Origin of the sequence: Nonomuraea sp. NPDC049480, assembly GCF_044465905.1 — a bacterium.
Lineage (GTDB): Bacteria > Actinomycetota > Actinomycetes > Streptosporangiales > Streptosporangiaceae > Nonomuraea.
Window position 1 is genome coordinate 280,542 of the sequence record NZ_JBITMD010000012.1, and the last position, 52,370, is coordinate 332,911.

Sequence of the window (52,370 nt, forward strand, 5' to 3'; positions counted from 1 at the left end):
CCAGCGTGGTCAGCGCGAGCCAGCAGATCAGGTCGCGTGGGGTGGTCCTGGCCACGAGCATGACGACGTCGCCGCGGCGTACGCCTTGGGTGGCGAGCGCCTGGGCCTCGCCGCCCACCAGCGCGGCGGCCTCGGCGAACGTGATCGCGGGGGCCGCGTCGCGGTGCAGCCAGGCGCCGTCGCCGTCGCGGCCGGCGGCGGCGGCGAGCAACTGCGGGATCGTGGCGGGGTCCGCTCCGGGAGTCGTCAAGGCTCCAGCGTGATCCCTTCGCGCCTGAGGTCCTCGATGATGCCGTCCACCAGGCGCGTGGCGACCGTGTGGTGGAGGTGGCCGTCGTCGCGCAGCTCGCGTACGGCGGGCACCGGGTCCGGGTCGGCGAACAGCCGCTCGTCGCCGTAGTCGGCCGGCCGCCCGGTCGGGTCGATGGTCCAGTAGGACGCCTCCAGCGCGATGCCGTTCGGGTCGCTGAAGTAGATCGACCGCAGGAAGCCGTGGTCGATCACGTCGGTGACCTCGCAGCCGTGCGCCTTGAGCCGGTCGCGCATGCGGTTGAGCGCGTCCTCGTCCGGCAGGTGCAGCGCCAGGTGGTCGAACTGCGCAGCCTTCGCGTACGGCACGCCGGCGGGCTTGGCGAAGCTGTCGAGCGGCTGGTCGGTGTACTCGAAGAAGGCGATCGTGTTGCCCGGCGCCACCTCGAAGAAGTAGTGCTTGAACGCGGGAATGGCAAGGGTGGTGACCAGGCGGGCGCCGAGCACGCCGTGCCAGAAGCGCACGGTGGCGTCCATGTCCGCGGTCACCAGGGCTAGATGGTGCACTCCGCGCCAGTGCACCGGATCGGGGGTCTCAGCCATGCCTCAACCGTACGCCTTTCAACTACCTCCGTTAAGTCATTGCCTCGTGGCGCTTGGCCGCCGGCGGGCGGATGCCGGTACGTGACCGACGAGAGCGGGGCGGTGACGGGTGTCAGCCCTTCACCGAGCCGGCGAAGCTGAAGGAACTGGCCAGATACTTGTTGACGGCCACGTACAGCATCACGGCGGGGGCCGTGTAGAGGATGGAGAAGGCGGCCAGCTGGCCGTAGGCGACCTGGCCGTACTCCGAGAAGAACGTGTAGACGGTGACCGCCGCGGGTTGTTTCTCCGGGGTGTCCAGCAGGACGAACGGGGCGAAGAAGTTGCCCCATTGGCCGACGAAGACGAAGATCGCCACGACCGCGATGCCCGGGGCCATCAACGGGCCCACCACGGCCGTCAGGGAGCGCACCCAGCCCGCGCCGTCCACCCAGGCGGCCTCCTCCAGGTTCACCGGCACGCCGTCCATGAAGTTCTTCATCATCCAGATCGAGAACGGCAGCGAGCTCGCCGTCAGGAACAGCACCATCGCGGGGACGGAGCCGTACAGGTTGAAGCGGAAGAACATCGCGTAGACCGGCACCAGGATCGCGGTCACCGGCAGGCCCGTCGTGAACAGCAGGGTCAGCATGAAGTGACGGCGGTAGCGGAGCTGGTAGCGCGACAGCGGGTACGCCGCCAGGCCCGACACGAGCACGGTCAGGATCGCGGTGGCGCCCGAGATGACGATCGAGTTGATCAGCGGGAGGATGATCGTCTCCCAGGTCAGGACGGCCTTGAAGTTGTCCAGGGAGAAGGCCGGGGTGAGGGAGGCGGACAGTGTGGCCTCCGGCTGCACCGAGGCGATCAGGACCCACAGGAACGGGCCGAGGAAGGCCAGGGCGATGAGCAGCAGGGCCAGCCCCGCCGCGCCCCTCGCGGCCAGCCGCGTCATGCTTCCTCCACCTTGATCAGGCGCAGGTAGACCAGCGAGAACAGGGCGCCGATCACCAGCAGGACCAGCGCGATCGCGGAGCCGTAGCCGATCTCGAAGTAGCGGAACGCCTGCTCGTACATGTACAGCGGCGTCGTCTGGCTGGCCGTGCCCGGCCCGCCGCCGGTGAGGGCGTAGATGAGGCCGAAGCTGGCCAGGGTCTGCAGGGTGATCAGCATGAGGTTGGCCATGATCGATCTGCGGATCAGCGGGAGCGTGATGTGCAGGAGACGGCGGCCGGGACCCGCGCCGTCCACGGCGGCGGCCTCCACCAGGTCGGCGGGGACCTCCGAGAGCGCGGCCGAGTACACCAGCATCGAGAACGCCGTGCCGCGCCAGATGTTGGCGAGGACGACCGCGACCATCGGCGCCGTGTAGAGCCACTCCTGGTCGATGCCGAGGACGGTGTTGAGCGTGCCCTCCTCGGCCAGGAACGAGAACCAGCAGGCCGCGGCCACGACCTCCGGCACCACCCAGGCGGCGATCACCACGCCGTTGACCACGCTGCGGGTCACCCGGCCGCGGCCGCGCTGGAGGAGGGCGATGATCAGGCCCAGAGTGTTCTGGCCGATGACGGCCGAGCCGATGACGAAGACGAACGTCAGGAAGAAGGAGTTCAGGAAGTTCGGGTCGCCGAAGAGCTTGACGAAGTTGGCGAAGCCGACGAACCGCGAGTTCACCGAGGCCGAGCCGGTGAGCGTCTCGTTGGTGAACGCGATGTACACGCTCCACAGGATCGGCCCGGCCAGGAACAACGCCAGCAGCACCAGGGCCGGGCCGAGCGGGAGGAGCCGGCGCAGCGCCCCGCGCCGTGCCGGGCCGCGGGGAGCGGGGCTCGTCACGGGCGGGGACGGCGGCGCCGTGGCGACCGTCATCGGGCCAGGACCTTGTCGGCGCCTCCCACCGCGGCCGGCAGCGCCTTGACGTACGCGGCCGTCGCCTCCTCAGGTGTCCGCGCGCCGGTCGTGACCGCCTCCATGGCCTCCTGGACCTCGGTGGACACCTTGGGGTACTCCTCGAAGGCGGGCCGGTAGCGGGTGACGGACGCCAGGTCGGTCCAGAACTTGACGCTCGGGTTGCCCTCGCTGTACTTCGGGTCGGCGGCCACGTCCTTGCGGGTGGCCAGGTCGCCGGTGCCGACCGAGTACACCATCGAGTTCTCCTTGTTGGTGGCCACGGTGATGAAGTCGAACGCCTCCTGCTTGTTCTTCGTGTACGCGCTCATCGCCATCACCCAGCCGCCCGACATGCTGACCGCACCCGGCGGCTCGCCGTTCTACGTGGGCATGCGGGTCCAGCCGATCTTCTCCGTCCACTCGGGCCACGGCTTCGTGCCGGTCGGCTTCCACGGGGAGGAAGCCCAGGCGCCGTCGAGGGAGATGCCGATCTTGGCTTGGGGGAACCACTCGAAGGCGATCTTGTCGTAGAGCTTGGCGTTGTGGGCGTCGGCCTGCCTGGGGCCGAGTTCCTCGCGGTAGATGGTGTTGATGAAGGTCAGGGCGTCGGTGAAGTTCTTGCCGCCGGCCACCCACTTCTTCTGCGTCTCGTCGTAGAGGGTGCCGCCGGGGGTGCCGTACAGGAGCATCTCGAAGCCCTGCATGGTCGACGCCTCGCCGTGGATCTTCGTGGAGTACATGCTGAACGGGATCACGCCCGGGACCTTCTGCTTGATCGTCCGGGCCGCCGTCAGCACGTCGTTCCAGGTCTTGGGCTCCCACGGGACCGGTAATCCGGCTTTGGCGAAGACGTCCTTCTGGTACCAGAGGCCGCGCGTGTCCGTGCTGATCGGCACGCCGTAGATCTTGCCGTCCCCGCCCTTGGCGGCCTCCTTGACCGAGTCGGGGAACTGCGTGTTCCAATCGGGCCACTTGGCGAGGTAGCCGTCGAGCGGGGCCAGCTTGCCCGCCGCGACGTCGGCGTTGACCTGGAAGGTGTCGTGGTAGTAGAGATCGGGCGCCGAGTCGGGGGAGCGGTTGAGCAGCGCCAGCTTCGTGTAGTACGCCTCGTTGTTGCCCTGGACGGCGGTGAGCTTGACCTTGACGCCCGGATGGGCGGCTTCGTACTGCTTCTTCGCGCCGGTGAGCATCTTCTCCAGATGCGGCCACGTCGGCTCGACCTTGTAGAGGACCTCGAGTTCCTTGCTGCCGGCGGCGTCCTGCGCGGGGCCGGCGCCGCAGCCGGCGACGGCTGTCAGCAGCAGGAGGGAACCGGCCAGCGTCCGTTTCATCACGGCCTCCCCTTGTTTCCTTGGGTTGACTGGAACGTAAATCTTTTTGATTTACTTAGTCAATACTTTGTGTTGACATGTTGACATGCAGCTGGGCGCGAACCTGCCCAAGATCGGCAGCTATAACCGGGCCGTGGTCCTGGAGGCCATCCAGGCCTCGGACGGCATCAGCCGGGTGCAGATCGCCGATCGCACGAGGCTCACCGCGCAGACCGTGTCCGTGATCGTGCGCAGGTTGCTGGAGGAGGGGCTGGTCGTCGAGGACGGGTCCGTGCCGTCCGGCGGGGGCAAGCCGAGGACGATCCTCCGCTTGGACCCCGGCGCCGGGTACGCGGTCGGCGTGCACTTCGACCCGAAGGAGATCTCCTGCGTACTGGCCGACCTGGCGGGGCGGCCGGTCGCGCGGTCGCACCTGGCCGTGCGGGCGGGACTCCGGCCGGAGGCGGTGATCCGGCAGATGGCCAGGGCGGCGCGGCGGATCCTGCGCGAGGCGGGGGTGCCGGACGGCAAGGTGCTGGGGGTGGGGCTGGCCTGTCCCGGGCCGCTGGACGGGGAGGGCGTCATGGTGTCGCCGCCGCGGCTGCCGGCGTGGGACCAGGTGCCGATCAAGCAGGTGCTGCGGGAGCACACGCGGTTCCCGGTGACCGTGGACAACGACGCGACCGCCGCCGCGATCGGCGAGCGGTGGGCCGGGATCGCGCGGACCACGCCCAGCTTCGCCTACCTGTACCTGGGGACCGGGATCGGCGGCGGGATCTTCCTCGACAACCAGGTGTACCGGGGGCGGTCGATGAACGCGGCCGAGTTCGGCCACATCACGGTCGAGCCGGACGGTCCCGAATGCTACTGCGGCAACCGGGGATGCGTGGAGGCGGTCTGCTGCCCGAGCGCCATCGAGGCGGTGCTGGGGATCCCGCATGCCGCCGCGTGCGCGGCGGCCGCCCGGGGCGAGCCCGCGGCGCGCGAGGTGATCGACCGGGTGGCGGGGCGGCTCGCCGATGCCGCCGTGAGCGTGGTGAACATGCTGGACATCGACCTGCTGGTGCTCGGCGGGCCCGCGCTCAGGGAGGTGGGGGAGATCTACCGGGAGGTGGTCGCGCGGGCCGTGTCGAGCCGGGCGCTGGCCCGGCGGCTGCACGTGGTGCGGGTGGAGACCTCGCCGATCGCGGCCGACGCCGCCGCGATCGGCGCGGCCTCACTGGTCTTCCACGCCACGTACGCACCCCGGCTGGGGACTACCCTGCTCGGCGAGTGAACGGGCCCAGGCAACCCCGTGCGGGGCGGGCCGCACCCGCGCACGCTCACCACGCCGCCTATGTGCTTGTGAGACTGGCGGGTTCACGACAAGTCGTGATCTAGCCGCCCAACTTCATAGACAACCCCAGATCCGGATGACTAGGAATTCGGTATTCATGCTTACCGATTCTCTGGAGGTCGTCCATGCCGCGTGGGTTGGGGCGGGCGGCGGTGGCCCTGGCCATGGCCGCCTCACTGCTCTCCGTTCCCGGCGCGCACGCGTCGGCCGCGGCGCCCGTGACGTTCACCAGCGCCGCGGCGAGCGACGAGATCACGCTCATCACCGGTGACCAGGTGCGGGTGCGGGCCGTGGACGGCGAGCACAGCGCCGTGACGGTCACGCCCGCGCCGCGGGCCGACGGCTCCGTGCCGACGTTCCAGGTGCTGGAGGCCGGCGGCGAGGTGACCGTCATCCCCGACGACGTCGCCGCGCTGGTGCCCCAGCGGCTCGACACCGCGCTGTTCAACGTGACGGCCCTGGCCGAGCAGGGATACGGCGCCGCCGTCCCGCTGATCCTCACCTACGCGGGCAACGCCGCCAAGGCCGCCGTCCCGGCCGTGAAGCAGCTCCGCACGCTGGAGAGCATCGGCGGCGCGGGCGCGACGGTGTCCGCGGCCGACGCCGCCGAGCTCGGGGCGGAACTGGCGAAGCTGGCCACCCCGCGGGCCCGCACCGCGCTGGCCGGCGTGTCGAAGATCTGGCTGGACCGCAAGGTGAAGCCGGTGCTGGAGCACAGCGTGCCGCGGATCGGCGCCCCCGAGGCGTGGGCCGCCGGACACGACGGCACGGGCACCACCGTGGCCGTGCTCGACACCGGCGTGGACGCCACCCACCCCGACCTCGCCGGCCGGGTCGCCGACCGGCGCGACTTCGTGACCGGTGCCGTGGCCGGCGACCCCCATGGGCACGGCACCCACGTCGCGAGCACCGTGGCCGGCGCCAAGGGCGTCGCGCCGGGCGCGAAGCTGCTCGACGGCCGCGTCCTGGGCGCCGACGGCTACGGCCAGGCGTCCTGGATCATCGACGCCATGGAATGGGCGGCCGGCGAGAAGCACGCCGACGTCGTCAACATGAGCCTCGGCGACTCCGTGCCCGGCGGCCCGCTCACCGACGCGGTCTCGCGGCTGACCAAGCAGTACGGCACCCTGTTCGTGGTAGCCGCCGGCAACGACGGCTGCGACCGATGCGTGGGCACCCCGGGTGACGCCCCCGAGGCGCTGACCGTCGGCGCCGTCGACCGGGAGGACCGGCTGGCGGACTTCTCCAGCCGCGGCCCGATCGTCGCCGACGAGAGCGTCAAGCCCGACGTCACGGCGCCCGGTGTCGGCATCACCGCCGCGAAGTCCGGCGGCGGCCACGTCGCCATGTCCGGCACCTCGATGGCCACCCCGCACGTGGCCGGCGCGGCCGCGCTGCTGCGCCAGGCCCGCCCCGGCCTCTCGGGAGCCGAGCTGAAGTCCCTGCTCATGGCCACCGCCAAGCCGGGCGGCGGCATTCCGGTGGACGCGCAGGGCTCGGGCCGCGTCGACGTGGCCGCCGCGCTCAAGGGCTCCGTCACGGCCTCGCCCGGCTCGGCCCACTTCGGCCGGATCGAGCCGGGCCAGCGGAAGAGCGCCACCGTGACGTACCGCAACCTCGGCCAGACGCCCGCCGAGCTGGATCTGACGGCCGGCGACGGGTTCGCCGTCGAGCCCGCGAAGCTCACCGTGCCCGCGTCGGGGACGGCCGAGGCCACGGTCACGATCGAGGCCGCCACGCCGGGCCGGTTGCGGCGGGAGCTCACGGCCGCCGTCGCGGGCGGCGCGCCCGTGCGTACGCTGCTGACCGGCACGGTGGAGGAGAAGCGCGTCGAGCTGCGGGTGCGCGGTATCGCCAGGGACGGGCGCACCGCCCGCGGCGGCTTCACCGTGCTCAACCTCGACGAGGGCACCCTCGTCGGCCGCGTGCTCCCCGGCGACCCGTCCCAGCCGTGCACCGAGCAGAAGTACGGCACCGGCACCTGCCTGCTCGTCAAGCCCGGTACCTACTCCGTGCTCGGCCATGTGTTCACCATGCCCGCCACCCAGGACAGCACCGCCTCCGGCAAGCCGCTCAACGAGAGCCTCCTCGGCGACCCGGAAATGACGATCACCGAGAACACCGAGGTCGTGCTGGACGCCCGCAAGGCCGTCGAGGTGAAGATCGAGACCCCCGACCACGAGACCAAGCGGAACACCGGCGCCGCGGCCGCGCTCATGTGGTACCGCAGCGGCCGGCAGGGCACCGCGCTGCGCGGCGGCACCACGATCTCACCGGGCGGGCAGATCGAGGAGCGGCTGTTCGTCCAGCCGACCAGGGAGGTCACCAAGGGAACCTTCGCCGTCTCCACCCGCTGGCGGCTGAAGGCCCCCGAGATCAGGCTCACGGCCCCCGGCCTCACCTTGGACCCCCAGTACGTCGACCCCGTCCAGGTCAGCGACTTCTCCACCGAGTACCCGCGCCTGGACGGCGCCCGGCTGCTCATGGCCGCGGACGCCGGACGGGGCGGCACCGAGGAGATCAAGGCCCGCAACCTGCGCGGCAAGCTGGCCGTCATCCGCCGCACCGAGGGTGTGCCGGTCTCCGCCCAGTCCAACGCGGCCGCGGCCGCCGGGGCCGTCATGGTGGCCGTCTACAGCGACCGGCCCGGCGCGGACGTCACCACCGGCGGAAACGGGGTCAAACTCGCCGTCCCGACCGTGCGGCTCACCCACGAGGAGGGGATGAAGCTGGTCGAGCGGCTGCGCCGCTGGGCGGTGCCGGTGATGGCCAGGGGCGTGGCCGCCAGCCCGTACGTGTACGACCTGTATCTGCGCGAGAAGAGCCGCGTCCGCGACGAGCTCACGTACGTGGTCCGCTCCCGGTCGCTGGCCAGGATCGAGACCGGCTACCACAGCCAGCTCGCCGACGACGTGACCGTGAACGAGGCCCGGTTCGTCTTCGAGCCGTGGGACACCGTGTCCATCTCCACGAACCTTCCCATGGCCGGGGTGCCGCGCACCCGCGTGGACTACGTCACCCCCGATCCCGAGCTGCGGTGGAGCACGTCGGCGATCAGCCCCGAGCGGCCCTACAACAACATGTGGCCGCACCCGGACACGCCGCGCGTCGCGCTGTCGTCGCCCGAGTTCCGCCCGTACGAGGCGGGGGAGCGGGTCCGCCGCACGATGTTCGAGCAGCCGCTGCTGCCCGGCGCCAATCCGCGTAACCCGCTGCGCAGGGAGGGCGACCGGCTGCGGATCTCGATGCAGGGCTTCGTGGACGCGGGCGGCAACTACGGCGAGGCCTACACCACCTCGTACGAGCGCGGGCTGAAGACAGGCTTCCGGCTCTATCGGGGCGACACGCTGCTGTGGCAGACGAACTATCTGCCGTCGGGGACGGGGACGCTCCCGGCTGAGCGGTCGGCGTACCGGATCGAGTACGACGTCGCCAACGAGGCCGAGTGGGCGAAGATGTCCACCCGGACCAGGGCCGTCTGGACGTTCGCCTCGGAACGCGCCGCGGGGACCACGGTGATCCCGCTGCTGCTGGCCGCGTTCGACGCGCCGGTGGACCTGCGCAACCAGGCCGCGTCACGCACCCTCGGCCTGAGGCTCTTCCACCAGGAGGGCGCCGAGCAGCGCGCGGTCAAGAGCGTCTCGCTGGAGGTGTCGTACGACGACGGCGCCACCTGGAGGTCCGCCCGCCTGCGTGACAGAGGCGGGCGGACCTACGAGGCGACGCTCGACCGGGTGCGGTCCGGGTTCGTCTCGCTCCGGCTCGAGGCGTCCGACGCCGGCGGCAACACGCTGAAGCAGGAGGTGATCCGCGCCTACGCCGTGCGCTGATCGCGGGGCTACCTGGCGGCCGGCCAGGCGCTTCCGGCGTAGATGGACGTCGCGGGCGCGGGCTCGGGCTGGACGGCCCGGGTGAGCATGGCCTGGGCCACGCCGGCCTTCAGCAGGGCCGCCAGACGGACGACCGGCACCAGCGTCAGCGCGAACGCCAGGCCGGCCCCGGTGGTGACGACCGTGTACAGCAGATCGCCGTCCGGGAGGCCGAGCCACTCGGGGAACCCCATCTCGACGCCGGGGATGCGGGCGATGATCCAGCCGTACAGGGGGAAGGTGAGGCCGGCGACGGCGCCGGCCCACCACACGGTGGTCAGGACGAAGGCGGCCAGCGCGAACGGGAACGCGACGATCGCGTGCAGCAGGTCCAGCCAGGCCTGGCCGTTGACCACCGGGTTCATCAGCCGGCGGAACCAGCCGGCGCCTGGCGGGGCGGGCGCGTAGCGGGGGCGGGCGACGGGGTGGCCCAGCACGCCGGGGAGCGCGACGCGTTCGACGTCGGCGAGGTTCCTGGCCAGGACGGCGGTCGCGGCGAGCACGGGCAGCCCGATGAACGCGACGGCGGCGCCCAGGCCGGCGGAGACCCCGGCGACGACGATGGAGAACGACATGATGGCCATCGGCAGGCCGAGCAGGATGTAACGGGTGTCGGTGACGAGGCGATGCTGGAGGGTTCTCATAGCGGAAACGCTACGGATCAGCCGCGCGCCGATCGATCCTGCTCACGGCCGTATCGGGGGTAGGGCGGACCCTACCGGAACCCGCGGCTCGCGGGGATCGCTGCCAGCAGCTCGCGGGTGTAGTCGTCGGCCGGACGGTCGAAGATCTCGTCGGTCGTGCCGCTCTCCACGATCCGCCCGTCGCGCATCACGTGCACGGAGTGGGAGATCATCCGTACGACGGCCAGGTCGTGGCTGATGAACAAGTAGCTCAGCCCCAGCTCCCGCTGCAGCTCGGCGAGCAGCTCCAGGATCTGCGCCTGGACGATCACGTCGAGCGCGGAGACGGCTTCGTCGAGCACGACCAGCTCGGGCGAGAGCGCCAGGGCCCGGGCGATGGCCACCCGCTGGCGCTGGCCGCCGGACAGCTCGTGCGGCAGCCGCTCGCCCAGCGCCGCCGGCAGCGCCACCTTCTCCAGCAACTCGGCGGCGGCCTTACGGCGCTCGGCGGCCGTGCCGACGCGGTGCACGCGCAGCGGCTCGATGATCGACTTCTCGACCGGGTAACGCGGGTCGAGCGAGGCGTAAGGGTTCTGGAACACCGGCTGCACACGCCTGCGGAACGCGAACAGCTCCCGCCGCCCGAGCCCGGCCAGGTCCGTGCCGTCGAAGCGGATGCTGCCGGAGGTGGCCTCCTCCAGGCCGAGCAGGAGATCGGCGGTCGTGGACTTGCCGGAGCCGGACTCGCCCACGATCGACACCGTACGACCCCGCGGGATGCCGAACGACACCTCGTCCACCGCGATCAGCTCCTCGCCGGTGCCCCTGATCGGGAACACCTTGCGCAGGCCCGCCACCACCACCAGGTCCCCGGGTGAGGTCTCAGGCGTCCCCGCCGGCTCGGGCACCCGCACCGACGACAGGCTCGGCACGGCCCGCAGCAGCCGCCGGGTGTACTCGTGGCCGGGCTCGGCCAGGATCTCCGCCGCCGGCCCGGTCTCGACGATCTCGCCCTGGTACATCACCGCCACCACGTCGGCCCGCTCCGCCGCCAACGCCAGGTCGTGCGTGATGAGGAACACGGCCGTGCCCATCTCCGCGGTGAGCCGCGCGAGCCGGTCGAGGATGCGACGCTGCACGGTCACGTCCAGCGCCGAGGTCGGCTCGTCGGCGATCAGCAGCCGTGGCCGGCAGGCCAGCCCCATGGCGATCAGCGCGCGCTGCCGCATGCCGCCGGAGAACTCGTGCGGGTACTGCCCGATCCGCCGTGCCGGGTCGGGGATGCCCACCATGTCCAGCAGTTCCAGCACCTGCTGACGGGCCGCCTTGCCCGTGGCCACGCCGTGCACCTCGAGGGCCTCGGCGATCTGGTCGCCGATGCGCATGAGCGGGTTGAGGTTCGACATCGGGTCCTGCGGGACCAGGCCGATGCCGGCGCCGCGGATCCCGGTCATCTCCCGCTCGCTCGCCGCGGCCAGGTCGCGTCCTTCGAACACGACCCGGCCCGAGGTGATGCGGCCGTTGCCGGGCAGCAGCCGGTTGACGGCGGCGGCCGTGGTGGTCTTGCCGGACCCCGACTCGCCGACGACCGCGACGGTCTGTCCCGGCATGATCTCCATGGAGACGTTCCTGACGACGGTGACGTCCTGACCGCGGGTGCGGAAAGCGACCGACAGGTCACGGATCTCCAGGAGCGGGGTCATGTGGTCCTCGATCGTCGCGTGGTGACCTGCAGCAGGTCGTGCCACAGGTCGTCGGCCGGCGTCGGGGCGCCCTCGACGAGGAGGCGGTTGCTCGCCAGGACCAGGGCCACGTCGCGGCCGGGCACGAAGCCGATCGCGCAGCCCACGTGGCCCGGGTGGCCGAGCACGGTGACCGTCTCGCCCGCCAGGTCGAGGGCGTAGCGGCGAAAGCCGAGCGCCTGCTCGGGGTCCGGCCCCGGGGCGAAGAACTCGCGGGCGGCCTCGGGCCGCCACAGCCGGTCGTGCTCCTCGTACCGGGACAGGGCGAGGCAGTATTTGAGCAGGTCCGGCACCGTCGAGAACAGCCCAGCGTGCCCGGCGACCCCGCCGAAGGCGTGGTGGGCGTTGCCGTCGGCCACCTGCCCGAGCACCGGCCCGCGCCGCCAGCCGGCGAAGTCCGTGCTGCGGTACGGCACCGGGTACGGCCGGCCGGTGTCGAGCATGGCCATCTCGATCCGGTCGTCCAGGGCGCTCATGGCGACCTCGGCGCCGGTGGGGCGGGCGTACGTGGTCTGCGTGAGCCCGAGCGGCCGGGTGACCAGCTCGGCCATCGCCCGGTCCAGCCGCAGCCCGGTCGCGGCCTCGACGATCTGGCCGAGCAGGATGAAGCCGAGGTCGGAGTAGCGCCGCGCGCGGCCGGGACGGTAACGCGGCGGCGGCATGCGCGGCTGGATGTAGAGCGGCCACCACTCCCACAGCCCGCCCCGGTGCAGCAGCAGATCCCGTACGGTGATCGCCTCGTAGGACCGCGGCAGGTACGCGCTCAGCGGCGCGTCCAGGTCCACGAGCCGGTCCGACACCAGGCGGATGAGCGCCGTCGTGGTGGCGACGACCTTCGTGACCGAGGCGAGGTCGTGGTAGGTGTCCAGGGTCATGGGCGCCTCGCCCACGCGTTCGCCGTCCTCCCAGCGCACGGTCCGGTGCCCGGTGCACTCGGTCAGCTCGAACGAGGGCGTACGCGCCGCCATGATCAGGCCTGCGGGCGCTTCCGTGACGTTGTCCACGCGAGGCCTCATCGGGTCAGCACCAGCGAGCGCGGCGGCTCGGCGAGCGGGGCGGGCAGGACGAGCGGGCCGGCGCCCGGCGTCAGCGTGCCGAGGACGCGCGGGGCGCTCGCACCCGTCCCGCCGGGCACAGTGCCCGGCAGGCCGTGCGCGGTCAGCCAGCCGATCAGGGCGAAGGCGATCGCCTCCTTGTCGTCGGCGGGCGCGCCGTAGTCGTCGGACACCGCCACCTCCACCCCGGGCAGCGCCGCCCGCAGCCCGCGCATGATGACCGGATTGCGGCAGCCGCCACCGGAGACGACCAGCGTCTCCACCCCCGCGGCCCGCACGTCGCCGGCGACCGTGCGCACGGTGAGCTCCGTCAGCGTCGCCACCAGGTCCGCGTCGCCGACCCGGGATCCCGCCTGGGCGAGGGCCGTCTCCACGTACCCCAGGTGGAACAGCTCCTTCCCCGTGCTCTTCGGAGCGGGCAGCCGGTAGTACGGATCGTCGAGCAGCACCTCCAGCAGCCGCTCGTGAACGCGTCCCGACGCCGCGATCGCGCCGTCCGCGTCGAACCCCCGCCCGTTCAGCCCCCGGCTCGTCACCACGGCGTCGATCAGCGCGTTCGCCGGCCCGATGTCGTAGGCGAACAACTCGTCCCCGCGCACCACGGTCATGTTCGCGATGCCGCCCAGGTTGAGCGCCCCGGCCCCACCCGCGCGTCCGTTCAGCAGCAGCCCGCCCAGCAGCAGCCCGTCCAGCACCGACACCAGCGGCGCCCCGTGCCCGCCCGCCGTGATGTCCCGCACGCGCACGTCCGACAGCACCGGAACGCCGGTCCGCTCGGCGATCCACGCCGGCTGCCCGATCTGCAGCGTGCCGCGGGCGTGCGAGCCCTCCACCCAGTGGAACACCGTCTGCCCGTGCGACACGATCAGATCGACCGGCCCGCCCAGCGTGATCGCCGAGGCCGCGGCCGCCGCGAAGCTCTGCCCGATGAGCGTGTCCAGCACGCAGACCTCCGCCAGCGTCGTCCGCGCCGGCGGCAGCGCCGCGATGAGCCTGGCCCGCAGCTCATCGGGGTACGGCGTGCTCGCCGTGTACCCCACCCGCCCTTCCAGTGCTCCATCCACGAGGAGGAAATCGACGGCGGCCACGTCGATCCCGTCGTGGGAGGTGCCGGAGATCATGCCGAGAACTCGCATCGTCACCTTCCTCGGTTTCGCGGGTCGAGAGTGTCACGCAGGCCGTCGCCCAGCAGGTTAAGCCCTGCCACCAGCAGAATCACGACCACACCCGGCGCGATCAGCGTCCATGGGGCCACGAACACCAGGCTGCGCGCCTCGAAGATCATCGAACCGAGCGAGGGTGCGGGCGGCGGCGTGCCCAGGCCCAGGAAGCTCAGCGACGCCTCCGTCAGCACCGCCCAGGACAGCGACAGCGCCACTTGGATGACGATGATGGAGGTGATGTTCGGCAGCACGTGCCTGAGCATGATCTGCCAGCGGCTCTGACCGGTCGCGACCGCCGCCTTCACGTACTCGATCTCCCTGAGGGACAGCACGGGGCCGCGGGTGACGCGGATGAAGATCGGGACGTACACGATGGCGATCGCCACGGCGATCGTGAACCAGTTGCGGTCCAGCACCGCCGCCAGCGACAACGCCAGCAGCAGCGGCGGGAAGGCGAACAGCACGTTCGTCACCGCCCCGATCGCGCCGTCGGCCACGCCCCGGTAGAAGCCGGACACGAGCCCGCCCAGCGTGCCGGCGAAGGTCGCGAACGCCACGGCGACGACCGCGATGAGCGCCGAGTTGCCCACCCCGGCCGCCACCCGCGAGAACACGTCCCTGCCGAACTGGTCGGTGCCGAACAGGTGCGCGCCCGACGGCGCGAGGAAGCGCTCCGGCGGGTTCTGCGCGATCGGATCGTACGGCAGCAGCCCCAGGTACGACAGCACCGCCGCGACGGCCGGCAGCACGAGGACGGCCATGCCCACCACTGGGCCCACCACGGGGCCCGCCGGCAGGGAAGGACTCCTGCTCACGACGCCCTCACCCGCGGGTCGATCACCCGGTAGAGCACGTCGGTCAGCAGGTTGACCAGCACGAACGTCAGCGCGATCACCATCACCGTGCTCTGCACCACCGCGTACTCCTTCTGCTGGATGCCCAGCAGCACCTGCCTGCCGATGCCCGGCACGGAGAAGATCTGCTCGACCACGACCGCCCCGCCCAGCAGGTAACCGAACTGCAGGCCGGTCATCGTCACGATCGGCACCAGCGCGTTGCCCAGGACGTGCCTGACCTGCAGCCGCCGCTCCGGCACGCCCTTGGCGCGGGCCGTGCGGACGAAGTCGTGCGAACGCACCTCAAGCACCGCCGCCCGGGTGGTGCGCAGGATCGGCGCCGCGATGCCGAAGCCCAGCACGAGCGCGGGCAGGACCATCTGCCGCAGGTTGAGCAGGGGGTCCTCCAGCAGCGTCGCGAAGCCCTGCCCGTTCGGGTTGAACCCGAACGACGCCGCGAAGACCGACAGCAGCGTCGTGGCCAGCAGGAACGCCGGGATCGACAGGCCCGCCAGGCTCACGACCTGGCCGGCGGCGTCCCTGACGGAGTTCGTCCGCGAGGCCGCCAGCATGCCGAGCGGCACGCCGATCAGCAGCGCCAGCACGATCGAGAACACCGCCAGCTCGAAGGTCACCGGCAGCGACCGCGACGTCAGGTCGAGCACGCTCTGCTGGTTGCGCGCCGAGTGGCCGAGATTGCCCGTGGCCATGTTGCCCAGCCACGAGAAGAACTGCGTGACCAGCGGCTGGTCGAGGCCGTAGTAGCGCTCCAGCGCCGCCCGCTGGGCAGGGGTGAGCGCCGCGGCCTCGGTGCCGAGCCCCGCCGTGATCTGGTCGCCCGGGATCGCCCGGAGCATGACGAACACGAACACGGCCACCCCGAACAGGGTGCCCGCCGTGCCCGCCACACGCCGCAGCAAGGGGTTGCGCAGCATCAGCCGGCGGACGTGGTGCGGAGGTACTGCAGCGAGCCGTTGGCCATCGGCACGAACCCGGAGACCCCGGCCGTGGTGGCGGTGTAGGTGTAGCCGGAGAACAGCCAGATCCAGGCCGCGTTGTCCTCCAACTGGGCGGCGACCTTGTCGTAGATCGCCTTGCGGGCGGCCTGGTCGGTGGTGGCCTTGCCCTCGGCGAACAGCCGGTCCAGCTCGGGGGAACTGTAGCCGGCGACCTTGTTGAGGTTGCCGTCGCTGGTGAAGTAGCGGCCGTAGGAGCCGTCGGGGTCGGGGCGGCCGCCGTTGAGCGCGACGGCCGCGTCGAAGTCGGCGGCCACCCAGCGGTCCACGAACGCGCCCGACTCCAGCACCTCCAGCTCCAGATTGATCTTGGCTTCGGCGAGCTGCGCCTTGAGGTTCTGGGCCTCGTTGACCGAGGTCGCGTACTCGCCCTGGGAGACGATGGTCTTGATCGTCACCCCGCCGGACTTGCCCGCCTTGCCGAGGTACTCGGCGGCCTTGGCGAGGTCGCGGGTGGGGCAGGGGCGCTTGTCCGGGTCCGACCTGAACGCGGTGGCGGTGATCGGCCCGGTGACCTCGCCCTCGCCGAGCGCGGCGGTGTCGAGCACCTGCTTGCGATCGATCGCGCACTGCACGGCCAGGCGCACGTTGACGTCCTGGAGGTCGCCGCGGCGCGCGTTGAGCTGCAGCACGTGGTAGCTCAGCTGCGGCGTCTCGGCGACCGTGATCGTGCCGCCGCCCTCGGCGGTCCGCGCCACGAGCGGGTCGTTGAAGACCGCGATCTGCACGTTGCCCGACTGCATGGCCGCGACGATCGACGACTCGTCCGGGATCACCCGGAACTCCACTGTGGCCACCTTCGGCTTCTCGCTTCCCCAGTACTTGTCGTTCCTGGTGAGCGTGATCGACTGGGCGGCCACGCGTTTGCCCAGCGTGAACGGGCCCGTGCCGTTGGGTGTGGTGTTGAGCTTCTCCTCGTTGTCGTCGGAGGAGAGCATCGCCATGTTGACCGTGGCCAGGTTGGCGGGCAGCGCGGCGTCGGGGCCGGTCAGGTTCAGCACCACCGTGCTCGCGTCGGGCGTCTCCACCGACTTCACCGATGACAGCGACGCCCGTGCCACGGCCGCGGTCGCCTCGTCCATGATCTTGTCGAGGGAGTGCTTGACGTCCTTGGAGTCGAACGCGCTCCCGTCGGCGAACGTGACCCCCTGACGGAGCTTGAGCGTCAGCGTCTTGCCGTCCTTGGCCGTTTCCCACGACTCGGCCAGCCCGGGGACCACGTTGAGGTCCTTGTCGAACTCCGTGAGCGTCCCGTACAGGTTCTGCAGCACGTTGACGGCCTGGAACTGGGTGGCCTTCCACGGGAAGAGCGTGTCCGGATCGGAGGTGACGCCGACCACGAGCCCCTTGGCGGCGGCCGCGCCGGTGCCGGAGGCGGGTCCTGAGGAGGACGAACAGGCGGTGAGGACAATGGACAGCGCCGCGGCGAGGGCGGCTGCGGAGAGCGCGCCACGGGGCATGTTGACTCCTCGAAAAGGTCGATCATAAATTACGCAGACCCTACCGCTCCGGCTCACCGGGGTCGCGCGGCGCCCGCGCGGAGGAGAGGCGACAACAGGTTCACAGGCCGGATTCACCTGCGGTTCACTGGCTGTCTCTACCTTGTAGGCCCATGAGCTGGAAGTACCGGGCCAACGCGACGCTCGAGGGCCTGACCGGATACACGCTGACGCGACGGCTGGGGAAGGAGCCGCCCAAACCGCCGCCGCCGCCCAAGATTCCGCTGGAGCTGCAGCGGCTCCCCGGCGACACGGTGCGCCCGCCCGCCGATCCGGCGTACGACCGGTTGCTGCGCGAGCCCGTCTTCCTGCTGTCGTCCGTGCGGTCGGGGTCCACGCTGCTGCGCGTCATGCTCAACAGCCATTCGCGGGTGCACTCGCCGATCGAGACGCACTTCAGGCGGGTGACCGTCGGCCTGGGCACCGAGCCCGTACGCCAGGCCATGGAGCTGCTCGGCCACGCCCACAGCGACATCGAGCACATCGTCTGGGACCGGCTGCTGCACCGGGAGCTGAGCCGCAGCGGCAAGCAGATCATGGTGGAGAAGACGCCGAGCAACGTCTTCGTCTGGAAGCGCATCGCCACCTGCTGGCCGGACGCGCGCTTCGTCTTCCTGCTGCGCCACCCGATGTCGATCGTGCAGTCCTGGCACGAGGCCGACCCCGGGAAACGCCCCATGGAGGAGGCCGTGCCGCGCACGCTCAGCTACATGACGTACCTGGAGGAGGCCCGCACCCACCTGGAGGGGCTCACCCTGCGGTACGAGGCCCTGGTCGCCGACCCGGAGGCCGAACTGCGCCGCCTCTGCCTGTTCCTCGGCATCGAGTGGGAGGCCGGGATGCTCCACTACGGGAACAAGGACCACGGCGGCTTCGTCAAGGGCATCGGCGACTGGCGCGACAAGATCCGCACCGGTACGGTCGTCGCCGGCCGGCCGCTGCCCTCGCCTGATGAGGTGCCTGAGGAACTGCATGACATCTGCCGGAAGTGGGATTACATGTCCTGAAATGGAACCGAACCCCATGGTGACGGTTGCGCGTCTGTGACAGAGTTCGCCTGCGATTTGCCCGCCATTCGCCTGGGGCTCCGATATGTTGCCCTTCGTGATCAACGGGCCCTCTCGCCGTGCCGTGCTCGCCGGAACCCTCGCCAGTCTCGCCGCACCGTCCGCCGCCGCACCGTCCGCCGCCGCGGCGGCCGCTCCCGACGGCGACCTGCCGTCGCGCCCCAACATCGTCGTCATCCTTGCCGACGATCTCGGCTGGGGTGAGATAGGCAGCAACGGACAGCGCCTGATCGACACGCCGAACCTGGACCGGATGGCGGCCGAGGGCGTCCGGTTCACGACCGCGTACTCGGGGGCGCCGCTCTGCGCCCCCTCCCGCTGCGCCCTGCTCACCGGGCTGCACGCCGGGCACGGCACGGTCCGCGAGAACCCCGAGGGCGGGCCCCAGCACTCGCTCACCGACGCCGACCTCACCTTCGCCGAGCTGCTGCAGCTGTCGGGCTACCGGACGGCGTGCATCGGCAAATGGGGCTTCGGCCCCGAGGCGTCCGGCCAGGCCTCGCACCCGAACATGCGCGGCTTCGACGAGTTCTTCGGCTACATCGGGCACCGCCACGCCCACCAGTACTTCCCCAAGTACCTGTGGGACAACGGCGCCAAGGTGCGGCTGGACGGCACGTCGTACGCGCCGCACCTGTTCCGCAAGCGGGCGATCGAGTTCATCCGGCAGGAGGGCGAGGGCCCCTTCCTGCTCTACTTCGCCAGCACCCTGCCGCACTCGCCGAGCGTCATCGCCGGCGACGCCGGGCCGTACGAGGACATGCCGTGGACCGGCCCCAACCGGCGCCACGCCGCGCAGGTGGCGCGGCTCGACAACGACGTGGCCGCGCTGCTGCACGCGCTACGCGGGACGGGGCTCGCCGAGCGCACGCTGGTGCTGTTCACCAGCGACAACGGCCCGCACCGGGAGAGGGGCGTGACGCCGGAGCTGTTCGACTCCAACGGCCCCTTCCGCGCCGACAAGCGCGACGTGTACGAGGGCGGCATCCGCGTGCCGCTGATCGCCTGGTCGCCCGGGCTGCGCTCGCGCGTGGTCAAGCAGCCGGTGGCGGCCTGGGACGTGCTCCCGACGCTGGCGGACGTGGCCGGCGTCCCTGCCCCCGCGCATCTCGACGGTCACTCCTTCCGCGGCCTGCTCACCGGTGACGGCGCGCCCAGGCACGACCACCTGGTGTGGAACCGGCCGGACAAGGCTCAGGCGATCCGCCGCGGCCGGTGGAAGGCGATCAGGTTCGCCCCGAACATCGCCGGCGCCGGACCCGAGGGCCGGATCGAGCTGTACGACCTGTCCACGGACCCGGGCGAGCAGCGAGACCTCGCCGCGGAGCGGCCCGACCTGGCCGGCGAGCTGCTGGCCACGCTGGACGCGTCGATCGGGGACGACCCGCGGATCGCGTACGGGCTGAAGACGGAGATCACCGGCGACGAGATCGTCGTGACGCTGCACAACGGGTCCGCCGTGCCGTGGAACGAGGTCAGGCTGGGCATCGACGGGCCGCGCCGGGCCCGCGCGCACACCGTGGCGCGGGTGGACCCGGGGATGGCGATCTCGGTCGGCTTCCCGCTGCCCGCCGCGCGGCGGGGCCGCGTCGTCGCCCGCGCCGACTTCGAGGCCGGCGGCCGCTCGCAACTCTTCCGCAAGCCGCACCGCCGCACCGCGCTCACGTCCGACACGGTCCCTGACACGTGACCCGTCAGGGCAGGCAGCCGACGTGGGCCAGGGCCTGCTTCAGCAGCACGCCCTGCCCGCCGGGCATCTCCTGCTGGACCATCGGGGACGCCGCCTCCTCGGGCGTGAACCACACCAGGTCCAGGGCGTCCTGCCGGGGCCGGCAGTCGCCCGCGACGGGGACGATGTAGGCCAGCGACACGGCGTGCTGGCGCGGATCGTGGTACGGGGTGACGCCGGCCGTGGGGAAGTACTCGGCGACGGTGAACGGCTGCGGGGACACGGGGATCTGGGGCAGCGCCACGGGACCGAGGTCCTTCTCCAGGTGACGCATCAGCGCGTCGCGGATCCGCTCATGGTGGAGCACGCGTCCCGAGACGAGCGCCCGGCTGACCGTCCCGTCCGACGCGATGCGTAGCAGCAGGCCGACGCGGGTGACCACGCCGGTTTCGTCGACACGCACGGGCACGGCGTCGATGTAGAGGATGGGCATCCGGCCGCGGATGGACTCCAGCTCTTCCGGTGCCAGCCAGGCAGGCGTCGTTTCGGTCTTTTCGGTCATTGGCTGATCGTACGGCCTCGGCCTGCTACCGGCGTACCGGGGCCGCCGGGTCGGGAAGGGTACGGCCCGCCAGCCACGACGCCGTGCAGATGACCAGCACGATGCCCAGGAACGGCAGGTATTCGACGATCTTCCGGTTCATGTGAGATCACGCTCCGCTCTCGTTGTCGCCAGCCGCCTGCGCTGCGGCTGAACGGTGTACTTCGGGTCGTTGGCCGACTCCGTCCCGGCCCGGAAGATCCCGAACCGGGTGCACGCCGACCCCGCCAGCAGGGCCGCGCCCGCGGCGACGGCCGCCATCCTGCTGCGCCGGCCGACGGTGATCCCGGCCAGCGCGCCCGCCAGCGACAGCGCCTCGCCGGCGCGCAGCAGCCTGCTGCGTTTGAGCGGTTCGGCCAGCGCGCCGAGCCGCCGCTCCATCCGGGTCGCGGCGGCGCACTCGGCCGCCGCGCCCAGCAGCGCCGCCCGCCGGGCCGGGCCCGCCTCGGCCGTCGGCGTGGCCAGCATGCCGAGCCCGCCCGCCGCCGCGGCCGCGGAGCCGGCGAACAGGAACGGCATCTCGCGGTACCCCTCGTGCCAGACGGGCACGGCGGTGTCGCAGATCAGCACGGCGGTGTACGTGGCCACCGCGGACCCGGTCAGCCCGGCCCCGACGGTGGCCGCCCGCCCCAGCCGGGGCAGGCGCCCCGTCACGTCGGTGGCCGCCGCGCATCCGGCCTGCGGCCCGTACGCGGTCAGGATCCACGTGCCGACGCTCATCGGTGAGGTGACCTTGAACACCCGCAGCATGTTGGCGAACCGGCCGGGCCGGCCCAGGTCGTGGATCAGCGAGTACAGCGACCCGCCCAGCGCGCACAGCGCCCCGGTCTTGGCCGCCCTGGCCAGGCGCGGCCGGCCGGTCAGCGCGGCGGCGGCCGCCAGCGCGGAGGAGGCCCCGGCCAGGCCGCCGAGGAACAGGTAGCCGGCGATGTCGGGGGCCTTCCAGGTCGGCTCGTTCAGCACCGGCCGGCCGTAGTAGGAGGCGGAGTCCGGCGTCGGCGGCACGGCGTGCTCGCGCCTGCGACCGGCGGAGCCCGGCGTGGCCTCGCGCTCGGTCCTCAGCTCGGCCGATCCGTCCAGCCGCACATCGGTCTGGCTCACAACACCCTCCCTCGCCCGGCCACGGCCTCCCGACGCCTCCACGACGCCGCGGCCACCCCGGCCAGCAGGGCGAGGGCCGCGACCCCGGCGTGCCGCCACATCGACGGCAGATCCCTGGTGGTCACGACCGGGTCGGGCGGCAGGCCGTACACCTCCGGCTCGTCGAGCAGCAGGAAGAACGCGCCCGCGCCGCCCACGCCGTCCCCGCTGTCGTGGCCGTACAGGCGGGCCGACGTGACCCCGGCCGCGCGCACCTGCTCCAGCCGCCGCTCGGCCCGCTCGCGCAGCTCGTCCAGGTCGCCGAACTGGATGGAGTCCGTCGGGCACGTCTTGGCGCAGGCCGGCTCCTGCCCGGCGCCGAGCCGGTCGTAGCACATCGTGCACTTGGCCGCCGTGCCGCCGCGCTCCCGCGTGCCGATCACCCCGAACGGGCAGGCCGGCACACAGTAGCCGCACCCGTTGCACACGTCCTCCTGCACCACCACCGTGCCGTACTCGGTGCGGAACAGCGACCCCGTCGGGCACACGTCCAGGCAGGCGGCGTGCGTGCAGTGCTTGCACACGTCGGAGGCCATCAGCCAGCGGAAGTCCTGCTCATCGAGCCCCGGCTCCTGGTGGCCGAGCGGGCGGCGCTGCTCGACGAACGCCACGTGCCGCCAGGTGCCGGCGTCCAGGCCCTGGGTGTTGTCGTACGACATGCCGGTGAAGACCAGGCCGTCCTCGGGCACGGCGTTCCACTCCTTGCACGCCACCTCGCACGCCTTGCAGCCGATGCAGATGCTCGTGTCGGTGAAGAACCCGACCCGCCCGGCGCCGAGCCGCTCATCCAGGTCGAAGGCCATTCCTCACGCCTCCGTTCCGGTGTCGCCGGTCACGCCGGCCCGTTGCCGGTAGGACTCGACCAGCTCGGTCAGCGCCGCGCCCCGGGGCCGCCGGCCGGGGCGGATGTCGGCGGACAGCGCCTTGACCTCCTGGATGTGCGAGTTCGGGTCCAGCGAGATCGACGACAGCTCGTTGGCCGCGTCGCCCCTGGCCAGGCCGTTGGGCCCGAAATGGAACGGCAGCCCGATCTGGTGCAGCGTCCGCCCGTCCAGGCGCAGCGGCGCGATCCGGTCGGTGACCAGCACCCGGGCCTCGATGGCGCTCCGCGCGGTGATGATCGTGGCCCAGTCGCCGTGCACCAGCCCGCGCTCGGCGGCCAGCTGCGGCGACACCTCGCAGAACATCTCCGGCTGCAGCTCGGCCAGGTACGGCGTGTGCCGGCTCATGCCGCCGGCCGTGAAGTGCTCGGTCAGCCGGTACGTCGTGACCACGTACGGGAAGACCGACGCCCCCGGCTCGTCCCCGCTCGGGTGGTAGCGGTTGTCCTCGTGCGGGTAGAGCTTGCGGGCCGGGTTGCGCTGGTGCCCGTACAGCGGGTTGGCCACCGGCGAGTCCTGCGGCTCGTAGTGCGCCGGCAGCGGCCCGTCCACCACCCCGGCCGGCGCGAACAGCCAGCCCTTGCCGTCGGCCTGCATGATGAACGGGTCGATCCCCGACAGCGCCGCCGCGCCCCGCGCCCCCGGCGGCGGCCGGTAGCCGGGGCTCTTGCCCGCCTCGAAGTCGGGCACGTCGTGGCCGGTCCACCGGCCCGCGTCCGCGTCCCACCAGACGAGCCGCTTGCGCTCGCTCCACGGGCTGCCGTCCGGCCGGGCCGAGGCCCGGTTGTAGAGGATGCGCCGGTTGGCCGGCCACGCCCACGCCCACTCGGCGGCGATCCAGTCCTGCTCGGCGGCCGGTTTGCGGCGGGCGGCCTGGTTGACGCCGCCGGCCCGGACGCCGCAGTAGATCCAGCAGCCGCACGCGGTGGAGCCGTCGCTTTTCAGCTCGGCGTAGCCGGACAGCGGCCGCCCGCGTGCGTCCCAGCCGTTGATCTCGGCCTGCACCGCCTCCGCGTCCGGTTCGGCGCTCTCGCCTTCGACCGGGTAGTCCCAGGTGAGGTCGAGCACGGGCGCGTCCACCGGGTCCCGGGAGCCGGCCAGCTTCTCCCTGATGATCCGCCCCAGGTGGTACATGAACCACAGGTCGCTGCGGGCGTCCCCCTCCGGCTCGACCGCCCGGTGGTGCCACTGGAGCAACCGGTTGGTGTTGGTGAAGCTGCCGCTCTTCTCGGTGTGCGCGGCGGCGGGCAGGAAGAACACCTCCGTGCGGATGTCCTCGGTGACCAGTTCGCCGGTCTCGATCTCCGGCCCGTCCTTCCACCAGGTGGCGCTCTCGATCAAATTGAGGTCGCGCACCACCAGCCAGTCCAGCTTCGCCATGCCGAGGCGCTGCATCCTGGCGTTGGCCGACCCCACCGCCGGGTTCTCGCCGAGCAGCAGGTAGCCCTTGCAGGTGCCGTCGAGCTGCGCCAGCACCGTGTCGTACGTGCTGTGCGACCCCGTCAGCCTGGGCAGGTAGCCGAAGGCGAAGTCGTTGTCCGGCCGCGCCGCCTCGCCCCACCACGCCTTGAGCAGGCTCACCAGGTAGGCGGGCATGTTCGCCCAGAACCCCTTGCGCGACGCGTCCGCCTGCAGGAAGTCCCGCAGCCGCTCGTGCTCGTGCGCGTACGGCATCGGGATGTAGCCGGGCAGCAGGTTGAACAGGGTCGGGATGTCGCTGGAGCCCTGGATGCTGGCGTGCCCGCGCAGCGCCTGGATGCCGCCGCCGGGGCGGCCGATGTTGCCGAGCAGCAGCTGCAGGATGCTCGCCGCCCTGATGAACTGTGAGCCGTCGCTGTGCTGGGTCCAGCCGACCGCGTACACGAACTCCGCCGTCCGGTCGGGCCCTGAGTTCTCCGTGAGGTGCCGGCACACCTGCTCGAACAGCCGGCGCGGCACCCCGCACACCCGCTCGACCATCTCCGGCGTGTACCGGGCGAAGTGCCGCCGCAGCACCTGCAGCACGCAGCGGGGGTGCCGCAGCGTCTCGTCCCGCTGCGGGGTGCCGTCCAGCGGCGCGCCGGTGCCGCCGTGCACCTCGGCGCGCCCCGGCGGCTCCCTGCCGGCCCGCCGCTCGAACTCCTCGTCCCTGGCGCCCGAGGCGGGGACCGCCTCCATGCCCTCGTACTGCCAGGTGGTGCGGTCGTAGGTGTGGTTGCCCGGGTCGAAGCCCGAGAACAGGCCGTCGAGGTCCTCGGCGTCGCGGTAGTCCTCGCGCAGGATCGTGGCCGCGTTGGTATAGGTGACGACGTACTCGCGGAAGTACAGCTCGTTCTCCAGCACGTGGTTGATGATCCCGCCGAGGAAGGCCACGTCGGAGCCGGCCCGGATGGGCACGTGCAGGTCGGCCAGCGCGCTGGTGCGGGTGAAACGCGGGTCCACGTGGATGATCACCGCGCCGCGCGCCTTGGCCTCCATCACCCACTGGAAGCCCACGGGATGCGCCTCGGCGAAGTTGGAGCCCTGGATGACCACGCAGTCCGAGTGCTGGAGATCCTGCATGAACGTGGTGGCGCCGCCCCGCCCGAACGACGTGCCGAGCCCCACCACGCTCGAGCTGTGGCACACCCGGGCCTGGTTCTCGATCTGCACCACGCCGAGCGCCGTCAGCAGCTTCTTGATGAGGTAGTTCTCCTCGTTGTCCAGCGTGGCGCCGCCCAGGCTGGCGATGCCCATGGTCCTGGCGGTGCGCCTGCCGTCGCGCTCCTGCTCCCAGGTCTCGCGCCTGGTCGTGATGATCCGGTCGGCGATCATGTCCATGGCGGTGGCCAGGTCGATCTCCTGCCAGTCCGCCGCGCCCGGCGGCCGGTAGAGCGCCGTGCGCCGCCGGCTCGAGCCGGTGGTGAGCTGGAGGGTGGCCGCGCCCTTCGGGCACAGCCGTCCCCTGCTGATGGGGGAGTCGGGGTCGCCCTCGATCTGGACGACCTTCTCATCGCGTACGTAGACGTTCTGGGCGCAGCCGACCGCGCAGTACGGGCACACCGACTTGACGACGCGGTCCGCCGTGGCCGTACGCGCGCGCAGCGCCGCCGTCCGGGCGGACTTCACCGCCTGCCCCCGCCCGTACCGGTCCTTGCCGGTCAGCTGCCGCAGCAGCGGCCACCCGAACTCCATGACACCCCCGATGCCCCTGGTCCGACTCTTGCCCTCGGCGGACAGGACGAAAACCCAGGTCAAGGGGGGTCAGCTGACGCGGGAGGCCGCCTCCGCCCAGGCGGCGGCGTCGCCGGAGGGCTCGTAGCGGCGCAACGGCTCGGCCGCGGCGACCAGCGAGCGCATCTCCGCCAGATCGGAGACCAGCCCCGCCGCGCGGGCCTGCACCAGCACATTGCCGAACGTGGTCGCCTCCGCGGGCCCGGCCACCACCGGCAGCCCGCAGGCGTCCGCGGTGAGCCGGCACAGCAGCTCGTTGCGGGACCCGCCGCCCACCAGGTGCACGACCTCGACGTCGCGGCCCGACAGCTCCATCGCCTGCCGCACGGCCTGCCGGTGCCCGAGGGCCAGGCTCTCCAGCACGCACCGCACGTACGCGGCCGGCGTGGAGGGCGGCCGCTGCCCGGTGCGGCGGCATTCGGCCGCGATCCTGGCGGGCATGTCGCCCGGCGGCAGGAACACCGGCTCATCGGGGTTGACCACGGCGGCGAACGGCCGCTCGCCCGCCGCCGCCTTCAGCAGGTCGCCCAGGTCGGAGCCAGGCCAGGCGCGCAGGCACTCCTGCAGCAGCCACAGGCCCATGACGTTGCGCAGGTAGCGGACGGTGCCGTCGATGCCGGCCTCGTTGGTGAAGTTCGCGGCGCGGCTCTCCGGCGTCAGCACCGGCCCCGGCAGCTCCACCCCGGCCAGCGACCACGTGCCGCACGAGATGTAGGCGAACGCCGGCCCCGTGGCGGGCACCGCGACGACGGCCGAGGCCGTGTCGTGCGAGCCCACCGCCCGGACCGGGGCCGACCAGCCGATCTCGGCGGCCACGTCGCGACGCAGCCCGCCCACCGCGTCGCCCGGCTGCCGCAGCGGCGGGAACAGCCCGGACGGCAGGCCCAGCCGTTCGATCAGGGGTGACGCCCACGTCCTGGTCCGCACGTCGAGCAGGCCCGTGGTGGAGGCATTGGTCACCTCCGCGCCCACCTCGCCGGTCAGCCAGTAGCCGAGCAGGTCGGGGATCAGCAGCATCGTGGCCGCCTGATCGAGCCGGTCGGCCAGCAGCTGGTAGATCGTGTTGAACGGCAGCACCTGCAGGCCGGACACGTCGTACAGGGCTTCCGCACCGACCTCCTCGGCGACCCGCTCGGCCACGCCCCGCGTACGGTCGTCGCGGTAGTGCACCGGGTTGCCCAGCAGCGCGCCCGACTCGTCCAGCAGCCCGTAGTCGACCGCCCACGAGTCCACGCCGATCGACGAGACCGGCCCCGCGGCCCGCAGGCCCGCCAGGATTTCCCGGTAGAGGCCGAGGATGTCCCAGTAGAGGCGGCCGGCCAAGCGGACCGGGCCGTTGGGGAAACGGTGCGCCTCGGTCAGCTCCAGACCGTCCGACAGGTCGGCCAGCATCACCCGGCCGCTGGAGGCGCCCAGGTCCACGGCGGCGAAACGGCGGCTCATTGCGTCGACTCCCTCGCGACCAGCTCTGGCTGGAACATGATGTGCTGGTGGGCGTGGGTGTCCGGGTTGTCGCACTCGTCCAGCAGCAGCTCGGTGGCGATGCGGCCGAGCTGGTAGGTGGGCTGGCGCATCGAGCTCAGCGACACCGTCGAGGCGGCGGCGAAGTCGATGTCGTCGTAGCCCATCAGCGCCACGTCCTCCGGCACCCGTACCCCCGCCCGCAGCAGCGCGCGCAGCACGCCGAGCGCGAGCAGGTCGTTGGCGCAGAAGACGGCCTTCGGCAGGGGACCCGCGATCAGCTCGACGGCGGCCTTCTCGCCCGCGCGCGCGGTCATGGTCGTGGCCTCCACCACCCGCAGGTCGTCGGGGTCGAGCCCGGCGGCCCGCATCGCCTGCTTGGCGCCCTCCCGGCGCTCCAGGCACTGCCTGATCGTCAGCGGGCCGGTGACGTACGCGATGCTGCGCGCGCCCTTGGACAGCAGGTGCGCGACCGCGGCCCGGCCGCCCGCCACGTCGTCCACCGCGACCGCGCACTGGTCGGGCCGGTGCGCCGGATGGTCGACGAGCACGACGCTGATGCCGTTCTCGCGCAGCCGGTCCAGCCGGGCCGGGTCCTCCCCGGACGGGGTGATCAGCACGCCGCGCACCCGGTGCTCGGCCAGCACCCGCAGGTTGCGCTCCTCCTTCTCCTGGGAGCCCGCCGAGTTGCCCAGGATGACGGCGTAACCCAGCTCGCTGGCCACGTCCTCGACCCCGGCCGCGACCTCGGTGAAGAACGGGTTGCCGATGTCGATCACGCTCAGGCCGATCGTCCTGCTGTGCCCGGCGCGCAGCGTCGAAGCCGAGCCGTGCCGGACGAACCCCAGCTCGCTGATCGCCGCCTCCACACGCTCCCGTGTGGCGGGGGCGACTTTGCCGGGCCGGTTCAGTACGTTGGAGACCGTGCCGGGGGAGACGCCGGCGTGCGCGGCGACGTCCTTGATGCTGACCATGGCCATGGGGCCCAATTAAAACGTACAAACCCAGGGGATGCCAGTCAGTGCGTCGACACCGCCGTGGACCGCGCTCCAGGGTCTCGCTGCGGTAGTAAAACGTTCTATTGCTGGAGAGACTCCAGGGCCGCGCCGCCATCGCAGGGCCGCGCCGTGCCCGCGCACACCCCTCGTGGCCGCCGCGCCGGGCCGCGACCCACCTCGCCGATCGCGGCCACGATCCCGGCGGTGGCATTGAATCGATTCTGTAGCGAGGCGGGCACACCGTGGCTTTCCGGGGGCCGCGCCAGGGCCGAACACGCCCTGGCCATCGGCAATTTCATGGCTGCTGGCCAGCGGAAACGGTCTCACGGACATGACGAAGGTCTTGTGCGGGCGCTGCAATGAACGTTTTAATCCCCCGTAAACGCTGGCATTACAAGCTGTGAGCGCTAACAGCTACTCGAAAGGCAGGCTCATGCCGGATGTCATCGCCTACGGCGGGGACTGGAATCCCGAGCAGTGGCCCGAGGAGACGTGGGAGCAGGACGTCGCGCTGATGCGCGAGGCCGGCGTCAACCGGGTCAGCGTCGGGATCTTCTCGTGGTCCATGATGGAGCCCGCCGAGGGGGTGTTCGACTTCGACTGGTTCGACCGCGTGATGGACCTGCTGGCCGGAAACGGCATCCAGGCCAACCTGGCCACCCCCACCGCCTCGCCGCCGCCCTGGTTCTCCGACGCCTACCCCGAGGCGCTGCCCGTGGACGCCGACGGGCGGCGCCTCCACCACGGGAGCAGGCAGGCCTTCTGCCCCAGCTCGCCGATCTACCGCGAGAAGGCCCTGCGGATCGCCGAACAGCTCGCCACCCGCTACGGCGGCCACCCGGCGCTGGCGATGTGGCACGTGCACAACGAGTACGGCTGCCACAACGCCCGCTGCTACTGCGACACCTCGGCGGCGGCCTTCCGTGCCTGGCTGCGCGCCCGCTACGCCTCGCTCGACGCGCTCAACGACGCATGGGGCACCGCGTTCTGGTCCCAGCGCTACAGCGACTGGGCCCAGATCCTGCCGCCCCGCGCCACCCCCAGCTTCACCAACCCCGGCCAGCAGCTCGACTTCCGCAGGTTCAGCTCCGACGCGCTCATCGAGCTGTACGTCGCCGAACGCGACGCGCTCAAGGCGATCACCCCGGACGTGCCCGTGACCACCAACCTCATGGCCGGCGCGCACTGGGACATGGACTGCTGGGCCTTCGCCGCCGAGCTCGACGTGGTCTCCACCGACCACTACCTGATCGGTGCCCGCGCCGAGCCGCACATCGACCTGGCCTTCGCCGCCGACTTCGCCCGCTCGCTGAACGCCGGACGGCCCTGGCTGCTGATGGAGCACTCCACCAGCGCGGTCAACTGGCAGCCGCGCAACCTCGCCAAGACGCCCGGCGAGCTGCGCCGCAACTCCCTGCAGCACCTGGCCAGGGGCGCGGACGGGATCATGTTCTTCCAGTGGCGGGCCTCCCGCGCGGGCGCCGAGAAGTGGCACTCGGCGATGCTGCCGCACGCCGGGACCAACACCAAGATCTTTCGCGAGGTCGCCGCGCTCGGGGCCGAGCTGGCCGGGCTCTCCGGCGTGGTGGGGAGCACGGTCAAGGCCGACGTGGCGATCCTGCTCGACCACTCCAGCGTGTGGGCCCAGGACCATCCCGCCCAGCCCACGGCCGACCTGGACCCCGTCGAGGAGACCAAGCGCTGGCACGCCGCGCTGTGGCGGGCCGGCGTCACCTGCGACCTGGCCCACCCCGAAGGCCCTCTGACCGGCTACCGCCTGGTCCTGGTGCCCGCGCTCTACCTGGTGAGCGACGCGGGCGCGGCCAACCTCGAGGATTTCGTCCGTCGCGGCGGGGTGGCGCTCGTCGGGCCGTACAGCGGGATCGTCGACGATCACGACCGGGTACGGCTGGGCGGCTACCCGGGGGCGTGGCGTGACCTGCTCGGGGTGACCGTCGAGGAGTTCTTCCCCCTGGACCGGCCGATCCGGCTGGAGTCGGGGGCGACGGGGACGGTGTGGAGCGAGCTGGCGCACGCCACCGGGGCGAAGGTCCTCGACGCGTACGTCACGGGCGAGCCGGCCTGGACGCGCAACGAATGGGGCGACGGCGCCGCGCACTACCTGACCACCCGGCTGGACGACGAGGCGCTGGCCCAGGTCCTGTCCGCGGTCTGCGCCGAGGCCGCCGCCGGGCCCGTCGTCTCGGCGGCGCCCGGCGTGGAGGTGGTGCGGCGCTCGCACCCCGACGGCCGCTCGTTCCTGTTCGCCATCAACCACACCCAGGAGGACGCCGCCGTGACGACGCCCGCCGGTGCGAAGGTCACCGTGCCGGCCGGCGACGCCGTCGTCCTCCCCACCTGACACCCGGCTCCGCACCCCGATGACCTGCCAGTCCCAGACCCGCTCCGGCCCAGGCCGCCTGACGACTCCGCGGTGCTCCGGCACCGGCCGTGGTGGCAGGGTGTCCGGCGCCGTGCCCGGGTCCGGGCGGTCTCATGTCCGTGGGGAAAGCGCTTCCCGGAAGAGCGCGCCATTCCGCCGATCACCCCCCTTCCCGTACGGAGGTCCATCTAGATGTCAGAAATCTCGAGAAGAGACGCGTTGAAGGGCATGGCCGTGGCCGGAGCCGCCGTGCCGATGGCCTCGATGCTGGAGTCGCCCGCTCTGGCGGCCCTGGACATCCCCGACGTCACCCTGCGCTGGCTGGAGGACAAGCCCGCCGAGACCCCCGGCACCACCTGGGGCGTCCCCTGGCCCAAGGGCATGGTGCCCAAGGAGCAGCAGTTCGCGCTCACCGCCGGCGGCGCGGCCGTGCCCGTGCAGACGTGGCCGCTGGCGTACTGGCCGGACGGCACGCTCAAGTGGACGGCCCACGCCATCAGCCCCGAAGCGCCGACAACGGAGACGTACACGCTGCGCCCCGGCACCGCCGGCGCCCCCGCCAAGCCGGTCACGGTCAAGAACGAGAAGCAGTACGTGGACGTGGACACCGGCGTGATCCGCGTCCGCGTCCGCAAGAACGGCAGCGAGCTGATCTCCCAGATCTGGCGCGGGGAGACCGAGATCGCCCGCAAGGGCCAGCTCGTCAGCCTCCGGCAGGGCAAGATCGACGACGGCGACGACCGCACCACCGAGGTGGACGCCTACCTCAGCGACATCGCCAAGGTCGAGGTCGAGCAGTCGGGCCCGGTACGCGCGGTGGTCAGGATCGAGGGGCGCCACACCTCCAAGAAGGGCAAGTCCTGGCTGCCGTTCACGATCCGGCTCTACTTCTACGCCGGCGCGGAGAGCGTGCGCATGGTGCACACGTTCGTGTTCGACCGCGACGGCCAGCACGACTTCATCGCCGGCCTCGGCGTGCGCTTCCGCGTCCCGATGCGCGACGAGGCCTACAACCGGCACGTCCGCTTCGTCGGCGACGGCCACGGGCAGCTCGCCGAGGCGGTCAAGGGCATCACCGGCCTGCGCCGCGACCCCGGCGCGGCAGTCCGGAAGGCGCAGGTGGCCGGGCAGAGGCTGCCCGACGTCGCCACCTGGGACACCCGGGTGAGCAGCCGTCTCCACCTCATCCCCGACTGGGGCGACCACACCCTCTCCCAGCTGTCCTCCGAGGGCTTCACGCTGAAGAAGCGCACCAAGAAGGGCTACGGCTGGGTGGCCGTCGACCAGGGCAAGCGGGCCTCGGGATTCGGCTACGTGGGCGGCGTGAGCGGCGGTTTCGCGTTCGGCATGCGCGACTTCTGGCAGCGCCACCCCACCCAGCTCGACATCCGCGCGGCCGCCTCCGAGGAGGCCGAGGTCACGGTCTGGATGTGGTCCCCGGACGCCGGGCCGATGGACACCCGCTTCTACCACGACGGGATGGGCCAGGACACCTACCCCGAGCAGATCGAGGGCCTCAACATCACGTACGAGGACTACGAGCCCGGCTTCGGCACGCCGCTCGGAGTCGCCAGGACGACCGAGCTGACGTTCTGGGCGCTGGCCGCCACTCCCGACGCGGCCCGGCTGTCGGCCATGGCCGATGCCGTGCGCACGCCTCCGCTGCTCGTCGCCCCGCCCGCGCACCTGGCCGCGGCCAAGGTGTTCGGCGGCCTGTTCAGCCCCGTCGACCGGTCCACGCCGGCGAAGAAGACGATCGAGGACCGGCTCGACTTCCTCTTCGACTACTACAAGAAGCAGGTCGAGCAGCGTCACTGGTACGGGTTCTGGGACTACGGCGACATCATGCACACCTTCGACGAGGACCGGCATGTGTGGCGCTACGACATCGGCGGCTACGCCTGGGACAACTCCGAGCTCTCGCCCGACCTGTGGCTCTGGTACGCGTACCTGCGCTCGGGCCGGTCCGACGTCTTCCGCTTCGCCGAGGCCATGACCCGGCACACCGGCGAGGTCGACGTCTACCACCTGGGGCCGTGGGCCGGGCTGGGCACCCGGCACAACGTCCAGCACTGGGGGTGCAGTGCCAAGCAGCAACGCATCTCGACCGCCGTCTACCGGCGCATCTTCTACTTCCTGACGGCCGACGAGCGCACCGGTGACCTGATGCGGGCGCTGGTCGACTCCGACAAGACGTTCCTGGCCATCGACCCGCTGCGCAAGATCCGTACGGCGCCGTACGAGCCGGACCCTCAGGCGCTGGCCATCGGCCTGGGCACCGACTGGAGCGGCCTGGCCGCCGCCTGGCTCACCGAATGGGAGCGCGGCGGCGACCCGATCGCCGAGAAGAAGCTCAAGGCCACGATGCGGACCATCGCCGCGATGCCCAACGGCTTCGTCACGGGCGAGGGGCTCTACAACATCAACACCGGCGAGTTCGCCCCGGCCGAGAAGAAGGTGGCGGTGTCCCATCTGTCGGCGATGTTCGGGCAGGTCGAGATCTGCGCCGAGCTGATCGACCTGGTGGACATGCCGGACTTCGAGAAGGCGTGGCTGCAGTACTGCCGGCTGTTCAACGCCACCAGGGCCGAGCAGGCCGCCGAGACCGGGGCCCACTTCGGCAACCTGATCCTCAAGCAGGGGCACTCCAGGCTGACGGCGTACGCGGCGGTCCGGCTCAAGCGCGACGACCTCGCGACCCGGGCCTGGACGGAGTTCGCCACCGGCGACGGGTACGCCCCCACCCTGCCGTGGAAGTCCGAGAAGGTCGCCACGACGCTCAACCCGACGGACGAGGCGGCCTGGGTCTCCACCAACACCACCGCCCTGTACGGCCTGGCCGCCATCCAGAACCTCGCGCTCGTCGGTGAGAAGCTCACGCCATGATCGGTCACGAAGGGCGGATTAAAACGTATCACCGCGACGCCTGCGATCTCCGTCCCGCACGGGACCCGGTATCGCATTGACAGCGAGCACCAGGAATCATAGTTTCCTGCACGGAGGATTAAAACGTTTTGAAGGGAGTGCCAGTGCAACGCGTCTGCTTCCTGCTGAAAGTCCGTCCGGAGCGGCTGGCGGAGTACCGCGAACGCCACCGGGACGTCTGGCCGGAGATGCGAGAGGCGCTGTCGCGCACCGGCTGGCACAACTACTCGCTCTTCCTCAGGGACGACGGCCTGCTCGTGGGCTACCTGGAGACCGAGGACTTCGAGGCGGCGAAGAAGGCGATGGCCGAGACCGAGGTCAACGCCCGCTGGCAGGCCGAGATGGCGCCGTTCTTCGAGGACCTCGACGGCCGCCCCGACGAGGGCATGGCACCGCTGACCGAAGTGTTCCACCTGGATTGATCGGGGACCAATGACTGACATCAAGGCCGCGCTGCGCGCACAGCACATCGAGACGCCGTCCTGGGCGTACGGCAACAGCGGCACCAGGTTCAAGGTGTTCGCGCAGAAGGGCGTGCCGCGCGACCCGTACGAGAAGCTGGCCGACGCCGCCCAGGTGCACGCCTACACGGGCGTGGCGCCCACGGTCGCCCTGCACATCCCGTGGGACAAGGTGGACGACTACGCCGACCTGGCCCGGCACGCCAAGGACCTGGGCGTCGGCATCGGGGCGATCAACTCCAACGTCTTCCAGGACGACGACTACATGCTCGGCAGCGTCACCCACCCGTCCGCGCGGGTGCGCCGCAAGGCGACCGACCACCTGCTCGAGTGCGTGGACATCATGGACGCCACCGGCTCCGACACGCTGAAGCTGTGGTTCTCCGACGGCATCAACTACCCGGGCCAGGACGACATCCGCGCCCGCCAGGACCGCCTGGCCGAATCGCTCGCCGAGGTCTACGACCGGCTCGGCGACGGCCAGCGCTTCCTGCTGGAGTACAAGCTGTTCGAGCCGGCCTTCTACGCCACCGACGTGCCCGACTGGGGCACCGCCTACGCGCACTGCGTCAAGCTCGGCCCCAAGGCCCAGGTGGTCGTGGACACCGGGCACCACGCGCCGGGCACCAACATCGAGTTCATCGTGGCGTTCCTGCTGCGCGAGGGCAAGCTCGGCGGGTTCGACTTCAACTCCCGCTTCTACGCCGACGACGACCTGATGGTCGGGGCGGCGGACCCGTTCCAGCTGTTCCGGATCATGTTCGAGGTGGTGGGCGGCGGCGGGTTCGACCCGGCCGCGGGGGTGGCGTTCATGCTGGACCAGTGCCACAACATCGAGCCCAAGATCCCGGGCCAGATCCGCTCGGTCATGAACGTTCAGGAAGCGACGGCCAAGGCGCTGCTGGTCGACCGCGAGGCGCTGGCCGCCGCGCAGGCCGAGGGCGACGTGCTGGGCGCCAACGGCGTCTTCATGGACGCCTACAACACCGACGTGCGGCCGCTGCTCGCCGAGCTGCGGGAGGAGATGGGCCTGGCGCCCGACCCGATGACCGCCTACGCCAAGTCCGGATATTTCGAGAAAATCGTCGCCGAGCGTGTCGGCGGCCAGCAGGCCGGCTGGGGGGCCTGAAGCACCATGCCTGAACACATCGGAGACGTTGTCAACGAACTGCTGGAACGCTCGCACCGCCTGGGAGCCGACCCGCGCAACACCAACTTCGCCGGCGGCAACACCTCGGCCAAGGGCAACGCGCCCGACCCGGTCACCGGCGAGGAGGTCGAGCTGCTCTGGGTCAAGGGCTCCGGCGGCGACCTGGGCACGCTGAAGGAGTCGGGCCTGGCGGTCCTCCGCCTGGACCGGTTGCGCGCGCTCAAGGGCGTCTACCCGGGCGTCGAGCGCGAGGACGAGATGGTCGCCGCGTTCGACTACTGCCTGCACGGCAAGGGCGGAGCCGCGCCGTCCATCGACACGGCCATGCACGGCCTGGTCGAGGCCGGCCACGTCGACCACCTGCACCCCGACGCCGGCATCGCCATCGCGACCGCCGCCGACGGCGAGGAGCTGACCAGGCGCGTCTTCGGCGACCGGGTCGTGTGGGTGCCGTGGCGCCGGCCCGGCTTCCAGCTCGGCCTCGACATCGCCGCGATCAAGGACGCCAACCCGCAGGCGATCGGCTGCGTCCTCGGCGGCCACGGCATCACCGCCTGGGGCGCCACCTCCGAGGAATGCGAGTCGCGTTCGCTGGAGATCATCCGCACCGCCGAGGCGTACCTGAACGAGCACGGCCGGGAAGACCCGTTCGGCTCGGTGATCTACGAGACGCTGCCCGAGGCCGAGCGCCACGCGCGCGCGGCGGCCCTCTTCCCGGTCATCAGGGGCCTGGCCTCCGCCGACGTCCGCACGGTCGGCCACTACACCGACACCTCCGAGGTGCTGGACTTCGTCTCCCGCTCCGAGCACCCGCGGCTGGCGGCGCTGGGCACCTCCTGCCCCGACCACTTCCTGCGGACGAAGGTCGCCCCGCTGGTGCTGGACCTGCCCCCGGACGCGCCGCTGGAGCAGGCGGTCGAGCGGCTGCGCGAGCTCCACGCGGAATACCGCGAGCAGTACACCGCCTACTACAACCGGCACGCCACCCCCGACTCGCCGCCGATGCGCGGCGCCGACCCGGCGATCGTGCTGGTGCCGGGCGTCGGCATGTTCTCCTTCGGCAAGGACAAGCAGACCGCCCGGGTGGCCGGCGAGTTCTACGTCAACGCCATCAACGTCATGCGCGGCGCCGAATCCGTCTCCACGTACGCGCCCATCCCCGAGTCGGAGAAGTTCCGCATCGAGTACTGGGAGCTGGAGGAGGCCAAGCTCCGCCGCATGCCCAAGCCCAAGCCCCTGGCCACGCGCGTGGCGCTGGTCACCGGCGGCGGCTCCGGCATCGGCGCGGCCACCGCCCGCCGCCTGGCCGCCGAGGGCGCCTGCGTGGTGATCGCCGACCGCGACCTGGGCGCCGCCGAGAAGGTGGCGGCCGAGATCGGCGCCAACGCCTACCGCGTCTCCGACGTGGCCGTGGCCGCCGGCGTGGACGTCACCTCGGAGGAGCAGGTCGCCACGGCGGTACGCGCGGGCGTGCTCGCCTTCGGCGGCGTGGACCTGGTCGTCAACAACGCCGGCCTGTCGTTGTCGCGGGCGCTGCTGGAGACGACCCTGGCGGACTGGGACCTGCAGCACGACGTCATGGCGCGCGGCTCGTTCCTGGTCTCCCGGGAGACCGCCCGGGTGATGATCGACCAGGCCATGGGCGGCGACATCGTCTACATCTCCTCCAAGAACGCCGTCTTCGCCGGCCCGAACAACGTCGCCTACGGCGCCGCCAAGGCCGACCAGGCCCACCAAGTCCGCCTGCTGGCCGCCGAGCTCGGCGGGCACGGCATCCGCGTCAACGGCGTCAACCCCGACGGCGTGGTCCGCGGCTCCGGCATCTTCGCCTCCGGCTGGGGCGCCAACCGCGCCGCGGTCTACGGGGTCGAGGAGGAGAAGCTGGGCGAGTTCTACGCGCAGCGCACCCTGCTCAAGCGCGAGGTGCTGCCCGAGCACGTGGCGGCCGCGGTCTTCGCCCTCACCGGCAGCGACCTCACCCACACCACGGGCCTGCACGTTCCGGTGGACGCGGGCGTGGCCGCCGCTTTCCTCCGTTAGAAGGCTCCCTTCTTTCATCAGTGACTCATGGTGATCGTATGGTATCGTTCTGACATCAGCGCGCCCCGTGTCCAGGCGACGCGGGGCACCCTCCCCGGTCCCATTGCCGTGCACGCTGGACCGATAGCGTCCGGAGGGACGTGTCACGCGGGCCGGGGGCCTTTGTCCACCGGCACCAGGGCACGAAGACGATCGGTGCATGCCCGGCATTTCGCCGTGCACTGTTGCTGGGGATTCCTCAGGATCGCTAAACCGATCAGAGACGCTTGAGCGTCAGGAGTAAGCGGCCACCATCCCGACCAGCATCCCCGTGAAGCCGGCCGCCGTGACCAGGAAACCCCAGGCCACGGCGGCCCGGCGGCCCCTGCGCGCCCCCGCCCAGTACATGATCACGTACGGCAGGAACCCCAGCCCGCCGACCCCGAGCGCCGGCAGCGTCAGGGCGGCCAGCACGCCCCTCGTCCCGGCCGGAGCGGCACGATCGCCCTCCGGCGTGAGCTGCGCCCGCGTCACGTCTCCCGCCTCGGAGTCCGGAGAGGCGTCCACTGCCACGGGAGCGCCGCCGGAGTCCGGCGTGAAGATCCCGTCGCAGTCGTAGCGACCCTCGCCCAGCGACTCGCACGAGACCACCCGCAACGTCCCCGGCGTGCCTGCGCGGCCCGTCGCGAGCTCGAGGTCCTCGATCGCGAACACCATCGGCAGCACGCACACCCCCAGCCAGAGCACCACGAGCACGGCGCGCCCGAACCGGCCCGGATCCCTCCCCGCAGGTGTGACGAACTGCATATCGGACAAGAAATCACTCATATGTCCATCATGCTGAGCCTCACTTGCTGTTCACCTGGAGGCGACTGGAAGGCCCTGGCTTGCATATTTATCCTGTGGAGTGCATCATCTTCACAAGCAAGGTCATGAGATATGATGCATGAATATGCAGGAGGGGACCGAATGAGGGCAGCGATCGCCGGAGCCAGTGGGTATGCGGGCGGGGAGCTGCTGCGCCTCCTGCTCGGCCACCCCGAGTTCGAGATCGGCGCGCTCACCGCCGCATCGAGCGCGGGCAGCCGCCTTGGCGCCCACCAGCCCCACCTGCCGCGGCTGGCCGACCGGATCATCGAGGACACCACGGCCGACGCGCTCGCCGGCCACGACGTCGTCTTCCTGGCGCTGCCGCACGGTCACTCGGCCGCCGTCGCCGCTCAGCTCGGCGAGGCGACGGTCGTGGTGGACTGCGGCGCTGACCACCGGCTCGCCGATCCCGCCGCCTGGCAGGAGTTCTACGGCGGCGAGCACGCCGGCACCTGGCCGTACGGCCTGCCCGAGCTGCCCGGCCAGCGCGACGTGCTCAGAACGGCCACCCGCATCGCGGTCCCCGGCTGCTACCCGACCTCCGTCCTGCTGGCGCTGACACCCGCGTTCGCCGCGGGGCTGGCCGGGCCGGACGTGGTCGTGGTGGCCGCCAGCGGCACCAGCGGCGCCGGCAGGTCGCTCAAGCCCAACCTCCTGGGCAGCGAGGTCATGGGCTCGGTCAGCGCGTACGGCGTGGGCGGCGTCCACCGGCACACCCCCGAGATGGAGCAGGGCCTGTCGGCCGTCGCGGGCACGTCCGTCCGCGTGTCGTTCACTCCGACGCTGGCACCCATGAGCCGTGGCATCCTCGCCACCTGCACCGCCCCGGCCGCGCCCGGCGTCACCAAGGAGTCGCTCCGGGCGGCGTACGAGGTCGCGTTGAAGGACGAGCCGTTCGTCACGCTCCTTCCCGAGGGCGTCTGGCCGGCCACCTCCATGACCTACGGCGCCAACACCGCCGCCCTGCAGGTGACGCTCGACGAGCGCGCGGGCCGCGTGGTCGCCGTCATCGCCATCGACAACCTCACCAAGGGCACGGCCGGAGGCGCCATCCAGAGCGTCAACCTCGCCCTCGGCCTGCCGGAAGAGCTCGGCCTCCCCCTGACAGGAGTCGCACCGTGAGAGAGCGCAGCGAACGAACCGATAAGCACGGGCGTATAACGCTTGTCTGGACGCCGGAGGCGGCCGCATGAGCGTAACCGCTCCAGTTGGTTTCCGAGCCGCGGGCATCGCCGCCGGGATCAAATCCGCCGGCGCCCGCGACCTGGCCCTCGTCGTCAACGACGGGCCCAGCCGCGCGGCCGCCGGCGTCTTCACCGCCAACCGCGTGAAGGCCGCCCCCGTGCTGTGGTCGCAGCAGGTCCTGGCCGGCGGCCGGCTGCGCGCGGTGGTTCTCAACTCCGGCGGCGCCAACGCCTGCACCGGCCCCGAGGGCTTCCAGGACACCCACGCCACCGCCGAGAAGGTCGCCGAGGTGCTCCAGGACTCGGCGGGCGAGGTCGCGGTCTGCTCGACCGGGCTGATCGGCGAGCGGCTGCCGATGGACGAGCTGCTGTCCGGCGTCGAGACCGCCGCCGGCCAGCTCTCCCGCGACGGCGGCCTGGCCGCCGCCGACGCCATCCGCACCACCGACACGGTCTCCAAGATCTCCTTCCGGCGCGGCGAGGGCTACATGGTGGGCGGGATGGCGAAGGGTGCGGGCATGCTCGCCCCGGCCCTGGCGACCATGCTCTGCGTGATCACCACGGACGCCGACGTGACCAGCGACGAACTGGACGCGGTGCTGCGCAAGGCGACCGCCAGGACGTTCGACCGGCTCGACGGCGACGGCTGCATGTCCACCAACGACACCGTGCTCCTGCTGGCCAGCGGCGCCTCCGGCGTCAAGCCGGACCCGGCGGAGTTCGAGCAGAAGGTCACCGAGGTCTGCGCCGACCTGGCCAGGCAGCTCCTGGTCGACGCCGAGGGCGCATCCAAGGCCATCGCCATCGAGGTCGTCGGCGCCGACTCCGAGCAGGACGCCGTCAAGGTCGGCCGCTCGGTCGCCCGTTCCAACCTGCTCAAGTGCGCCATCCACGGCGAGGACCCCAACTGGGGCCGCGTGCTGGCCGCGGTCGGCACCACCGACGCCGTCTTCGAGCCCGACCGGCTCAACGTGGCGATCAACGGCATCTGGATCTGCCGAGGCGGCGCGGTCGGCGACGACCGCTCGAAGGTGGACATGCGCCCCAGGGACGTGACGATCACCATCGACCTGTCGGCGGGCCCGCACACCGCGACCGTGCACACCACGGACCTGACGGCCGACTACGTGCACGAGAACTCGGCGTACAGCTCATGAGGCTCACCACCGCGCAGACCAAGGCCGAGGCCCTGATCGAGGCGCTGCCCTGGCTGACCCGCTTCCACGGCGCGACCGTCGTCATCAAGTACGGCGGCAACGCCATGACCGACGAGGCGCTCAAGGAGGGCTTCGCCGAGGACGTCGTCTTCCTGCACCACGTGGGCCTGCGCCCGGTCGTCGTGCACGGCGGCGGCCCGCAGATCAGCAGCGCGCTGGACAAGCTCGGCATCGAGTCGACGTTCACCGCCGGGCTGCGGGTCACCACGCCGGAGGCCATGCAGGTCGTCAGGATGGTCCTGGTCGGCCAGGTCGGCCGGGACATCGTCGGCCTGGTCAACCGGCACGGCCCGTTCGCGGTCGGCATGTCCGGCGAGGACGCCCACCTGCTCACCGCCGTGCGCAAGCACGCCCTCGTGGACGGCGAGCCCGTGGACATCGGCCAGGTCGGCGAGATCATCAAGGTCGATCCCGGCGCGGTCAAGGCGCTGATCGACGACGGCCGCATCCCGGTCATCTCCAGCGTCGCCCGAGGGGACGACGGCCAGATCTACAACGTCAACGCCGACACCGCGGCCGCCGCGCTGGCGGTGGCCCTCCAGGCGCAGAAGCTGATCGTCCTCACCGACGTCGAGGGCCTGTACGCCAACTGGCCCGACGACACCGACGTGATCGACCAGCTCACCGGCGAGGAGCTGGAGACGCTGATGCCCACACTGTCCAGCGGCATGGTGCCGAAGATGGAGGCCTGCCTGACGGCGGTCCAGGGCGGGGTGCCGCACGCCCACGTGCTCGACGGCCGCGTCCCGCACTCCCTGCTGCTGGAGATCTTCACCAATGAAGGAATCGGAACGATGGTGATGCCCTGATGAGCTTGTATCAGAGGTTCGAGAAGGCGTTCATGCCCAACTACGGCGTTCCCCCGGTCGCCCTGGCGCGCGGCGAGGGCAGCCGCGTGTGGGACGTGGACGGCAGGCAATACCTCGACTTCATCGGCGGCATCGCCACCAGCTCGCTCGGCCACGCCCACCCGGCCCTGGTCGAGGCCGTCTCCCGGCAGGTCGCCACCATCGCGCACACCAGCAACCTGTTCCTGCACGAGCCTGAGGTGCTGCTCGCCGAGAAGCTCCTCGACCTGCTGAACGCCCCCGCCCGGGTCTTCTTCGCCAACTCCGGCACCGAGGCCAACGAGGCGGCGTACAAGCTGGCGCTCAAGCACGGCCGCCGCGAGGGCCGCTCGTACTTCGTCGCCGCCGAGAACGGCTTCCACGGCCGCACGATCGGCGCCCTGTCGCTGACCGGCAAGAAGTCCATCCGCGACCAGTTCGGCCCGTTCCCGGTCGAGGTGCGTTTCGTCCCGTACGGCGACGCCGACGCCCTCAAGGACGCCGTGACCGGCGACTGCATCGCGGTCTTCCTGGAGCCGACCCAGGGCGAGGCCGGCGTGGTCCCGCCGCCGGACGGGTACTTCGAGGCCGCCCGCGAGATCTGCGACTCGACCGGCGCGCTGCTGGTGGCCGACGAGATCCAGTCCGCGATCGGGCGTACCGGGCACTGGTTCGCCCACCAGGCCGACGGCGTCACCCCTGACATCCTCACCCTGGCCAAGGGCTTGGGCGGCGGGCTGCCGATCGGCGCGTGCGTCGGCTTCGGAGACGCGGGCAAGCTGTTCGAGAAGGGCGACCACGGTTCGACGTTCGGCGGCAACCCGGTCTCGTGCGCGGCCGCACTCGCGGTCCTGGACAACGTGGACCTCGACCACGTCACGTCCGTCTCGGCGCGGCTGCGCGCCGGGCTCGAGGCCATCGGCCACCCGCTCCTGAAGGGGGTGCGCGGGCGCGGCCTGTGGCTGGCGGCGGTGCTGTCCGAGGACCGTTCGGCGCAGGTGCAGCAGGCCGCCGCGGGAGCGGGCTTCCTGGTGAACGCCCTCCAGCCCGACGCGGTGCGCCTCGCCCCGCCCCTTGTCGTGACAGCGGACGAGGTGGACGCCTTCGTGACGGCGTTCCCGGAGATTCTGGCGGAGGCGGCCAAGTGACCAGGCACAGCGCGGACCCGGCGCCAATCAGGCACTTCTTGAGAGACGACGACCTTTCCCCCGCCGAGCAGGCGGAGGTCCTCGACCTCGCGGCCGCGATGAAGAAGGACCGGTTCGGCTACCGCCCCTTCGAGGGCCCGCAGACCGTCGCGGTGCTGTTCGACAAGCCGTCGGCGCGCACCCGTGTGTCCTTCCACACCGGCATCGGCGAGCTGGGCGGCCTCCCGCTGGTCGTCGACAACGTCTCGGTCCTCATGGGCCGCGGCGAGCCGACCAAGGACATCGCCCGGGTGCTCGACCGCCAGGTCGCCGCGATTGTCTGGCGCACCACCGGCCAGGAGCTCATCGACGAGATGGCCGCCCACTCCCGCGTGCCGGTGGTCAACGCCCTCACCGACGAGTTCCACCCCTGCCAGATCCTCGCCGACCTGCAGACCGTCCAGGAGCGCCTGGGCAGGACCGCCGGGCTCACGCTGACCTTCCTCGGCGACGGCGCCAACAACATGGCCCACTCCTATCTGCTCGGCGGCGCCACGGCCGGCATGCACGTCCGCATCGCCGGCCCCGCCGGCTACCAGCCCGACACGGTCATCATGTCTCAGGCCGCCGCCATAGCCGCGCGGACCGGCGGCTCCGTGGTCGCGCTGTCGGACCCGGTCGCCGCCGCCGAGGGCGCCCACGTGATCGCCACCGACACGTGGGTGTCGATGGGCCAGGACGGCAAGGAGCAGCGGGTGGCCGCGCTCATGCCGTACCAGGTCAACTCCGAGCTCCTGGAGCACGCCGCGCCGGACGCGATCGTGCTGCACTGCCTGCCGGCCTACCGCGACTACGAGATCACCGACGAGGTGCTCGAAGGGCCGCACAGCGTCGTGTGGGACCAGGCGGAGAACCGCCTGCACGCCCAGAAGGCGCTGCTCCACTGGCTGGTGACACACCGATGACCATTCCGATGACCAAGGCGGGCCGGCAGGCCAAGATCACCGACCTGCTGCGGCGGCAGGCCGTCCGCTCCCAGCCGGAGCTGGCCAAGCTGCTCGCCGAGAGCGGCGTCGAGGTCACCCAGGCCACGCTCTCGCGCGACCTCGACGAACTCGGCGCGCTGAAGCTGCGCGCCGAGGACGGCTCGCTGGTGTACGCGCTGCCCGGCGAGGGCGGCGACCGTATCCCGCTCACCCGGCTCGGCACCGGCGAGTCCCCGGACGCGCGGCTGCACCGCATCGCCGAGGAGCTGCTGGTCGCGGCCGAGGCGTCGGCCAACCTGGTCATCGTGAGAACCCCGCCGGGCGCCGCCCAGTTCCTGGCCTCCGCCATCGATCACGCCGACTGGAAGTCCATCCTCGGCACGGTGGCGGGCGACGACACCATCCTCGTCATCAGCCGCGACCCCGCGGGCGGGCAAGCCGTCGCCGACGCGCTGCTCAAGGTCGCCGACCGCCGTAGTTAGCAATGGGAGAACGTGAAATGACCGAGAGGGTAGTCCTCGCATATTCCGGTGGCCTCGACACGTCCGTCGCCATCCCTTACCTCGCCGAGAAGATGAACGCCGAAGTGGTCTGCGTCGCCGTGGACCTCGGCCAGGGCGGCGAGGACATGGAGGCCATCCAGAAGCGCGCCATGGACTGCGGCGCGGTCGAGTCCGTCGTGGTGGACGCCAAGGAGGAGTTCGCCGCCGACTTCTGCGTGCCCGCGCTGCGGGCCAACGCCCTCTACATGGACCGCTACCCGCTGGTCTCCGCGTTGTCGCGGCCGCTCATCGTCAAGCACCTGGTGACGGCAGCCAAGCAGTTCGGCGGCACGATCGTCTCCCACGGCTGCACCGGCAAGGGCAACGACCAGGTCCGCTTCGAAGCCGGCCTGGCCGCACTCGCCCCCGGCCTCAAGGTCGTCGCTCCCGCCCGCGACTTCGCCTGGACCCGCGACAAGGCCATCGAGTACGCCGAGGCCAAGGGCCTGCCCATCGAGACGTCGAAGAAGAACCCGTTCTCCATCGACCAGAACCTCTGGGGCCGCGCCGTCGAGACCGGCTTCCTCGAGGACATCTGGAACGGCCCCACCGAGGAGGTCTACTCCTACACCTCCGACCCGTCCCAGCCGCACGAGGCCGACGAGGTCGTCATCACCTTCGAGGCCGGCGTCCCGGTCAAGATCGACGGGCGCGCGCTGACGCCGTACCAGATCATCGACGAGCTCAACCAGCGCGCCGGCGCCCAGGGTGTCGGCCGGATCGACATGGTCGAGGACCGGCTCGTCGGCATCAAGTCCCGCGAGGTGTACGAGGCGCCGGGCGCCATCGCGCTCATCGCCGCCCACATGGAGCTGGAGAACGTCACCGTCGAGCGCGACCTGGCCCGATTCAAGCGCGGCGTGGACCAGCGGTGGAGCGAGCTCGTCTACGACGGCCTGTGGTTCTCGCCGCTCAAGGACGCCCTCGACGCGCTCATCCTCGAGGCCCAGAAGCACGTCTCCGGCGACATCCGCATGACCCTGCACGCCGGCAAGGCCACCGTCACCGGCCGTCGCTCCGAGGAGTCCCTGTACGACTTCTCGCTGGCCACCTACGACACCGGCGACACCTTCGACCAGTCCCTCGCCAAGGGCTTCGTCCAGCTCTTCTCCCTCCCGGCCAAGATCGCGGCCGCGCGGGACAACAAGAAGGGCTGACTTGCACTATGGTCGCGTGGGACGAAAAGGAGATGACGGTGAGTGATGGCAAGCCGATGCGGCTGTGGGGCGGACGCTTCGAGAGCGGCCCGTCCGACGCGCTGGCCCGGCTGTCGGTGAGCGTGCACTTCGACTGGCGGCTGGTGCCGTACGACCTGGCGGCGTCCAGGGCGCACGCGCGCGTGCTGCACAGGGCGGAGCTGCTGAGCGACGAGGAGCTCGAGCGCATGATCGGCGCGCTCGACGACCTGGAGCGCGCCTGCAAGGAAGGCGAGTTCCGGCCGACGGTGGCCGACGAGGACGTGCACACCGCGCTGGAGCGCGGCCTGCTGGAGCGGCTCGGCTCGCTCGGCGGCAAGCTCCGCGCCGGGCGCAGCCGCAACGACCAGATCGCCACCGACCTGCGCCTCTACCTGCGCGACCACGCCCGCTCGGTCGTCTCGCGCCTGGTCGAGCTGGAGACGGCGCTGATGACGCAGGCCGCCGCGCACGCCGAAACGGCCGCGCCCGGCATGACGCACCTGCAGCACGCGCAGCCGGTCTCGTTCGGCCACCAGCTGCTTGCGCACGTGCACGCGTTCGCCCGGGACATCGACCGGCTCGCCGACTGGGACAAGCGCGCCGCGATCTGCCCGCTCGGCTCCGGCGCCCTCGCGGGCTCGTCGCTGCCGCTGGACCCGCAGGCCGTGGCCGAGGAGCTGGGCTTCTCCGCCGCCGCGCCCAACTCGATGGACGCGGTCTCCGACCGCGACTTCGCCGCCGAGTTCCTGTTCGACGCGGCGATGATCGGCGTGCACCTGTCACGGCTCGGCGAGGAGATCGTCCTGTGGGCCTCGCAGGAGTTCCGCTGGATCGAGATGGACGACGCCTACTCGACCGGCTCGTCGATCATGCCGCAGAAGAAGAACCCGGACGTGGCCGAGCTGGCCCGCGGCAAGTCGGGCCGGCTGATCGGCAACCTGATGTCGCTGCTGACCACGCTCAAGGGCCTGCCGCTGACCTACAACCGCGACCTGCAGGAGGACAAGGAGCCGGTGTTCGACGCGGTCGACACGCTGCTGCTGGTCCTGCCCGCGATGGCCGGCCTGGTCGCCACGATGCGGGTCAACACCGCCCGCATGGAGGCCTCGGCCCCCGACGGGTTCGCGCTCGCCACCGACCTGGCCGAGCTGCTGGTCCGGCGCGGCGTGGCCTTCCGCGAGGCGCACGAGGCCGTCGGCCACCTGGTGGTGTGGTGCCAGGTCAACGACAAGGACCTCGGCGAGCTCACCGACGACGAGCTGGTCAAGGTGTCCCCGCACCTGACTCCGGACGTGCGCGACGTGCTCAACGTGCCCGGCGCCCTGGCCGCGCGCAAGGCGTACGGCGGCACCGCCCCCGACCGCGTACGCGACCAGCTCCTCGCGCTCCGCGAGGCGGTCGACGCGCAGGCGGCATGGGCGGCGGGCAGCTGAGCTCCGCGCCGCTCCCGCGGAGCTTCTTCGACCGGCCGTCGCACGAGGTGGCGCCCGATCTGCTCGGGCGCGTGCTCGCGCACGGCCCCGTCGCCGTGCGCCTGACCGAGGTCGAGGCGTACGGCGGCCCGGGCGAGGACCCGGCGGCGCACACCTACCGCGGCAAGACGCCACGCAACGCCGTCATGTTCGGCCCTCCGGGGCACCTGTACGTGTACTTCACCTACGGCATGCATTTCTGCGCCAACCTCGTGTGCCTGCCCGACGGCCACGGCTCCGCCGTGCTGCTGCGGGCGGGCGAGGTGGTCGAAGGCCTGGCCGAGGCGCGGGCGCGGCGCGCGAACGGCAGGCGGATCGCCGACCGCGACCTCGCCCGTGGCCCGGCCAGGCTCGCGGTGGCCCTCGGCCTGATGCGTGAGCACAACGGCCTCGACACCATCGTGGAGGGCTCGCCGCTGGGCCGCCCCCGGCAGTCGGCCACCATGCTCGAAGGCGCCCCGGCCGAGCCTTCCGTGATCAGGTCAGGGCCGCGCACCGGCATCTCGACGGCCAGGGAGACCCCGTGGCGGTTCTGGATCGACGGCGACCCGACCGTGTCGCCCTACCGCGCTCACGTGCCGCGCCGCCGCAGTGCCGCCGCCACCTCCGTGGGGGAGGCGCCCAGCTCGTGAGGACTGAAGATGTGCAGGTAGTCGCCGGTGTCGATCTCCAGCATCTCGCTGCGCAGCCCCCACCGCCTGCGTACGTCCACCTTGATGTCCCAGATCGTCTCCCAGGGCACGTGCCGCTTGCTCGCGAAACCCTGCACCACGGTGATCCCGTTCTCGTCGGCCGCCAGCCGCACCGGGACCAGCACGTCACGCAACCCCATCGCGCCCACCAGCAGCGCTGCGGGCACGGCCAGGATCACGCCGCGGACGTCGCCTTCGATCCACCAGAAGACGGCGAGCCCGGCACACACCAGACCCCCTAAGATCTTGAAAACGGCCAGCTCGCGACGGACCTTCCACATGGAGACAGAGCGTATCCAAGTGGCGGGCGACCCGGGCGATCAGGCACGCTGTATCCATCCCACATGTCCCTATGACTGGAAAGCCGGCACAGTGACCGACATTCTCGACGACCTCGCCTGGCGAGGCTTGATCGCTCAGTCCACCGACCTCGACGCCCTGCGTGCGTCCATGGCCAAGGGCCCGATCACGCTCTATTGCGGTTTCGACCCGACCGCGCCGTCGCTGCATGTCGGTCACTTCGTGCCGCTGCTCACACTGCGCCGCTTCCAGCTGGCCGGGCACCGCCCGATCGGCCTGGTCGGCGGCGCCACCGGCCTGATCGGCGACCCGAGCGGGCGCAACACCGAGCGCTCGCTCAACTCCAGCGAGGTCGTCGCCGGCTGGGTGGAGCGCCTGCGTGGCCAGGTCGGCCGCTTCCTCGACTTCGACTCCGAGCCCGACCCGGCGCTCATGGTCAGCAACCTCGACTGGACCGGCGAGCTGAGCGCGATCGACTTCCTGCGCGACATCGGCAAGCACTTCCCGGTCAACCGCATGCTCGCCAGGGAGTCCGTCTCCGCACGCCTGCAGGGGGAGGGGCTGAGCTACACCGAGTTCAGCTACCAGATCCTTCAGTCCTACGACTTCCTGGAGCTCTACCGCCGCTACAACTGCACGCTGCAGATCGGCGGCAGCGACCAGTGGGGCAACATCACCGCGGGGGCCGACCTGGTCCGCCGCATCGAGGGCGGCCACGTCCACGCTCTCACGCTGCCGCTGATCACCAAGGCCGACGGCACCAAGTTCGGCAAGACGGCGGGCGGCGCCCTCTGGCTCGACCCGGAGATGACCTCTCCCTACGCCTTCTACCAGTACTTCCTCAACTCCGACGACCGCGACGTGATCCACTACCTGAAGGTGTTCACGTTCAGGAGCCGCGAGGAGATCGAGGAGCTGGAGAAGGCCGTCGCCGAGCGGCCCTTCGCCCGCGAGGCGCAGCGGGCGCTGGCCGAGGAGCTCACCGAACTGCTGCACGGCAAGGAGGAGCTGGACGCGGTCGTGTCGGCGTCGAAGGCGCTGTTCGGCCAGGGGGCGCTGGAAGAGTTGTCCGCGGCCACGCTCGCGGCGGCGCTGGCGGAGGTGCCCAAGGCCAGCGTGCCGGCGCTCGGCGCCTCGCTCGTGGACCTGATGGCCGACAGCGGCCTGGTGGAGTCCAAGTCGGCGGCCCGGCGGGCCGTCAAGGAGGGCGGGGCGTACCTCAACAACGTCAAGATCACCGACGAGTCGTACGTGCCGGCCGCCGACGACCTGCTGCGGGGCAGGTTCATGGTGCTCCGGCGCGGCAAGAAGTCGATCGGCGGCGTCGAGGTCGGCTGACCGATTCCGGGCCCTCCGCGGCGGAGGGCCCGCTTCGGCGTGATGCTGCGGGAATGCCGAGGTGGCAGTTCACCGACGAGTGAACAGCGCCACGGTGAGCCCCGGCAGATCGCCCGAGTGCTTGGCCACGCTCAGCTCGAATCCGGCCTGCCGCACCTCTCCGACCCGGGGAATCGCGTCACCCTCCAGCCCAGCCTTCTTCGCCCCCCGCCACACGACCCACACGCGCTCACGCCCTTCCAACGCGCCGGAAACATCGGAGTGCTCGGGATGGCCGAACCCGTCGGGCTGCGGCACGTCACCCGCTCTCAGCACATCGACGGGCATCAAGGAGTCCGCGTAGTAGTCGAACCCCGTCCGCAACTGGCTCTGCCCGTACACGATCGCGTCGTCACGCTCGGCCTTGATCACGCGCAACGCCCAGGGGATGTTCTCGAACCGCCCGTTCTCCTCCCGTACCTCCGCATGATCCGGAAACGCGAGCACGCAGCCGAGCAGCACGACCACCACCCCGGCCACGACCGGGAACCGCGGGACGGACGCCACCGCGAGCCCTGCCAGCAGCGCCAGCGCCGGGGCGGTCACGAAGAGATACCGGTCGACGTAGACGGGCGTCAGCAGGTGCGACACCGCAAGGAGCAGCAGCGGAGGCAGGATGAGCCAGCCGGCCAGCGCGAAAGCCCACGCCCGGCCGGGCGGCCGCGACCTCGCCTCCGACCGGTCGGCCGCGTGTGAGGCGCCGCGGCGAGCCGTCGTCCACAGCATGACCGCTCCGGCCACCGCCAGCGCGAACAGCACCACGCCGAGCGCGGTCGTCCCCGCCGCCATCTTCGGGAACTTGAGCCACACCTCCGGCCCGCGCTGCGGGATCCAGCTGATCGCGTGCCGCTCGCCGTACCCGATCAGTCCCAGCGCGGCGGCCGGAACGCCACCGATGGCGAGCGCGGCCGACATGCGGAGGAGGACTCCCCGGCGGGCCAGCGCCAGGTGGGCGGGCAGGACCAGCACCGCGAACAGATGCGAGCAGCACACCAGCGCGACCGCCAGCCCATAGAGCACCCACCGCCTGGCCTCGCCCGGGCGCTCCACCGCGCGGTGCAGGGCCCAGAAGGAGAAGACCACCGCGGCGGCGGCGAAGGCGTACGGCCTGGCGAAAGCGCCGAAGTAGGACACCGATGGCAGGATCGCGAAGACGGCGGCCGCGATCACGCCCGCGCGGACGGAGTGCAGGCGGCGGCCCAGGTCGGTCAGGAGCCAGGCGGCCACACCGATCGCCAGGGCCGACGGCAGCCGCAGCCACAGCTCCGCCGTGCCGGCCATCGCCCAGAAGTGCATGAACAGGTAGTACGGGAGGAAATGGCCGTCGATGTGCTGTGCCAGCTCCCACATTCCCGCCAGCGACCGGGAGGCGGCGCTGATGGTGGCGAGTTCGTCACCGTTCAGGGTGGCGGAGCCCGTTCCTGAGAAGGCCGCGCCCGCCGTGAGCAACGCCATCCACCAGGGGGTGGACGTGCGCAAACGCTCGGCGGGGCGGGCTGGAGGTGCCAGCGTGGCGGCAGTGGTCACCGGGGCAGGATACGCGTCGTAGGCTCGAGCGTATGGCTGCTGTGATCGTTTTTGACCTTTATGGCGTGATCGCCCGTACTCAGTCCGCCGAAGCGCGGCAGCGGATCATCGACCTGGCCGGGACGCCGGGGGAGCGGTTCTGGGAGGCGTACTGGGCCTGCCGGCCCGCCTATGACGCCGGTCAGGACAGCGGAGCCTACTGGGCGGCGGTGGCTGAGCGGCTCGGCGTGAACTTCGCCGACGTTCCCGCGCTCGTAGCCGCGGACCTCGACAGTTGGTGCCAGGTGGACGACGCCATGGTGCGGGTGGTGCACGAGCTCGCGGACCAGGGGCACCGGCTGGGGCTGCTCTCCAACATCGTCGAGGAACTCGTGCCGATGTGGGAGTCACGGCATGGGGCGTGGCTGGGGCGGTTCACTTCGTTGACGTACTCGTGCCGGATCGGGGTGGCCAAGCCGGAGCGGCGGGCGTACGAGATCTGCGCGGAGGCCGTGGGCGCTGCGCCTGGGGACATCCTGTTCTTCGACGACAACGAGGCCAATGTGGTCGCGGCGCGGGAGGCGGGGATGGCGGCGGAGGTGTTCGAGTCACCGGAACAGGTGCGCGCCCTGGCGCGAACGGTCACGTTCGGCCGCTAGACCGTCTGCGACTTCGCCACCATCACCGTCATCACCATGATCAGCGCCGCTGGAGGCCCGCACCTGTCCAAGCCACCGGCCAGTGAACGCGCACAGGCAACCTGACCGACTGGCCGAAACTCCGCTCGCCGGCCAACGGCGACCATCGAATCAGCGTCTTCGGCTCTCTGCGTTTACCTCATTAAAACGGACATCGACGTAGTCTCGTCGTACGTCGGCCAGGATGGGCGGCGATCCGATGGAAGCCGAAGCCGAAGCCGAAGCCGCGTCCGTCCGGCACGTCCGGGCGGACCGTGGCTGAGAACCGCGTGGCCAAGGCCTGACTCCGCGCTCTTGGGGGAGTGCGGCTCGCAACCTGTTGAGCGGGAAAAATCGACCAGCAGTTCCATCGGTATCACCGGCTCGCATGGCGAGTGCCGCCACCTGTTCATTCAAGTCGGCGCCGACAGGCGGGGAGCGGGCAGCGCTAGGCGCCTCGTCTCCAGGCCACTGACTGGTCGGATGTGTCGGCCTCATAACGATCACGACGCGCCGCTCGGCATCGCCGACCGGCTGCTCGTACTCCAGGCCGGAGTGGATTCGGTCGCTCGGCGCGGTATCAAAGCTTTGGCAAAGGGCATCTCGCCGGCGGCTCTGGCGTGGGCATACCTCGTGACGCCCCAGGCCATGACCGTCATGCCCAAGAACCTGGAAGTACGCGGACGCGTCGAACGATCGCCGCGTCCCTGGCATCGCGACGTCCTCGAGCCCGGCTCATGGAGGCCGGGAGCATGGGGGGAGCTCCTGGCCCGACGCGAGAAGGCCATCAGGCGCGCGACGTCGGAACTCTGAGTGCCCGGGCCTGGCGATTTGACGTGTCGCGGATCGCGACCTAATCTTTCAGTTCGCCCCGGGAGTGAGCCGGACGCCGATCAGGCGGACGGGCCCCGGGCAAGCCCCTTGAAATAGACGAGCCACTCGGCAGAGCCGCTTCGGCGTGCTCGAGCCTGAGTCGTCTCTGGGCGCATGCCGAACCCGCCGGAAAATCGGTTGATTCGACAAGCGCTGAGTGACACGGTAAGTTAAGAGGGTTGCCCCGGAAGCGGGGCGCACCATCTTAGGCAGATTCGACCGGTTGGCAGCAAATCTCCGGATTTGACACCAAAAGGGATTATCTGCTAGGATAGCCGAGACGAGAGTAGCGCCTCCGAGACGGGATTCGAAAGGATCTCGGCAAGGATGAACGCGTCCGTTTCTTGAGAACTCAACAGTGTGTTAAAAGCCAGTGCATGTGCATCACACATGTATGACCCCGTCATATTTGACGGTTATTGCTT

Annotated in this window: 41 protein-coding genes and 1 pseudogene (1 of these 42 only partly in view); 20 read left to right on the plus strand and 22 right to left on the minus strand. The window is 71.2% G+C overall.

The window, feature by feature from the left end; all coding sequences use genetic code 11:
* The 6 genes and pseudogenes from ACIBX3_RS32530 to ACIBX3_RS32555 all read right to left on the minus strand — a co-directional run.
* Nucleotides 1-250 carry the 5' portion of an AMP-binding protein gene (locus tag ACIBX3_RS32530; RefSeq protein WP_397123658.1) on the minus strand. Its footprint begins 1,178 nt before the window's first position, so only the first 250 of its 1,428 coding nucleotides appear in the window; its start codon is at nt 248-250; its stop codon lies beyond the left edge, outside the window.
* Nucleotides 247-852: a VOC family protein gene (locus ACIBX3_RS32535; protein ID WP_397123660.1), complete on the minus strand. Its 606-nt coding sequence runs from the start codon at nt 850-852 to the stop codon at nt 247-249. Before ACIBX3_RS32535 ends, ACIBX3_RS32530 begins: the two co-directional genes overlap by 4 nt.
* 112 nt (nt 853-964) lie before the next feature.
* Nucleotides 965-1,786: a carbohydrate ABC transporter permease gene (locus tag ACIBX3_RS32540; RefSeq protein WP_397123662.1), complete on the minus strand. Its 822-nt coding sequence runs from the start codon at nt 1,784-1,786 to the stop codon at nt 965-967.
* Nucleotides 1,783-2,700 carry a carbohydrate ABC transporter permease gene (locus ACIBX3_RS32545; RefSeq protein ID WP_397123663.1) on the minus strand — a complete coding sequence of 306 codons (918 nt, stop codon included), beginning with the start codon at nt 2,698-2,700 and terminating at the stop codon, nt 1,783-1,785. Before ACIBX3_RS32545 ends, ACIBX3_RS32540 begins: the two co-directional genes overlap by 4 nt.
* Nucleotides 2,697-3,077: pseudogene (locus ACIBX3_RS32550) on the minus strand (ABC transporter substrate-binding protein); the annotation flags it as partial. The pseudogene ACIBX3_RS32550 and the gene ACIBX3_RS32545, both read right to left, overlap by 4 nt.
* A gap of 24 nt (nt 3,078-3,101) precedes the next feature.
* Nucleotides 3,102-4,052, minus strand: coding sequence for an extracellular solute-binding protein (locus tag ACIBX3_RS32555; RefSeq protein ID WP_397123665.1), 951 nt, complete (start codon nt 4,050-4,052; stop codon nt 3,102-3,104).
* Between the two features lie 85 nt (nt 4,053-4,137).
* Between ACIBX3_RS32555 and ACIBX3_RS32560 the strand changes: the two genes are divergently transcribed.
* A complete protein-coding gene (locus tag ACIBX3_RS32560; RefSeq protein WP_397123667.1) occupies nt 4,138-5,307 on the plus strand; it encodes an ROK family transcriptional regulator in 1,170 nt (389 codons plus the stop codon).
* Between the two features lie 185 nt (nt 5,308-5,492).
* Nucleotides 5,493-9,197, plus strand: a complete 3,705-nt coding sequence (locus ACIBX3_RS32565) for a S8 family peptidase (protein WP_397123669.1) — start codon at nt 5,493-5,495, stop codon at nt 9,195-9,197.
* An 8-nt stretch (nt 9,198-9,205) separates the two neighbouring features.
* On the opposite strand, the gene ACIBX3_RS32570 is transcribed toward ACIBX3_RS32565, so the two are convergent.
* The 7 genes from ACIBX3_RS32570 to ACIBX3_RS32600 all read right to left on the minus strand — a co-directional run bounded on the left by ACIBX3_RS32570 (nt 9,206) and on the right by ACIBX3_RS32600 (nt 17,131).
* Nucleotides 9,206-9,880 (minus strand): sensor domain-containing protein, encoded by a 675-nt coding sequence (locus ACIBX3_RS32570; protein WP_397123671.1) that lies wholly within the window; start codon nt 9,878-9,880, stop codon nt 9,206-9,208.
* 71 nt (nt 9,881-9,951) lie between these two features.
* Nucleotides 9,952-11,562: an ABC transporter ATP-binding protein gene (locus ACIBX3_RS32575; RefSeq protein ID WP_397123673.1), complete on the minus strand. Its 1,611-nt coding sequence runs from the start codon at nt 11,560-11,562 to the stop codon at nt 9,952-9,954.
* Nucleotides 11,559-12,605 carry a serine hydrolase domain-containing protein gene (locus ACIBX3_RS32580; protein ID WP_397123675.1) on the minus strand — a complete coding sequence of 349 codons (1,047 nt, stop codon included), beginning with the start codon at nt 12,603-12,605 and terminating at the stop codon, nt 11,559-11,561. Before ACIBX3_RS32580 ends, ACIBX3_RS32575 begins: the two co-directional genes overlap by 4 nt.
* 8 nt (nt 12,606-12,613) lie before the next feature.
* A complete protein-coding gene (locus ACIBX3_RS32585; RefSeq protein WP_397123677.1) occupies nt 12,614-13,792 on the minus strand; it encodes an anhydro-N-acetylmuramic acid kinase in 1,179 nt (392 codons plus the stop codon).
* A gap of 2 nt (nt 13,793-13,794) precedes the next feature.
* Nucleotides 13,795-14,634: an ABC transporter permease gene (locus ACIBX3_RS32590; RefSeq protein WP_397123679.1), complete on the minus strand. Its 840-nt coding sequence runs from the start codon at nt 14,632-14,634 to the stop codon at nt 13,795-13,797.
* Nucleotides 14,631-15,590 (minus strand): ABC transporter permease, encoded by a 960-nt coding sequence (locus ACIBX3_RS32595; protein ID WP_397123681.1) that lies wholly within the window; start codon nt 15,588-15,590, stop codon nt 14,631-14,633. The genes ACIBX3_RS32590 and ACIBX3_RS32595 overlap by 4 nt, the downstream gene beginning before the upstream one ends.
* A complete protein-coding gene (locus tag ACIBX3_RS32600) occupies nt 15,590-17,131 on the minus strand; it encodes an ABC transporter substrate-binding protein (RefSeq protein ID WP_397123683.1) in 1,542 nt (513 codons plus the stop codon). The genes ACIBX3_RS32595 and ACIBX3_RS32600 overlap by 1 nt, the downstream gene beginning before the upstream one ends.
* 152 nt (nt 17,132-17,283) lie before the next feature.
* Between ACIBX3_RS32600 and ACIBX3_RS32605 the strand changes: the two genes are divergently transcribed.
* Nucleotides 17,284-18,177, plus strand: a complete 894-nt coding sequence (locus ACIBX3_RS32605; protein WP_397123685.1) for a sulfotransferase — start codon at nt 17,284-17,286, stop codon at nt 18,175-18,177.
* Between the two features lie 97 nt (nt 18,178-18,274).
* Entirely contained in the window at nt 18,275-19,927 is a 1,653-nt protein-coding gene (locus ACIBX3_RS32610; RefSeq protein ID WP_397123687.1) for an arylsulfatase, read from the plus strand.
* Between the two features lie 4 nt (nt 19,928-19,931).
* Here ACIBX3_RS32610 and ACIBX3_RS32615 read toward each other — a convergent pair whose 3' ends face one another.
* From ACIBX3_RS32615 to ACIBX3_RS32640, 6 genes are all read right to left on the minus strand, one after another.
* Nucleotides 19,932-20,468, minus strand: coding sequence for an NUDIX hydrolase family protein (locus ACIBX3_RS32615; protein ID WP_397123689.1), 537 nt, complete (start codon nt 20,466-20,468; stop codon nt 19,932-19,934).
* Between the two features lie 138 nt (nt 20,469-20,606).
* Nucleotides 20,607-21,608: an NrfD/PsrC family molybdoenzyme membrane anchor subunit gene (nrfD, locus tag ACIBX3_RS32620; RefSeq protein WP_397123691.1), complete on the minus strand. Its 1,002-nt coding sequence runs from the start codon at nt 21,606-21,608 to the stop codon at nt 20,607-20,609.
* A complete protein-coding gene (locus ACIBX3_RS32625) occupies nt 21,605-22,450 on the minus strand; it encodes a 4Fe-4S dicluster domain-containing protein (protein WP_397123693.1) in 846 nt (281 codons plus the stop codon). Before ACIBX3_RS32625 ends, nrfD begins: the two co-directional genes overlap by 4 nt.
* 3 nt (nt 22,451-22,453) lie before the next feature.
* On the minus strand, nt 22,454-25,681 hold the full coding sequence (fdh, locus tag ACIBX3_RS32630; RefSeq protein WP_397123751.1) for a formate dehydrogenase: 3,228 nt from the start codon (nt 25,679-25,681) through the stop codon (nt 22,454-22,456).
* Nucleotides 25,682-25,750: 69 nt separating this feature from the next.
* Nucleotides 25,751-27,163, minus strand: coding sequence for a rhamnulokinase family protein (locus tag ACIBX3_RS32635; protein WP_397123695.1), 1,413 nt, complete (start codon nt 27,161-27,163; stop codon nt 25,751-25,753).
* Nucleotides 27,160-28,161, minus strand: coding sequence for a LacI family DNA-binding transcriptional regulator (locus ACIBX3_RS32640; RefSeq protein ID WP_397123697.1), 1,002 nt, complete (start codon nt 28,159-28,161; stop codon nt 27,160-27,162). Before ACIBX3_RS32640 ends, ACIBX3_RS32635 begins: the two co-directional genes overlap by 4 nt.
* Before the next feature lie 451 nt (nt 28,162-28,612).
* Between ACIBX3_RS32640 and ACIBX3_RS32645 the strand changes: the two genes are divergently transcribed.
* From ACIBX3_RS32645 to ACIBX3_RS32665, 5 genes are all read left to right on the plus strand, one after another.
* Complete coding sequence (locus ACIBX3_RS32645; RefSeq protein ID WP_397123699.1) at nt 28,613-30,541, plus strand: beta-galactosidase; 1,929 nt, start codon at nt 28,613-28,615, stop codon at nt 30,539-30,541.
* Between the two features lie 213 nt (nt 30,542-30,754).
* Nucleotides 30,755-33,448 carry a twin-arginine translocation signal domain-containing protein gene (locus ACIBX3_RS32650; protein ID WP_397123701.1) on the plus strand — a complete coding sequence of 898 codons (2,694 nt, stop codon included), beginning with the start codon at nt 30,755-30,757 and terminating at the stop codon, nt 33,446-33,448.
* 143 nt (nt 33,449-33,591) lie between these two features.
* Complete coding sequence (locus tag ACIBX3_RS32655) at nt 33,592-33,909, plus strand: L-rhamnose mutarotase (RefSeq protein ID WP_397123703.1); 318 nt, start codon at nt 33,592-33,594, stop codon at nt 33,907-33,909.
* Nucleotides 33,910-33,919: 10 nt separating this feature from the next.
* Complete coding sequence (gene rhaI / locus ACIBX3_RS32660; protein WP_397123705.1) at nt 33,920-35,077, plus strand: L-rhamnose isomerase; 1,158 nt, start codon at nt 33,920-33,922, stop codon at nt 35,075-35,077.
* Between the two features lie 6 nt (nt 35,078-35,083).
* Nucleotides 35,084-37,138, plus strand: coding sequence for a bifunctional aldolase/short-chain dehydrogenase (locus ACIBX3_RS32665; RefSeq protein ID WP_397123707.1), 2,055 nt, complete (start codon nt 35,084-35,086; stop codon nt 37,136-37,138).
* Between the two features lie 273 nt (nt 37,139-37,411).
* Here the strand turns inward: ACIBX3_RS32665 and ACIBX3_RS32670 are convergent, their stop codons facing one another.
* Nucleotides 37,412-37,945, minus strand: coding sequence for a hypothetical protein (locus tag ACIBX3_RS32670; protein WP_397123709.1), 534 nt, complete (start codon nt 37,943-37,945; stop codon nt 37,412-37,414).
* A gap of 141 nt (nt 37,946-38,086) precedes the next feature.
* Here ACIBX3_RS32670 and argC point away from each other — a divergent pair, with 141 nt between their 5' ends.
* The 9 genes from argC to ACIBX3_RS32715 all read left to right on the plus strand — a co-directional run bounded on the left by argC (nt 38,087) and on the right by ACIBX3_RS32715 (nt 47,152).
* Nucleotides 38,087-39,109 carry an N-acetyl-gamma-glutamyl-phosphate reductase gene (gene argC, locus ACIBX3_RS32675; protein ID WP_397123711.1) on the plus strand — a complete coding sequence of 341 codons (1,023 nt, stop codon included), beginning with the start codon at nt 38,087-38,089 and terminating at the stop codon, nt 39,107-39,109.
* Nucleotides 39,110-39,176: 67 nt separating this feature from the next.
* Complete coding sequence (argJ, locus tag ACIBX3_RS32680; protein ID WP_397123713.1) at nt 39,177-40,328, plus strand: bifunctional glutamate N-acetyltransferase/amino-acid acetyltransferase ArgJ; 1,152 nt, start codon at nt 39,177-39,179, stop codon at nt 40,326-40,328.
* A complete protein-coding gene (argB, locus tag ACIBX3_RS32685; protein WP_397123715.1) occupies nt 40,325-41,197 on the plus strand; it encodes an acetylglutamate kinase in 873 nt (290 codons plus the stop codon). The genes argJ and argB overlap by 4 nt, the downstream gene beginning before the upstream one ends.
* Nucleotides 41,197-42,363 carry an acetylornithine transaminase gene (locus ACIBX3_RS32690; protein ID WP_397123717.1) on the plus strand — a complete coding sequence of 389 codons (1,167 nt, stop codon included), beginning with the start codon at nt 41,197-41,199 and terminating at the stop codon, nt 42,361-42,363. The genes argB and ACIBX3_RS32690 overlap by 1 nt, the downstream gene beginning before the upstream one ends.
* Before the next feature lie 26 nt (nt 42,364-42,389).
* Nucleotides 42,390-43,307: an ornithine carbamoyltransferase gene (gene argF, locus ACIBX3_RS32695; protein WP_397123753.1), complete on the plus strand. Its 918-nt coding sequence runs from the start codon at nt 42,390-42,392 to the stop codon at nt 43,305-43,307.
* Nucleotides 43,304-43,810 (plus strand): arginine repressor, encoded by a 507-nt coding sequence (locus ACIBX3_RS32700; protein ID WP_397123719.1) that lies wholly within the window; start codon nt 43,304-43,306, stop codon nt 43,808-43,810. Before argF ends, ACIBX3_RS32700 begins: the two co-directional genes overlap by 4 nt.
* A gap of 17 nt (nt 43,811-43,827) precedes the next feature.
* Nucleotides 43,828-45,027 carry an argininosuccinate synthase gene (locus tag ACIBX3_RS32705; RefSeq protein ID WP_397123721.1) on the plus strand — a complete coding sequence of 400 codons (1,200 nt, stop codon included), beginning with the start codon at nt 43,828-43,830 and terminating at the stop codon, nt 45,025-45,027.
* Between the two features lie 32 nt (nt 45,028-45,059).
* The gene (gene argH, locus ACIBX3_RS32710; protein WP_397123723.1) at nt 45,060-46,481 is read left to right on the plus strand and encodes an argininosuccinate lyase; all 1,422 of its coding nucleotides are present in this window, start codon (nt 45,060-45,062) and stop codon (nt 46,479-46,481) included.
* A complete protein-coding gene (locus tag ACIBX3_RS32715; RefSeq protein WP_397123725.1) occupies nt 46,463-47,152 on the plus strand; it encodes a DNA-3-methyladenine glycosylase in 690 nt (229 codons plus the stop codon). The genes argH and ACIBX3_RS32715 overlap by 19 nt, the downstream gene beginning before the upstream one ends.
* On the opposite strand, the gene ACIBX3_RS32720 is transcribed toward ACIBX3_RS32715, so the two are convergent.
* Nucleotides 47,092-47,493 (minus strand): PH domain-containing protein, encoded by a 402-nt coding sequence (locus ACIBX3_RS32720; protein WP_397123727.1) that lies wholly within the window; start codon nt 47,491-47,493, stop codon nt 47,092-47,094. The two genes, ACIBX3_RS32715 and ACIBX3_RS32720, sit on opposite strands and share 61 nt — an antisense overlap.
* A 91-nt stretch (nt 47,494-47,584) precedes the next feature.
* On the opposite strand from ACIBX3_RS32720, the gene tyrS reads away from it, so the two are divergent.
* A complete protein-coding gene (tyrS, locus tag ACIBX3_RS32725; protein ID WP_397123729.1) occupies nt 47,585-48,850 on the plus strand; it encodes a tyrosine--tRNA ligase in 1,266 nt (421 codons plus the stop codon).
* A 69-nt stretch (nt 48,851-48,919) separates the two neighbouring features.
* Here the strand turns inward: tyrS and ACIBX3_RS32730 are convergent, their stop codons facing one another.
* Nucleotides 48,920-50,416, minus strand: coding sequence for a glycosyltransferase family 39 protein (locus tag ACIBX3_RS32730; RefSeq protein ID WP_397123730.1), 1,497 nt, complete (start codon nt 50,414-50,416; stop codon nt 48,920-48,922).
* 32 nt (nt 50,417-50,448) lie between these two features.
* Between ACIBX3_RS32730 and ACIBX3_RS32735 the strand changes: the two genes are divergently transcribed.
* Nucleotides 50,449-51,054 (plus strand): HAD family hydrolase, encoded by a 606-nt coding sequence (locus ACIBX3_RS32735; protein ID WP_397123732.1) that lies wholly within the window; start codon nt 50,449-50,451, stop codon nt 51,052-51,054.
* Nucleotides 51,055-52,370: the final 1,316 nt, after the last annotated feature.

Bases quoted from the DNA above. Each gene is read 5' to 3' on its own strand.
- ACIBX3_RS32615 (WP_397123689.1), bottom strand. From the start codon at position 20,468: ATGACCGAAAAGACCGAAACGACGCCTGCCTGGCTGGCACCGGAAGAG.
- ACIBX3_RS32645 (WP_397123699.1), top strand. From the start codon at position 28,613: ATGCCGGATGTCATCGCCTACGGCGGGGACTGGAATCCCGAGCAGTGG.
- ACIBX3_RS32545 (WP_397123663.1), bottom strand. From the start codon at position 2,700: ATGACGGTCGCCACGGCGCCGCCGTCCCCGCCCGTGACGAGCCCCGCT.
- fdh (WP_397123751.1), bottom strand. From the start codon at position 25,681: ATGGAGTTCGGGTGGCCGCTGCTGCGGCAGCTGACCGGCAAGGACCGG.
- ACIBX3_RS32555 (WP_397123665.1), bottom strand. From the start codon at position 4,052: ATGAAACGGACGCTGGCCGGTTCCCTCCTGCTGCTGACAGCCGTCGCC.
- ACIBX3_RS32700 (WP_397123719.1), top strand. From the start codon at position 43,304: ATGACCATTCCGATGACCAAGGCGGGCCGGCAGGCCAAGATCACCGAC.
- ACIBX3_RS32735 (WP_397123732.1), top strand. From the start codon at position 50,449: ATGGCTGCTGTGATCGTTTTTGACCTTTATGGCGTGATCGCCCGTACT.
- argH (WP_397123723.1), top strand. From the start codon at position 45,060: ATGACGGTGAGTGATGGCAAGCCGATGCGGCTGTGGGGCGGACGCTTC.
- ACIBX3_RS32670 (WP_397123709.1), bottom strand. From the start codon at position 37,945: ATGAGTGATTTCTTGTCCGATATGCAGTTCGTCACACCTGCGGGGAGG.
- ACIBX3_RS32690 (WP_397123717.1), top strand. From the start codon at position 41,197: ATGAGCTTGTATCAGAGGTTCGAGAAGGCGTTCATGCCCAACTACGGC.
- ACIBX3_RS32540 (WP_397123662.1), bottom strand. From the start codon at position 1,786: ATGACGCGGCTGGCCGCGAGGGGCGCGGCGGGGCTGGCCCTGCTGCTC.
- ACIBX3_RS32565 (WP_397123669.1), top strand. From the start codon at position 5,493: ATGCCGCGTGGGTTGGGGCGGGCGGCGGTGGCCCTGGCCATGGCCGCC.
- ACIBX3_RS32535 (WP_397123660.1), bottom strand. From the start codon at position 852: ATGGCTGAGACCCCCGATCCGGTGCACTGGCGCGGAGTGCACCATCTA.
- ACIBX3_RS32650 (WP_397123701.1), top strand. From the start codon at position 30,755: ATGTCAGAAATCTCGAGAAGAGACGCGTTGAAGGGCATGGCCGTGGCC.
- ACIBX3_RS32715 (WP_397123725.1), top strand. From the start codon at position 46,463: ATGGGCGGCGGGCAGCTGAGCTCCGCGCCGCTCCCGCGGAGCTTCTTC.
- ACIBX3_RS32600 (WP_397123683.1), bottom strand. From the start codon at position 17,131: ATGCCCCGTGGCGCGCTCTCCGCAGCCGCCCTCGCCGCGGCGCTGTCC.
- ACIBX3_RS32640 (WP_397123697.1), bottom strand. From the start codon at position 28,161: ATGGCCATGGTCAGCATCAAGGACGTCGCCGCGCACGCCGGCGTCTCC.
- ACIBX3_RS32560 (WP_397123667.1), top strand. From the start codon at position 4,138: ATGCAGCTGGGCGCGAACCTGCCCAAGATCGGCAGCTATAACCGGGCC.
- ACIBX3_RS32570 (WP_397123671.1), bottom strand. From the start codon at position 9,880: ATGAGAACCCTCCAGCATCGCCTCGTCACCGACACCCGTTACATCCTG.
- ACIBX3_RS32625 (WP_397123693.1), bottom strand. From the start codon at position 22,450: ATGGCCTTCGACCTGGATGAGCGGCTCGGCGCCGGGCGGGTCGGGTTC.
- ACIBX3_RS32605 (WP_397123685.1), top strand. From the start codon at position 17,284: ATGAGCTGGAAGTACCGGGCCAACGCGACGCTCGAGGGCCTGACCGGA.
- ACIBX3_RS32575 (WP_397123673.1), bottom strand. From the start codon at position 11,562: ATGACCCCGCTCCTGGAGATCCGTGACCTGTCGGTCGCTTTCCGCACC.
- argB (WP_397123715.1), top strand. From the start codon at position 40,325: ATGAGGCTCACCACCGCGCAGACCAAGGCCGAGGCCCTGATCGAGGCG.
- ACIBX3_RS32635 (WP_397123695.1), bottom strand. From the start codon at position 27,163: ATGAGCCGCCGTTTCGCCGCCGTGGACCTGGGCGCCTCCAGCGGCCGG.
- ACIBX3_RS32705 (WP_397123721.1), top strand. From the start codon at position 43,828: ATGACCGAGAGGGTAGTCCTCGCATATTCCGGTGGCCTCGACACGTCC.
- ACIBX3_RS32585 (WP_397123677.1), bottom strand. From the start codon at position 13,792: ATGCGAGTTCTCGGCATGATCTCCGGCACCTCCCACGACGGGATCGAC.
- ACIBX3_RS32665 (WP_397123707.1), top strand. From the start codon at position 35,084: ATGCCTGAACACATCGGAGACGTTGTCAACGAACTGCTGGAACGCTCG.
- ACIBX3_RS32595 (WP_397123681.1), bottom strand. From the start codon at position 15,590: ATGCTGCGCAACCCCTTGCTGCGGCGTGTGGCGGGCACGGCGGGCACC.
- argJ (WP_397123713.1), top strand. From the start codon at position 39,177: ATGAGCGTAACCGCTCCAGTTGGTTTCCGAGCCGCGGGCATCGCCGCC.
- rhaI (WP_397123705.1), top strand. From the start codon at position 33,920: ATGACTGACATCAAGGCCGCGCTGCGCGCACAGCACATCGAGACGCCG.
- ACIBX3_RS32720 (WP_397123727.1), bottom strand. From the start codon at position 47,493: ATGTGGAAGGTCCGTCGCGAGCTGGCCGTTTTCAAGATCTTAGGGGGT.
- argC (WP_397123711.1), top strand. From the start codon at position 38,087: ATGAGGGCAGCGATCGCCGGAGCCAGTGGGTATGCGGGCGGGGAGCTG.